At 42.7% G+C, this 49061-nt stretch carries 45 protein-coding genes, 1 tRNA gene, 1 other RNA gene and 3 pseudogenes; 39 read left to right on the top strand and 11 right to left on the bottom strand.

The features are described from left to right. Positions 1 to 63: 63 nt before the first annotated feature. The 5 genes and pseudogenes from LI074_RS10945 to LI074_RS10965 form a co-directional block, all read right to left on the bottom strand. Positions 64 to 441, bottom strand: a complete 378-nt coding sequence (locus tag LI074_RS10945; RefSeq protein ID WP_008707693.1) for an MmcQ/YjbR family DNA-binding protein — start codon at positions 439 to 441, stop codon at positions 64 to 66. Continuing rightward, positions 438 to 1332: pseudogene (locus LI074_RS17895) on the bottom strand (radical SAM protein). The gene LI074_RS10945 and the pseudogene LI074_RS17895 overlap by 4 nt, the downstream one beginning before the upstream one ends. 79 nt (positions 1333 to 1411) lie before the next feature. Continuing rightward, a complete protein-coding gene (locus tag LI074_RS10955) occupies positions 1412 to 1882 on the bottom strand; it encodes a GNAT family N-acetyltransferase (protein WP_173698188.1) in 471 nt (156 codons plus the stop codon). Beyond that, positions 1882 to 3357, bottom strand: a complete 1476-nt coding sequence (locus tag LI074_RS10960; protein WP_055058585.1) for an amino acid adenylation domain-containing protein — start codon at positions 3355 to 3357, stop codon at positions 1882 to 1884. The genes LI074_RS10955 and LI074_RS10960 overlap by 1 nt, the downstream gene beginning before the upstream one ends. Positions 3358 to 3377: 20 nt before the next feature. Further along, entirely contained in the window at positions 3378 to 4052 is a 675-nt protein-coding gene (locus tag LI074_RS10965; RefSeq protein WP_055058584.1) for an alpha/beta hydrolase, read from the bottom strand. A 129-nt stretch (positions 4053 to 4181) separates the two neighbouring features. On the opposite strand from LI074_RS10965, the gene LI074_RS10970 reads away from it, so the two are divergent. The 27 genes and pseudogenes from LI074_RS10970 to LI074_RS11090 all read left to right on the top strand — a co-directional run bounded on the left by LI074_RS10970 (position 4182) and on the right by LI074_RS11090 (position 29217). Beyond that, positions 4182 to 4364 (top strand): hypothetical protein, encoded by a 183-nt coding sequence (locus LI074_RS10970; RefSeq protein WP_008707686.1) that lies wholly within the window; start codon positions 4182 to 4184, stop codon positions 4362 to 4364. Positions 4365 to 5140: 776 nt separating this feature from the next. Beyond that, positions 5141 to 5614, top strand: a complete 474-nt coding sequence (locus tag LI074_RS10975; protein WP_008707683.1) for a sigma factor-like helix-turn-helix DNA-binding protein — start codon at positions 5141 to 5143, stop codon at positions 5612 to 5614. A gap of 242 nt (positions 5615 to 5856) precedes the next feature. Then, entirely contained in the window at positions 5857 to 6039 is a 183-nt protein-coding gene (locus tag LI074_RS10980; protein WP_055053837.1) for a hypothetical protein, read from the top strand. Positions 6040 to 6192: 153 nt separating this feature from the next. Beyond that, a complete protein-coding gene (locus LI074_RS10985; RefSeq protein ID WP_055053836.1) occupies positions 6193 to 6558 on the top strand; it encodes a type II toxin-antitoxin system PemK/MazF family toxin in 366 nt (121 codons plus the stop codon). A gap of 56 nt (positions 6559 to 6614) precedes the next feature. Then, positions 6615 to 6881: a DUF6870 family protein gene (locus tag LI074_RS10990; RefSeq protein ID WP_055053835.1), complete on the top strand. Its 267-nt coding sequence runs from the start codon at positions 6615 to 6617 to the stop codon at positions 6879 to 6881. A gap of 138 nt (positions 6882 to 7019) precedes the next feature. Further along, positions 7020 to 8657, top strand: coding sequence for a recombinase family protein (locus LI074_RS10995; RefSeq protein WP_173698189.1), 1638 nt, complete (start codon positions 7020 to 7022; stop codon positions 8655 to 8657). A 23-nt stretch (positions 8658 to 8680) separates the two neighbouring features. After that, positions 8681 to 10387 (top strand): recombinase family protein, encoded by a 1707-nt coding sequence (locus tag LI074_RS11000; RefSeq protein WP_226839676.1) that lies wholly within the window; start codon positions 8681 to 8683, stop codon positions 10385 to 10387. Next, the gene (locus tag LI074_RS11005) at positions 10366 to 11973 is read left to right on the top strand and encodes a recombinase family protein (protein WP_055053833.1); all 1608 of its coding nucleotides are present in this window, start codon (positions 10366 to 10368) and stop codon (positions 11971 to 11973) included. Before LI074_RS11000 ends, LI074_RS11005 begins: the two co-directional genes overlap by 22 nt. 46 nt (positions 11974 to 12019) lie before the next feature. Continuing rightward, a pseudogene (gene eno / locus LI074_RS11010) lies at positions 12020 to 12880 on the top strand (phosphopyruvate hydratase); the annotation flags it as partial. A gap of 87 nt (positions 12881 to 12967) precedes the next feature. Further along, the gene (secG, locus tag LI074_RS11015) at positions 12968 to 13204 is read left to right on the top strand and encodes a preprotein translocase subunit SecG (protein ID WP_008707669.1); all 237 of its coding nucleotides are present in this window, start codon (positions 12968 to 12970) and stop codon (positions 13202 to 13204) included. A 104-nt stretch (positions 13205 to 13308) separates the two neighbouring features. Further along, on the top strand, positions 13309 to 15591 hold the full coding sequence (gene rnr / locus LI074_RS11020) for a ribonuclease R (RefSeq protein WP_020993663.1): 2283 nt from the start codon (positions 13309 to 13311) through the stop codon (positions 15589 to 15591). A gap of 23 nt (positions 15592 to 15614) precedes the next feature. Beyond that, positions 15615 to 16085 (top strand): SsrA-binding protein SmpB, encoded by a 471-nt coding sequence (gene smpB, locus LI074_RS11025; protein WP_020993664.1) that lies wholly within the window; start codon positions 15615 to 15617, stop codon positions 16083 to 16085. Positions 16086 to 16238: 153 nt separating this feature from the next. Beyond that, positions 16239 to 16829, top strand: coding sequence for a cytidylate kinase-like family protein (locus tag LI074_RS11030; RefSeq protein ID WP_008707663.1), 591 nt, complete (start codon positions 16239 to 16241; stop codon positions 16827 to 16829). A gap of 378 nt (positions 16830 to 17207) precedes the next feature. Beyond that, complete coding sequence (locus tag LI074_RS11035; RefSeq protein ID WP_008707661.1) at positions 17208 to 18338, top strand: hypothetical protein; 1131 nt, start codon at positions 17208 to 17210, stop codon at positions 18336 to 18338. 80 nt (positions 18339 to 18418) lie between these two features. Then, positions 18419 to 19114, top strand: a complete 696-nt coding sequence (gene pyrH, locus LI074_RS11040; protein WP_008707658.1) for a UMP kinase — start codon at positions 18419 to 18421, stop codon at positions 19112 to 19114. Positions 19115 to 19183: 69 nt separating this feature from the next. After that, positions 19184 to 19735 carry a ribosome recycling factor gene (frr, locus tag LI074_RS11045; RefSeq protein WP_008707656.1) on the top strand — a complete coding sequence of 184 codons (552 nt, stop codon included), beginning with the start codon at positions 19184 to 19186 and terminating at the stop codon, positions 19733 to 19735. A 114-nt stretch (positions 19736 to 19849) separates the two neighbouring features. After that, complete coding sequence (locus LI074_RS11050; RefSeq protein ID WP_287638547.1) at positions 19850 to 20578, top strand: isoprenyl transferase; 729 nt, start codon at positions 19850 to 19852, stop codon at positions 20576 to 20578. A 3-nt stretch (positions 20579 to 20581) separates the two neighbouring features. Next, entirely contained in the window at positions 20582 to 21376 is a 795-nt protein-coding gene (locus LI074_RS11055) for a phosphatidate cytidylyltransferase (protein ID WP_008707654.1), read from the top strand. A 17-nt stretch (positions 21377 to 21393) separates the two neighbouring features. Continuing rightward, a complete protein-coding gene (locus LI074_RS18170; protein ID WP_420314075.1) occupies positions 21394 to 21528 on the top strand; it encodes a DUF6783 domain-containing protein in 135 nt (44 codons plus the stop codon). A gap of 33 nt (positions 21529 to 21561) precedes the next feature. Then, the gene (gene dxr / locus LI074_RS11060) at positions 21562 to 22704 is read left to right on the top strand and encodes a 1-deoxy-D-xylulose-5-phosphate reductoisomerase (protein ID WP_008707653.1); all 1143 of its coding nucleotides are present in this window, start codon (positions 21562 to 21564) and stop codon (positions 22702 to 22704) included. Beyond that, entirely contained in the window at positions 22664 to 24001 is a 1338-nt protein-coding gene (rseP, locus tag LI074_RS11065; RefSeq protein ID WP_243260033.1) for an RIP metalloprotease RseP, read from the top strand. The genes dxr and rseP overlap by 41 nt, the downstream gene beginning before the upstream one ends. A 429-nt stretch (positions 24002 to 24430) precedes the next feature. Beyond that, complete coding sequence (locus LI074_RS11070) at positions 24431 to 25162, top strand: DUF554 domain-containing protein (protein WP_008707651.1); 732 nt, start codon at positions 24431 to 24433, stop codon at positions 25160 to 25162. A 248-nt stretch (positions 25163 to 25410) separates the two neighbouring features. Beyond that, positions 25411 to 26103 (top strand): hypothetical protein, encoded by a 693-nt coding sequence (locus LI074_RS11075; protein ID WP_055060131.1) that lies wholly within the window; start codon positions 25411 to 25413, stop codon positions 26101 to 26103. Positions 26104 to 26440: 337 nt separating this feature from the next. Then, entirely contained in the window at positions 26441 to 28147 is a 1707-nt protein-coding gene (locus tag LI074_RS11080; RefSeq protein ID WP_022380716.1) for an AAA family ATPase, read from the top strand. A 396-nt stretch (positions 28148 to 28543) separates the two neighbouring features. Then, positions 28544 to 28915 carry a flavoprotein gene (locus LI074_RS11085; protein ID WP_330598614.1) on the top strand — a complete coding sequence of 124 codons (372 nt, stop codon included), beginning with the start codon at positions 28544 to 28546 and terminating at the stop codon, positions 28913 to 28915. After that, positions 28864 to 29004: a hypothetical protein gene (locus LI074_RS18175; protein ID WP_420314074.1), complete on the top strand. Its 141-nt coding sequence runs from the start codon at positions 28864 to 28866 to the stop codon at positions 29002 to 29004. The genes LI074_RS11085 and LI074_RS18175 overlap by 52 nt, the downstream gene beginning before the upstream one ends. A gap of 90 nt (positions 29005 to 29094) precedes the next feature. Next, positions 29095 to 29217, top strand: coding sequence for a PD-(D/E)XK nuclease domain-containing protein (locus tag LI074_RS11090; protein WP_242857138.1), 123 nt, complete (start codon positions 29095 to 29097; stop codon positions 29215 to 29217). A 116-nt stretch (positions 29218 to 29333) separates the two neighbouring features. Here LI074_RS11090 and LI074_RS11095 read toward each other — a convergent pair whose 3' ends face one another. Continuing rightward, positions 29334 to 30602 (bottom strand): peptidoglycan-binding protein, encoded by a 1269-nt coding sequence (locus tag LI074_RS11095; protein ID WP_173698190.1) that lies wholly within the window; start codon positions 30600 to 30602, stop codon positions 29334 to 29336. 137 nt (positions 30603 to 30739) lie between these two features. Next, positions 30740 to 30824 (bottom strand) — tRNA-Leu (locus LI074_RS11100). A gap of 197 nt (positions 30825 to 31021) precedes the next feature. Here LI074_RS11100 and LI074_RS11105 point away from each other — a divergent pair. The 7 genes from LI074_RS11105 to rnpB all read left to right on the top strand — a co-directional run bounded on the left by LI074_RS11105 (position 31022) and on the right by rnpB (position 39161). Further along, the gene (locus tag LI074_RS11105; protein WP_118338782.1) at positions 31022 to 32029 is read left to right on the top strand and encodes a deoxyguanosinetriphosphate triphosphohydrolase; all 1008 of its coding nucleotides are present in this window, start codon (positions 31022 to 31024) and stop codon (positions 32027 to 32029) included. A 23-nt stretch (positions 32030 to 32052) separates the two neighbouring features. Then, a complete protein-coding gene (gene dnaG, locus LI074_RS11110) occupies positions 32053 to 33849 on the top strand; it encodes a DNA primase (protein ID WP_055053826.1) in 1797 nt (598 codons plus the stop codon). Between the two features lie 39 nt (positions 33850 to 33888). Beyond that, positions 33889 to 35016, top strand: coding sequence for an RNA polymerase sigma factor RpoD (rpoD, locus tag LI074_RS11115; protein ID WP_008707631.1), 1128 nt, complete (start codon positions 33889 to 33891; stop codon positions 35014 to 35016). A gap of 10 nt (positions 35017 to 35026) precedes the next feature. Next, positions 35027 to 35734: a tRNA (adenine(22)-N(1))-methyltransferase gene (locus LI074_RS11120; protein WP_008707630.1), complete on the top strand. Its 708-nt coding sequence runs from the start codon at positions 35027 to 35029 to the stop codon at positions 35732 to 35734. Continuing rightward, positions 35721 to 36503, top strand: coding sequence for a Nif3-like dinuclear metal center hexameric protein (locus LI074_RS11125; RefSeq protein WP_008707629.1), 783 nt, complete (start codon positions 35721 to 35723; stop codon positions 36501 to 36503). The genes LI074_RS11120 and LI074_RS11125 overlap by 14 nt, the downstream gene beginning before the upstream one ends. Before the next feature lie 269 nt (positions 36504 to 36772). Continuing rightward, a complete protein-coding gene (locus LI074_RS11130; RefSeq protein WP_008707628.1) occupies positions 36773 to 38440 on the top strand; it encodes a nucleoside kinase in 1668 nt (555 codons plus the stop codon). 370 nt (positions 38441 to 38810) lie between these two features. Then, positions 38811 to 39161: RNase P RNA component class A (gene rnpB, locus LI074_RS11135), an RNA gene on the top strand. A 51-nt stretch (positions 39162 to 39212) separates the two neighbouring features. On the opposite strand, the gene LI074_RS11140 is transcribed toward rnpB, so the two are convergent. The 3 genes from LI074_RS11140 to LI074_RS11150 form a co-directional block, all read right to left on the bottom strand. After that, entirely contained in the window at positions 39213 to 39650 is a 438-nt protein-coding gene (locus LI074_RS11140; protein WP_008707627.1) for an aspartate carbamoyltransferase regulatory subunit, read from the bottom strand. Further along, positions 39644 to 40567, bottom strand: coding sequence for an aspartate carbamoyltransferase (gene pyrB / locus LI074_RS11145; RefSeq protein WP_020993668.1), 924 nt, complete (start codon positions 40565 to 40567; stop codon positions 39644 to 39646). The genes LI074_RS11140 and pyrB overlap by 7 nt, the downstream gene beginning before the upstream one ends. Before the next feature lie 78 nt (positions 40568 to 40645). Next, a complete protein-coding gene (locus LI074_RS11150) occupies positions 40646 to 41032 on the bottom strand; it encodes a putative ABC transporter permease (RefSeq protein WP_008707623.1) in 387 nt (128 codons plus the stop codon). A 165-nt stretch (positions 41033 to 41197) separates the two neighbouring features. Between LI074_RS11150 and LI074_RS11155 the strand changes: the two genes are divergently transcribed. Together LI074_RS11155 and pheA are read left to right on the top strand one after the other, a co-directional pair. After that, on the top strand, positions 41198 to 42481 hold the full coding sequence (locus LI074_RS11155; protein WP_173698191.1) for a bifunctional folylpolyglutamate synthase/dihydrofolate synthase: 1284 nt from the start codon (positions 41198 to 41200) through the stop codon (positions 42479 to 42481). Positions 42482 to 42502: 21 nt separating this feature from the next. Next, the gene (gene pheA, locus LI074_RS11160; protein ID WP_008707620.1) at positions 42503 to 43633 is read left to right on the top strand and encodes a prephenate dehydratase; all 1131 of its coding nucleotides are present in this window, start codon (positions 42503 to 42505) and stop codon (positions 43631 to 43633) included. Positions 43634 to 43652: 19 nt separating this feature from the next. Here pheA and LI074_RS18180 read toward each other — a convergent pair. Then, positions 43653 to 43721 (bottom strand): annotated as a pseudogene (locus tag LI074_RS18180) (DUF6783 domain-containing protein); the annotation flags it as partial. Between the two features lie 97 nt (positions 43722 to 43818). Here LI074_RS18180 and LI074_RS11165 point away from each other — a divergent pair. Genes LI074_RS11165 through LI074_RS11175 form a run of 3 tightly spaced genes read left to right on the top strand, consistent with a single transcriptional unit; the run spans position 43819 to position 48884 of the window. After that, positions 43819 to 45126: an ATP-binding protein gene (locus LI074_RS11165; RefSeq protein WP_173698192.1), complete on the top strand. Its 1308-nt coding sequence runs from the start codon at positions 43819 to 43821 to the stop codon at positions 45124 to 45126. 36 nt (positions 45127 to 45162) lie between these two features. Continuing rightward, positions 45163 to 46701, top strand: a complete 1539-nt coding sequence (locus LI074_RS11170) for a Ppx/GppA phosphatase family protein (protein WP_173698193.1) — start codon at positions 45163 to 45165, stop codon at positions 46699 to 46701. A 14-nt stretch (positions 46702 to 46715) separates the two neighbouring features. Further along, entirely contained in the window at positions 46716 to 48884 is a 2169-nt protein-coding gene (locus LI074_RS11175) for an RNA degradosome polyphosphate kinase (RefSeq protein WP_173698194.1), read from the top strand. The last annotated feature ends 177 nt before the right edge of the window (positions 48885 to 49061 follow it).

Consider the following 49061-nt stretch of genomic DNA (forward strand, 5'->3'; position numbering starts at 1 on the left):
AAAGAAAGCTGCGCCACAGCCTTGGCAAGCCATCGCGCAGCGATTTTGTTCAACTTGAATTTGTCAGTATCTCTTTTTGCATGTTTTGGGTATCGTTGCTTCATAACTCATATCAAGCAACATTTTGGTTTTGTCATCTGATACGCTGCCATCCAGTGCAACAGTAATCCAGCTATCCTTGCTCATGTGATACGCCGGGAAGAAGCCGGGTTCCTCTCGTAGTGTGCCAATCAGAATTGGGTCACATTTGAAATCGACCACTTTCAGCATTTCTTCGCCTTGCAGCCCCAGCTTGTTCTTTGGTACATCCATAATCAGAGCAAACCACTTCCGATTATTACAATGCCGGAACACCTCATAATTCGGATATTTGAGCCACGGATAATCTGTCTCAGCGTTATATGTCTCCATTATAAATGATTCTAATTCTGCGCGTTTCATAACCTCACCTCTACAACTTCTAGCTTTCTGCATGTTACTATATAGTTTTGATTACCTGTTCTTCTGCATTTTGGCCGAGGGATAATCTCTTCGTGGAAAAAATAATTGACCACGATAGGCGGATCGTTGAACGGGCGTTTGATGGAATCATCATCCCGGACATACAGTAGCCCTTCCTCTTGGCAAAACTGCCGCATCTGCGCATCCAGCATTGACCAGTAGCTGCGTTCTTTTTTATTGTAAATGGTATCGTACAGCGGCAGCAGGTCTGGATGTTTTTCCGTTATATAGTCAAAAATCGTTTTCTTATAACCGCCCCGCAAGTTTAGGTTTTCCAGCCAGACCAAATTACATTGATTCTTCGCCCGGTGGATGATGGAGGGCAGGTCGGTGAGGCCGGGGAAAATCGGCGAGATAAAGCAGGTGGTGCGCACACCAGCATCATGGAATGCTTTCATAGCGGCCAGCCGCCGCTCAATGCTCACTGCATTGTCCATATCAGCGCGAAAATCTTCGTCCAGTGTGTTTGATCGACCAGGATACCCGCGCATTGGGGAATGTTTTAATGAGGTCAAGGTCACGCAGCACCAGGTCAGACTTGGTAGCAATACTGAGGCTACATCCGCTGCCCTGCATCTGCTCTAAAATGGCGCGGGTGCGGCAGGCGGTTTCCTCCAGCGGCTGATATGGGTCGGTCACGTAACAGAGAAACAGTTCTTTCCCTGCATACCGCTCCGGGTGTTTGATTTCCGGCCAAAATTTAACGTCTATGAACTCTCCCCAGGGCTCCGGGTGATTGGTAAAACGCTTCATAAAAGATGCGTAGCAATATTTGCAGCCGTGGCCACAGCCCACATAAGGATTGACCGAATAATAATCACTCACAGGCAAATTGGATTTTGTGAGGACGCTTTTTACTTCAACGTTTCAGATGATTGGCTCCATTGTATGTATGCTCCTTTGATTTTGCTTATTTTTCACGGGACAGTTTCATCATATCCTTCATATCGGCAAAACCGATTGTTTGATACAGCGGCCTGCCTTTGTCTGAGGTTTCAAGATATATTTTTGAAATATGCCGCTGACGAGCCTGCTCTACAAGCCACCTGACGATTCTGTTCCCTATGCCGTGTCCGCGAAACTGCGGCCGGGTATAAATGTTCATCAGGTAGGCACATTTCCCGTTTAGATTGTCCGGTGAGGGCATCTCATGATAGAGGCATATCCCGCCGCAGCCGACGATTTCCTCCCCTACGTAGGCAAAGCAGGCAATATGTCCGCCCTGCGGCAGTTCTGTTTGATAGTAGCGGCGATTTTCCGATTCCAGCTCTGTTACAGACCGCTCCGAGGGGATGGAGAATACCTCATGCAAGACTTCCATTCGCCATTGCATCAATACATTCAGGTCCTGGATCGTGGCCTGCCGGAGCTGAATCTCCATTATAATGCCCCCGCTTTCATTACCACCGGCAGTTTCGACACATCCGGCTTACCGTTGACATTCAAAGGAATCTGCTTCATCTTCACAAAGAACTCTGGGATCATAAAGGAAGTCAGATTTTCAGACAGTTCTTTTTTTACTTCCGAGACTTTCAGCTTATTGTCGGAAGGCACCACATAGGCGGTCATATAGGACAGTCCATCCTCGTCTGTAAAAGCCCGGACAATAGCCTGCTGCACATCCTTGCACCGATAGAGCCGGGACTCCACCTCGGCAAGTTCCACCCGCTTGCCGTAAATCATGATCTGGTCGTCCTTGCGGTGCAGGAATGCAATGTTGCCATCCGGCAGGATATAGCCCAAATCGCCGCTGCGGTACATGGTGCTACCGTCCGGCTGCCGCTCAAAAGCTCTGTTTTCCTCGGCATGGTCGCCAATGTAGCCCAGAGATACACCGCCGCCATAAATGCAAATTTCACCCGTCTGCCCTTTGGCAACCTCGTTGCCAGACTGATCCAGAATCCTGATTTGCGCACCTAGTACAGGATGACCGATGGGATAGGTACCGTCCTCCAGCACAGTTCCACTATTACAACGGTAATAGGAGGCGCAGACCGTTGTCTCGGAGGGGCCGTAGGTGTTGTAAACCTCTGCTTTGTTCAGCAGGTGATCCACATAAACGCCCCGCAACACATCGCCGCCGCTGATAAGCAGCCGCAGAGAGGACGGAATGACAGACAGGTGGTTCATTTCTGCCAGCAGATACGGAAAGCCGCTGATCATAGTCACATGGTGGCGTTCCACAAAAGCCATCAACGCATGGATGTCGGCCTTATCCTCGTCAGCGGGGATGGCCAGAGCGGCACCATTCAGCAGACTGGTGAACACTTCCTCCACAAAGATGTCAAAAGAACAGACGGAATATTGCAGCATGACATCACCGGGGCCGGGATGGAACTCGTTGGCAAAGGCACGGACATAATGGCAAACATTGCGGTTGGTGACACAGACACCTTTGGGCCGCCCGGTGGTACCTGACGTATACAGCACATAGGCGGGGCGTTCCGGGTCTTCGATGGCATTGCGCTTCCAGGAGGGCGTCTCCACGCCGCAGATCTCACAATCTGTATAGCGGATGGGGAAACTGCTCAGTTTGGGCGCAAAGGCGTGTTCCGTCAGCACAAAATCCACCTGTGCCTCGGTCATCATGTCATGGATGCGCCCGGTGGGAAAATCCGGCTCGGCTGGGACATATCGGCCGCCGCATTTGAGTACCGCCAGAATCGAGGCAATCATCTCGGTTCGGTGACGCATGACGATGCCGATGCTGTGTACTTCCTGCGGAAAGCTGCACGTGATCATATCCACCATGTTGGACAGCTCTCCAAAAGTCATGGTGCGGTCGTTTTCAATGATAGCTGGGGCATTTTCATGTTCTTTAACTACTTTCTGAAAAAGCGAATAAATCGTATCCATCGTTTTATCTCCTTGTCGGTTTATCTATTTAATATCCAGTGAATGCCAGCCGCTGTGCGCTTGTTGCACGCCTGATAGTGGCTGCCACTGTTCAGTACGAAGGTGGTTTCGATGCCTTTCCCGTGGCACAGTGTTTCTATCTCCTGCGTATTCTGCTGCACAACGTTCAAAATCGGATTATCGGTGGAGCTCTCCTTGTCTCCGAGAGAAAAATACAGACAGTCAGGTTTGCGCTTCATCTCATGGGAGCACACATATTCCATGATGCCCTCAAACCAGAAGGAACCTGACATACTCGCTGCGCGGGCAAACACATCCGTTTGGTAGAGAGCGTAGAGGGCGAACAGCCCGGCCAGCGAGTAACCGGCGAGGCCCCGCCAGGCGGGCGCACCGGGAAGGAGCGCTTCCGCTTCCGGCATAATTTCATCCAGAAGCAGTTTCAGGTAATCATCCGCACCCCCGGTGCAGGGCGTATCGTGTTTAGAGATCGGCCCCATATACCACGGTGTCATGTCATGATCCCATTTCAGCTCACTGACCGCCACCAGACAGAAATCTGGGCAGCCGAGCGCCATCAGGTTTTTATACACACTGTTAACGGCATTGGAAAAGGTGTTGAGATAGATAACTGGGCTGCCCGGCTTTGCGCTTGGGTATATGTCCACTCTTTTTTGTTCTATGGTTAAAGAAGTCACTTTGTTGCCTCCTCTCTTGACGATTCATTGTATAAATATTGTACGGTATCCGAAAACGAAAGCAAGTACGCAGAAAGTTCGTACATAGTATCAAACTACTGACCAAGGCTATAAACAGGAGGAATCAAGATGGATCATATCATGACATATGAGGAATATCTGCGCGATGTCAAGAAGGGAATCGTCACCGATCTGGGCAACAGCCCGGTCACGCCGCTGCTTCTGATGCTTCAGGGAAAGTGGAAAACACAGATTACCATGACGATTTGGTTTGTGTTGCTTTCCGCTGGAATTAAAACGTCAGCCTTCTAGATATCAAAATTTCGAGGCTCAATCACACTCTCTATTTTCTCGCTGTCTACGCTTAGCAACTACCATTACTGGCAGTCACCCAAGACTCGCTACTGGCGGTTGGTTAGACCTTACCAGACAGGCATTCCACCTGCTAGACTACTCGCCCTTGTCTGGGCGCACAATTCCGATTTGTTAAATTCATATCCGCATTATAGCATAAAAATAACGACACTGTATATCACTTTCGTAACATACAATGCCGTTACTTTTATTTTCTTCGATACACCAAACAAAACATATTCCTGTATACGATAATATCATATACAGAGTTCGACTTGTTCAGCTTTAGTGGGGAAAATGTAAAGTGAACTCCGCCTTTTGGCATAGGAATTGTTTTGTTAAATTAAATAATGAAAAAGAAAATAGTCATTTTGATAGAACATATTAACTATAAATAATCAGAATTTGAATAGTGAACTTTTTACACTGAAATATGTACGATTCTAATAATGACATGAACTTATGGGAACGTATTGCGGATACTTTGTGAACTTTATCCTGATACAATGATTATGCTGATGAAAGAAGGCATAGATAACTGAATACAAGAAAGAGACGAAAGCCTCAGTAGTTAAGAAAAAACTACTGGGGCTTTTTTTCGTGCCTGAATTTTTCAGCCAATAACTGCGGGCGTATCCCGGCAGGATAAAGGCGGAGCAGGCATGATTCTAAATAGAGGTCCGCCTTCTGGATTTGAAACGAGCAACAAGATTTCAAATTCAGGAGGAACGGACATGTATATTGAACACCCATATTTTTATGAAGGAAAGTATTACGCAAATATTGATGGAGAAATGATCGAAGTTACAAAAGAAGTTGCGTATGCGATGAACAATTTTTACAGAAGCAGCAAGGCAAAAAAAGTTGAGATCAAGAACGAACTGGGTGAGGTCGTGGATAAGATGCTGCGGGAGGTACCTTACAGCGGTCAGTCCATTGATGGAGAAGTCTTCATGATTGAGGATTTTCCAGATCTGAACTGTGATGTGGAGCACTGTGTACTGACAAAAATGGAACAGCAGGATATTCACAAAGTGATCAATCAGCTGAACTCAGAGGAACGCATGATTATTTATGGCATTTTCTTTGAAAACAAGACACAGACACAGATGGCGGAGATTATGGGGATTTCCAGACAGATGCTGTCATACAAGCTGAAATCCACTCTTAATAAGATGCGTGAAATGTATATGAATAAATTTTTTTAAAAATTTTTCAAAATCTTTTGCATCTGCCAAAGTCATTTGACTTTAGTAATTAGAGGAAGTTAAAGGACTTCCTAAAATGAACCATGATAACTGAATATTCAATAATAACTGATGTGACATTTCATACAGTGAGCACGAGGAAGATGCCGCTATAGGATTATAAGACAAAACAAAGATTTTAGTTCAGTCCGTAATGCTGCGAAAAAGCACTGACCGAAGCTAGCTGGCAGGCTGGTGATGCGATGACATATATGAGATGCGATACACTTGCAGACCCTGAGAAGTCTGTAACTGGTAAACCTATGAACTGCTGGAGCCTGGAAACGAGAGTTTCCGGGTTGTGGTCCGGAGCGTGCATCCGGGCAGGTTATTATTCCCTTCCTGCACATGCGGGAGTAACGATTCGGGGTATCGAGGATAAATAGAATCGAGCGAGCACTGTTTAATAATCAAATTGGCTATAGAGGTTATGCGGCAGAGCTTTCCTTATAGGAAAGAAACTCTGCCGTATTCCTGTGGAGCCAATATAGCGCTATGGATGCTTTACAAATAAAAATAACAGATTGGAGAGAGGACAAATGACAATCCGAAGAGGAGATATCTTATGGGCAGATCTCGGTATGTTCCCGACAACTTCGGTTCAGGGTGGAGTAAGACCGGTGATCGTAGTGAGCAATAATAAAGCCAATACATACAGTTCAGTCATAACGGTAGTTCCGCTGACATCAAGAATTTATAAGAAACGGTATTTGCCAACGCATGTATTTATCAGCAAATATGATATGACGGGAATCCGAAAAGGAAGCCTGGCACTGGCTGAACAGGTTATGAGCATTTCTACGAAATGTATTATTGAGAAATGCGGAAGAGTGAACAAGTGGAGCCTAGATCGGGTACTGAAAGCAGTACGGATTCAGATGGGAATGGAAGAGAAGACTACATAACTGTTACGAATATTTATTTTCGATAACGGTAACTATAGGAAAAGGAGGCGATGTCCATGACAACAGTTGAAAGATTAGAAGAGTTGAAAACAGTTGATATCAAAGAGATTGAACGAGATAGTTTGCCCAAGTACAAGGATTTGATTTCAGAGCTGGATAGCAGGAAAAGCAATAAGATGGAAGTGCTGCTTAATCACTCTGATAACCCATATGTATATGAAGATATGGGCTATGTCGTAAAAAGTGTTTTTAATGCAGCAGCTTCCCTTTCCTATATAGACTGTACAAAACAGCTTGTAGCAAAGAAAGCTGGATTGGCATAAGGGAATAACTGGAACAACAAAATTTCATATTCACACAGAAGACGAAGTGTGCTATAATGCTAACAGGACTAAATTTGAATAGAGCACTTCTATTTAAGGGTTCTGTTTTGGCAGAATCTTTGGATAGGAGTGTTTTTTATGCAAAAAAATATCTGGATAGCAGCCAAGTACCTTCGTCTTAGTATTGAGGACGGAGATAAGGCTGAAAGTGAATCTATTGTAAATCAGTCAATTTTGATTGATAACTATATGAAATCGACATCTGATATTACTATTGTTGAGACATTTAAAGATGATGGTTTTTCAGGTACTGATTTTAAGCGTCCTGGTTTTCAGGCAATGCTCAAGGCAATCGAAAATAAGGAAATCAACTGTATCATTGTAAAAGACTTGTCTCGATTCGGTAGAGAGCATATAGATGTTGATCGGTATATTCAAAAAGTATTTCCACAACTGGGAGTACGATTTATAGCAATCAATGATAATTATGATTCTGAAACAGCAAACATTACCGATACGCATCTTGTATTACCGATGAAATCCTTTGTTAATGACACGTATTGCAGACAGAATTCTCAAAAAGTAAGAAGCCACTTGAGTGCAAAAAGAAATATTGGAGAATATGTGGGAAATTACGTGTCATATGGATATAAAAAGTGTGATGCTGATAAAAGTCAGATAGAAATTGATCCGGTTGCTGCAAAGCATGTAAGAGATATTTTTAACTGGAAGATGGAGGGCATGAGCAATCAGCTGATTGCAGATAAACTGAATGAACTGGGAGTTCTTGCACCGGCTGATTACAAACGTGCGACCGGAGTAAACTTCAAATCGTCATTTCAGACACATCTGACATCCAGGTGGTCAGCAGTAGCAATTATCCGTATCTTAAAGAATCCAATCTACTATGGAGTGCTTCAACAGGGAAAATCCCAAAGAATTAACTATAAAGTTAAGGTGCAGAGGGCATTACCAAAGGAAGAATGGGTGATTTTTGAAAATCATCATGAAGGTATCGTTACAAAAGAAGAATATGAAACAGTTCAGATGTTGCTTGCGAAGGATACCAGGATAGCACCCGGAGAAAACAGACTTTATTTGTTTGGTGGGTTATTATCCTGTGGAGACTGTGGAAGTAATCTGATCCGGCGAACTAACAGTTATAAAGGAGAAAAGACAGTTTTTTATATCTGTTCTTCTTACAATAAAAAGAAGGATCAATGTTCCAGACATAGTATCAGAGAAGATGTGCTGATTCAGCTGGTAATGGATTCTTTGAAAATATACAGTAAGATGACGGATGCCATACGGAGTGCAATGGAGTATTTGAAAGAGAATTCTTTGGATACACAGACATTGATACAGCATGATGACCAGATACTTGAGTTACGAAACAAAGTCAATAAATATTATAAGTTGTTACATTCATTATCGGGAAATCTTGCGTCAGGAGTTATTTCTAGGGATGATTACGCTTTGCTTAGAGAACGGTATCAGACAGAAATTAAAAGTCTGGAAAGCAATATTGAAAAGCAGGAAGAGTATATGGAAAATCTCCTTGAAAATAAACTGCTGTGCGAAGAATGGGTAAACACATTTCTTGAGAAACCGTCGCTGGGAGATCTTGACAGAGATATGCTTCTTCAGTATGTGGAAAAAATAAATGTCTTTGAAGGAAAAAAAATAGAGATTGTTTACCGATTCCAAGATGAGTTGGTAACAGCTGCAAGACTGGCAGAACAGATTGGAAAAACAAAACAGGAGGTGGCTGTATAATGGCAAGAACAAGAAATCGCCAGATGAAACAAGCTGAAGCATTTGTGCAGGCATCACCGAAGAAGATCTGGAAAGCCGGTATTTATACCAGAATATCTGTAGATATCAATGGTGAGAAGAGAGAATCGCTGGAGACACAGAAACTGATCGCTCTTTCTTACGCAGAATCTCATCCGGATATTGAAGTTGTAAAGTTTTATAAGGATGACGGTATATCAGGTACGAAATTTGATCGAGATGACTTTGTGAGAATGCTTGGTGACATCAAAACAAAAGAAATAAATACGGTCATAGTAAAGGATTTATCACGATTTGGTCGAGATTTGGAAGAAGTATCAAAATATCTGGAAAAAATATTTCCATTTATGCAAGTGCGCTTTATATCAGTCAATGATAACTATGACAGTATCAGTCCAGAATGTGACAATCAGATGCTGGGAATCATGATATCGAATCTGGCAAATGATATGTATGCAAAAGATGCATCTGTAAAAATGACAAGTGCCATGAAAATTAAGATGGAGTCAGGTGAATATTGTGGTGGAGATGCTCCTTATGGGTATAAGAGAGCTAGAGATGAAAAAGGAAAATCTACTACTGTTCCCGATCCTTTAACTGCACCGTATGTAGTAGAAATATTTGAAAAACTTGCTGCAGGGCAGTCATATTTGAAAATTTCGAGAGAGTTTAATACCATGCTGCTGGCTTCGCCAAGGGTATACGCAAGAACTGGGAAGTTATTCTTGGATAGAATTGACGAAACGGATATGCATTGGCAATCATCTGTAATTAAACAGATTGCGGAAAATAGGCACTATTTGGGAAATACTTATTCACATAAAACAAGAACTTCACTTCTTACAAAAGAAAAAAATGTAATGTTGGATAAAGAAGAATGGATTGAACATGTGAATACCCATAAGGCTATAGTGAGTGCTGAATTATTTGAAAAAGTACAAAATGTAATCAAATTAAAGCAGGAGAAAGCATTGCCCAAAAAAGATTTATCGAATATGCAGACTCATGGAAAACAGGATAATAAGTATGTTGGATTGATATACTGTGGTGACTGTGGCGCTAATATGGTTCGGAGATACTATTACAGCGAAAAGAATGGTGTTTTGTATTACAATTACTATTTCATTTGTGGTAATTATGCAAAAATTTCCAAGGAAAAATATAACTGTAATCGCTGGAAAGAAGAAGTAATTGATGAACTGGTGTATCGGGCACTCATCATGCAGCTAAAAACAGTATGTGAATTAAAAACGCAACTGAAACGCTTTAATGGTGAATATTTTGAAACATTCCAAAAATATTTGAACAGGGAACAGAGTAAAATTGTTCAGCTCAATAAAAGGAACGAAGCAAGACGATTTGAATTATATGAGCAATATGTTTCGGGCGAGATTGATACGGATGCATATAATCGTATGACAGAAAGAATAACCGTGGTCGAAAAAGACCTGGTTACAAGACAGAAAGAAATTGAGAAGAGTAGAAAAATTACAGAAAAATTGTGTAAAAAGAACTTCTCGTGGCTTGCTGAATTCAGTAAAGGAAAGAATTTGGAATTCCTTACAAAAGATGTTGTCCGTTCTTATATAAAGAAAATCTCTTTATATGAAGACAAACGTATAGAGATCGAATTTAAATTTCAAGATGAAATACAGGCGTTATCAGAAATTTTAGAGGAGGGGGTGATCAGATGTCAGATGGTAAATGCATAGTAAAGTATTTAAGATTGTCGCTGGAAGATGAGGATATGCTGGATGAATCCAATAGTATTACAAATCAGAGAATTGTGATTGGGCAATACATAGCCAGTAAAAATGAGTTCAAAAATACGGAAGTGTTAGAATTCAAAGATGATGGCTATAGTGGAACGAATTTCGATCGCCCAGGATTCCAAAGTATGATGGAATTAGTAAGAGATGGAAAAGTCAGCACAATTATAGTGAAAGACCTTTCTCGATTCGGCAGGAATCATATAGAGATTGACACATATCTGGAACAAATTTTTCCATTTATGAATGTGAGATTCATAGCGATCAATGATAATGTTGATAGTATGAAATATGAATCTGGTATGCCGGGAATAGATGTTGGTTTCAGAAATATTATTAACGAACATCATAGCATTGATACTTCCGTTAAAGTAAAAAGAACTTTGATACAGCGTCAGAAAGCTGGAAAATATATGGGAGCGAGAGCACCGTATGGATATTTGAAGCCTGATGAAGATGTGACCAGCCTCGTGATTAATCCGGAGACAGCGCCTGTTGTGAAGATGATATTTCAGAAATATCTTGATGGAATGAATATTACTCAGCTGGCACGTTACCTGAATGAGCAGAAAATTATGAGTCCAGGTCAATATAAAAGAGAAGTTCTGAAAACTGGTGTGAAGAAAACAACAGAAAAATATATCTGGTATCCAGTAACTGTAAGACTGATACTGATGACAGAAACGTATACGGGAACTACGATTGGCGGCAAGTGGAAAGTTGCTTCGGTAGGAAGTAATAAGCATTTGAAAACAAAAGAAGAAGACTGGATTGTGGTTGAGGGTACGCATGAAGCGATTGTTTCTAAAGAGGTGTTTGATGCTGTACAGGAAAAGTTGGAATTAAATTCCAGAAAGAGGAGCAAAACCCACAATAATAATTATCCGCTGAAAGGATTGGTAAAATGTGGGGGATGCGGTCAGAATCTACAGCATGTAACCAGATGCAATCCGCACTTTAAGTGCCCAAGGAAATTTAATGCGGCAAATCAAGATTGTGTAACAGACAATTTATATGATGACGAGTTCAATGAGATGATTTTCAGGGCAATAAAGCTGTTTGCAAAGATCAGTGATGATGCTGAACCGGTACTCGAATTACAGAAAGCAGAATTAAAATCAAAAGTGAATGGAGCTGCAAAAAAGATTCGGGATGCCAAAGACAGTATTAGCAGATACAAGCACCAGAAGACTGAACTATATATGCGATATGCAATGGAAGAAATCTCAGAAGAAGAGTTCACCAGAAAAAATGACAAGCTGGATAAACAAATTGAGAAAGAAACCTTAGCGATAGCGCAAATGGAGACAGAACAGAGTGAAGCGGCTGAACGTTTATTTGAACTTCCGCCCGATGGCAGACAGTGCCTGACAGACCTGATCGAAGGAAATAAGCAATTAACCAGAGAGATAGCAGTAACTTTTATTCGTGGTATCAAGGTATATAATGATAAGCGAATAGAAATTGAATGGAATTTTGCTGATGAGCTGGTGAAGTATGTAGAGCAGGTGCAGAAAATCTGCAGTTGAAGTGATGATGGACAAATTACAAAAATTTTGTGTCATTAGCTTGACACAAGGGGGACGTCACGCTGACAATACGGTGGATTTACAGGAATTCATGATTATGCCGACGGGAGCGGAAAATATGGAGCAGGCGATTCGAATGTGTGCGGAAGTATACCAGTTTCTCAGAATTATCCTGAAACAAAAAGGTCTGTCAACAGCAGTCGGAGATGAGGGAGGTTTCGCACCGGATCTTTCCGATTCAGAAAGCGTCCTGGAAGTGATTCTGGAAGCAGTAAAAAAGGCAGGGTATGAACCCGGAAAGGATATCAGCATTGCAATTGATGCTGCGGCAAGTGAACTGTACGATGAAGAAAGAGGCGTTTATGTTTTCCCCGGAGAAGGAAAAATGAAAGGGGAAGAAGTTCTCAGGGATTCCGGCGAGATGATAGAATATTATGAAAAACTTGCAGAGAAGTTCCCGATTGTTTCCATTGAAGATGGACTTGAGGAAGATGACTGGGAAGGCTGGAAACAGATGACAAAAAGACTGGGAGACAAAATACAGCTCGTAGGTGATGATCTGTTTGTCACGAATATCAAACGTCTTGCATGTGGTATCAAACTGGGAGCGGCAAATGCCATTCTGATAAAATTAAACCAGATAGGAACACTTTCAGAAGCATTGGATGCAGTGGAAATGGCACAGAAAGCGGGATACAGGACAGTAATTTCTCACAGATCAGGAGAATCGGAAGATTCATTTATCGCAGATCTGGCAGTTGCCACAGGTGCCGGCCAGATTAAGACAGGTGCACCCTGCCGTTCGGACCGAAATGCCAAATATAATCAGCTTCTTCGTATCCATGAGGCATTGGGAGAACTGGCAGTGTATGAAAATCCTTTTAAAGAAAATGAAAAAAATTGTTAAGAAACCTGACAAAAACTCTGAATTGTGGTTGAAATCCCCATCCGGCTATGTTACAATGAAACTCAGTTGATTAGGAGGTGTAACGAAGTGCAGATTATTAAGATCATTCTGAGTGTCATTTTCATAATAGATTGCATCGCTCTTACAGTAGTAGTTCTTATGCAGGAAGGTAAGCAGCAGGGACTTGGTGCTATCGCCGGAGCAGCAGAAACATACTGGGGTAAGAACAAAGGTCGTTCCATGGAGGGCGGACTTGTTAAGGCAACCACTATTATGGGAATTTTATTTTTTGTAATTTCTGTAGCATTAAATATGCTTGGTTAATCAGAAAAGAAATTTGAAACACTCTTGTTATGTGCAAGAGTGTTTTTTGTGTCATAAAGAGCTGAATCAGATAAAAGTCCTCTGCGGAGGCTGTGAGGAGTAATATGAGTAAAAAAGATATGGACAGAAGAAAAAAGTTTATCCTGGAACTGATGGGAGATCCTATTTATCAGCCAATGAGACTCCGCGAGATTTCTTCTCTTCTGAGACTTTCAAAAGAAGAGAAAAGAGAGCTGTATGATGTTCTGGACGAACTTTGCGAGGAAGGAAAGGTATCTGTAGACCGCAAGGGCAGATATGAAAAGGTCAAAGGAAAATGGAAAAAGAAAAAAGATGACCGTTATTACGATGACCGAAGAGAAGAATACGGATCAGAGTATGGCAGAAAGAAGAAAGATAAAAATAAAAAAGATAAAAATAAAAAAGAGCAGCCGGAGGGAATCCAGGCTGAGGGAACCTTCATCGGACATCCCAAAGGTTTCGGCTTCGTAGAAATTGAAGGGCAGGATGAGGATATCTTTATTCCTGAAAGTGATACAGGAACAGCTATGCATCAGGATAAAGTAAGGATCATCATCAGAAATGACAAAAAAGAGGGAAAACGCCAGGAAGGCGTAGTTGTGAAGGTTCTGGAGCGTGGTATGCCTGAAATTGTAGGAACTTATCAGTTAAATCGGGATTTCGGTTTTGTGATCAGTGATAATCCGAAATTTTCCAAAGATATCTTCATTCCGAGAAAAGAAGCGGCAGGAATAAAAAATGGTGATAAAGTAATCGTGGTGATTACAGATTATGGCTCCGGAAATAAGAATCCTGAAGGAAAAATTAAGGAGAATCTGGGAAATATCCGAACACCGGGTACAGATATCCTGGCAATCGTCAAGAGCTTCGGAATCCCAAGTGAATTTCCTGAGAAAGTAATGAAGCAGGCTCAGCGTGTTCCGGATCATGTGCTGGATGCAGACAGAGATGGAAGACTGGATCTGAGACATCTGCAGACAGTCACTATTGATGGCGAAGATGCCAAAGACCTGGATGATGCGATTTCCCTGACAAAAGAGGGGGACATTTACCATCTGGGAGTCCATATCGCAGATGTAAGCAACTATGTACAGTACAACAGTGCTCTGGACAGGGAAGCACTGAAACGTGGAACCAGTGTTTATCTGGCAGACCGCGTTGTGCCAATGTTGCCGGAACGTCTTTCCAATGGAATCTGTTCTCTGAATCAGGGAGAGGACAGACTGGCGTTGAGCTGCCTGATGGACATTAACGAAAAGGGTAAGGTAGTTTCCCATCAGATCGCGGAAACAGTGATTAACGTAAATGAGAGAATGTGCTATACTGATGTAAAGAATATTCTTGAGGACACAGACGAAGAAGCAAAGAAACGGTATGAGGCACTTATCCCGATGTTCTTTATGATGAAAGAACTGTCCGGAATCTTACGAAACAGCCGTCATCACAGGGGTTCCATTGACTTTGATTTTCCGGAGAGCAAGATTATTCTTAATGCAGCAGGAAAAGCAATCGATGTTAAGCCATATGAAGCAAATGTGGCAACCAAAATCATTGAAGATTTCATGCTGATGGCAAATGAGACTGTGGCACAGGAATACTGCACAGAAGAGATTCCGTTTGTATACAGAACCCATGATAATCCGGATCCGGAGAAAGTGGAGAGTCTTCTGACATTACTTCACAATCAGGGTGTGAAGATTCAGAAAGCAAAAGAAGAGATCACTCCAAAAGAAATTCAGCAAATCATCGAAAGTATCGAAGGGCTTCCGAATGAAGCAATGATCAGCCGTCTGGTGCTGCGTTCCATGAAACAGGCGAAATATACAACAGAATGCAGCGGTCACTTTGGACTGGCAGCAAAATATTACTGCCATTTTACATCTCCGATCAGAAGATACCCTGATCTGCAGATCCACAGGATCATTAAGGATAACTTACGAGGCAGACTGATGCGTGAAGGCAGAACCGAACACTATGCTGAAATCCTTGATGAAGTTGCGAGACAGTCCAGTGTATGTGAACGCCGTGCAGATGAGGCAGAACGTGAATCAGACAAGCTGAAGAAAGCAGAATATATGTCCTACCATCTGGGAGAGGAATTCGAGGGAATTATCTCAGGCGTTACCGGATGGGGGCTTTACGTAGAACTCCCAAATACAGTAGAAGGTCTGGTACATGTCAACACTCTGCGGGATGACTACTATATCTTCGACCAGGAAACCTACGAACTCCGCGGAGAGATGACAAAGAAAGTCTACAAATTGGGAGATAAAGTCTGTGTCCGTGTGGCAGATGCAGATAAAATGCTCAAAACAGTAGATTTTGAGCTGGTTGCTGATATCTGGAATGATGAAGAAGAGAATTAAATAAAAATGGCTTGGAGGATATTATGGCAAAGAAAAAAGGAATGAAGCTGATTGCCAATAATAAAAAGGCATTTCATGATTATTTTATAGAAGATACTTATGAAGCCGGTATTGCCCTTGCAGGAACAGAAGTAAAATCCCTGCGTATGGGCAAATGCAGCATCAAGGAATCCTTTATCCGTGTAGAGAACGGAGAGGTTTACATCTACGGAATGCATATCAGCCCTTATGAAAAAGGCAATATTTTCAACAAAGACCCGTTGAGAATCCGTAAGCTTCTGCTTCACAGATATGAGATCAATAAGATTGAAGCAAAGCTCAAAGAAAAAGGGTTAACTTTAGTACCTCTGAAAGTTTATTTCAAAGACAGTCTGGTAAAAGTGGAAATTGGAATGGCTCGAGGCAAGAAACTTTATGACAAGAGACAGGATATCGCAAAGAAAGACCAGAGAAGAGAAGCAGAGCGTGAATTTAAGGTTAAGAATCTATATTGATAATATTACTAAATCCTTTGGCTCAAAATTGTGAAATGTTATGAAAAAATTAATGGATATTGCAAAAATATTCGAAAATTCTTATAATCTATCATATAGATAAAAAAATAACAATTCATTTTCAGGCAGATGAGCTGAAAGGAGTGGTGCCCTATGAAAACAATCACGATCAGCAGACAGTATGGAAGCGGTGGAAGATATATTGCAGCTTTGCTTTCAGAAAAAATGGGAGTTCCCTGTTACGACAGTAAATTTTTGCCGAAGGAAGCAGAGAGGCATGGAATCAGTCAGGAAATCATCAATGAATTTAAAGGCAAGACCAGTCTTCTTTATGCAATCGGAGTAATGATGTCAGAAGAATCGCAGGATAAAAAACGCCTGACGATTCCGGAGAAGATGTTTCATGCGCAGAAAGAGACAGTGAAGCGCCTGGCACAGGAAGGTCCATGCATTTTTGTGGGAAGATGTGCAGACCAGATTCTGAAGGATGATAATCAGCTGCTTCGCGTGTATATTTATGCATCTGATATGGAAGACCGTATTAAACGGATTAAGAAAAATAAGCATATTTCTCAGGAGGAAGCACTTGACAGGATTGCATATAAAGACCGTCAGAGAAGAGATTATTATAACTTTTATACAGGACATGAATGGGGAAAAATGGAAAATTATGATATCTGCCTGAATACTTCGGTTTTATCAGAGGAAGAATGCGTGGAACTTCTGATGAAGCTGGCAGAATAGAAATATATTAAATATGACCACAAAGAGATGAGAAAGGACTGCCAGAGCAACATGGTAGTCCTTTCGTTACTGTTCACTGGTAATATTCCGCGAGGTGTTTTTTGCGAGTGAAAGTCACAGTAACATCCTTTCTGGTGAGTATCCGCTGATTACAGTGAGCGTTTCCTTTTGTGCAATAATATGAAGTAGGAAAAATGTGATTTTTTCATAAGAATGCGTCCGCAGGCAGAGATTTTAAAAATCTGAAAGTCTTAAAATTGTATGAAATCGGCAGAGGCTTAGTTGACAAGTTTTCGATACTCTGCAATAATAGGGAATTGAAAAAATGACATTGTTAAAAAGAAAAAAGATATTCCATATAGCAGGAGGGAATATATTATGAAGAAACGTTATTTAATACTGGCAGGTCTGTTGGTAATGACAGTGGCAGCTGCCGGATGTGGTAAGAAAAAGACAACAGAGACAGCACCTGTAGAGGTAACAGCTACCCCGACTCCTGAAGTAACCAAGGCAGTCGATATGGTGGATATGCAGCAGACAGCAGATGAAGACATAAAGAATGTAATGGGGGAGAAAACTTCCACAGCATCTAAGATTGTGTTTGTAAATAATACAGGGGATGACATCCAGTCACTCTATATCCGGACTCATGTGGATGAAGACAGTGAGGATTATGATGCAGACGAGGATGGAGGATGGGGAGATGATCTCATCAATGGAATGTTTACCCTGACAGATAAGGACAAGGCACTATATTATATGCAGACTGCAAATACACAGACATCAGGTACACAGACATCAGGTACACAGACATCAGATACACAGACATCAGGTACACAGACATCAGATACACAGACATCAGATACGCAGACAACATCCAACAAGAGTACAGCTTCCTATGATATCCGTATTGCATATACTGATGAGGACACGAATGAATGCTTTTTCCGCGATATTCCGCTTGGAACAATTTCGCAGATTACGTTATGTATGGATGGCACAGATGATGATGCGATCCCATATGCAAAATATCTGACAGGTACATCAACAAAAGAAGTATCCACGCTTGATGCGGTAAAGGAACGTCTTGGAATTACAGATGACAGTGAGTCTGAATCAGATTCCACAGACGACAGTGATAAGAATTCTGCAGATGATTCTGATTCCACAGATAGTAACAACAGTTCTGATCAGAATAATAACAGTGGCAATGGAACCGGGGATAGTTCAGATGATCCGGGCAATGGGGGAAACTCAGACGATCCGGGTACTAATGATGATCCGGGCAGTAACGATGATCCGGGAAATGGCGGCGATATGATTTCCACAGCAGAACAGTATATCGGTCAGTCTCTGGATGCACTGGAAGGCGCATGCGGTTCTCCACAGGGCAGCAGCTATGAGGATGATCCTGAGACAGGTAAAACAGGATTCCATTATTACAGCAATTTCACAGTTTCTACAACAGTTGATGAAAATGGTAATGAAATTGTTGCCGGAATATGGTAGAATAGAACTACGAATGTAACAGAGGAGGTATTCCGATCCTCTGTTACCTGCGATAAAATTAATTTCAGGAGACAGTTACTATGAAACGTGTATTATTAAAATTAAGCGGTGAAGCCCTTGCCGGTGAGAAGAAGACCGGATTTGACGAGGCGACTGTTATTGAAGTTGCAAAGCAGATCAGGACAATTGCTGAGGAAGGACTGGAAATCGGCATCGTGATCGGCGGAGGTAATTTCTGGAGAGGACGCACCAGTGAGACTATCGACAGGAATAAGGCTGATCAGATTGGTATGCTTGCAACAGTTATGAACTGTATTTATGTATCTGATATCTGCAGATACCTTGGATTAAAGACAGAAATCTTTACACCATTTGTATGCGGTGCATTTACAAGCCTTTACTCTAAGGATGCAGTGGAAGCAAGCTTTGCACAGGGCAAGATCGTATTCTTTGCAGGCGGTACAGGACATCCTTACTTCTCCACAGATACAGCCACTGTACTTCGCGCAGTAGAAATCGAAGCAGAAGCAATCCTTCTTGCAAAAGCTGTTGACGGAATTTATGACAGTGATCCGAAGACAAACCCGAATGCAGTAAAATATGATGAAATTTCCATTGAAGAAGTAGTTGCAAAGAAACTGGCAGCTATGGATCTGACAGCATCGATCATGTGTATGGAACAGAAGATGCCGATGCTGGTATTTGCACTGGATGAAAAAGACAGCATCATCAATGCAGTACATGGCAAATTTGTCGGAACTAAGGTTACTGTATAAGTAAGGCTTATAAGTCAGTTTACAGAGAAAGTGTAATATAAAAACTATAAAAAGAGGGAGACGAACCTAATGGATGAGAGAATTCAGAAATATGAAGAGAAGATGAAAAAGACATTGGCAAGCCTTGAGAGCGAACTGGTTACAATTCGTGCAGGACGTGCGAACCCGCATATCCTTGACAAACTCGCCGTAGATTATTACGGAGCTCCGACACCTCTTCAGCAGGTGGCAAATATCACTGTCCCGGAAGCTCGTATGATCCAGATCCAGCCATGGGAAAGCAGCCTGATCAAAGGAATTGAGAAAGCAATCCTTACCTCTGACCTTGGATTAAATCCAAGCAACGATGGTAAAGTAATCCGCCTTGTATTCCCGGAACTTACAGAGGAACGCCGTAAGGAACTGGTTAAAGATGTCAAGAAAAAAGGCGAAGCAGCCAAAGTAGCAGTCCGCAACATTCGTCGTGATGCAAATGATGCATTTAAGAAACTTGCAAAACAGGATGTATCTGAGGATGAGATTAAAGAACTTGAGGAGAAAATCCAGAAGAGCACAGATAAATATATCAAAGAAGTTGATGCGGCAGTGGATGCAAAGAGCAAAGAAATCATGACCGTATAAGGGAAACGAAAAGGAGAGCTCCATGAATGCGGGCTCTCTTTTTATCTGAATGAGATAATGGACCGGAAACTGCGGTTCATTATGATGAGACAGTAAGGTTAAAGGAATAACAGGATAAGAAAAGGAAACAAGAGTATGAATGTACCAAATCATATTGCCATTATTCTGGATGGTAATGGACGCTGGGCGAAGGCAAAGGGAATGCCCAGAAGCTACGGACATGTGAAGGGCTGTGCAAATCTGGAAACAGTCTGTGACTATATGAAGGAGCTGGGAGTTAAATATGTGACTGTATATGCTTTTTCCACAGAGAACTGGAAACGTTCCAAAGATGAGGTGGACGGTCTGATGAAACTGTTCCGAAGTTATCTGAAAAAATGTATTAAACTGGCAGATAAGAACAAAATGCGTGTCCGGGTGATCGGAGAGGTTTCGGCATTTGATCAGGATATTCAGGAAAGTATTGCACGTCTGGAACAATATTCTCAGAAATATGATGAAATCTATTTCCAGATTGCATTAAACTACGGCAGCAGAGATGAGATCATAAGAGGTATCCGCAAACTTGCTCAGGATGCTGCAGATGGAAAAGTAAAGCCGGAAGAAATTGATGAGCATGTTTTTGACAATTACCTGGATACGGCAGGAATCCCTGATCCGGATCTGATGATCCGCACAAGCGGTGAATTGAGACTTTCCAATTTTCTGTTATGGCAGATGGCTTATACAGAATTTTATTTCACAGATGTGGCATGGCCGGATTTTAATAAAGCAGAGTTGATTAAGGCTATTGAGAAATATAATCAGAGAGACAGAAGATACGGCGGAGTTAAGGAGGAGTAAAGAATGTTTAAGACAAGACTCTTAAGCGGAATCCTGCTTGTGATTATTGCGCTTGCTACTATCATCAGCGGTGATTATGTGCTGTTTTTCACACTTCTTGCGGTTTCTCTCATTGGAATGAGAGAATTGTACAGAGCAATGAAGGTGCAGGATGAGAAGATAAATCTGCTGGCAGCAGCAGGCTATTTAGGCGCAGTATTATATTATCTGGCAGTACTGCTTGATTTTGAGAGGTATGGAGTGCTGGCAATCATTTTCGGACTTGTGCTGCTCATGTTTGTATACGTGTTCACTTATCCAACCTATGAGGCAGGGCAGGTAATGCCTGCACTGTTTGGTATTGTGTATGTGGCAGTTATGCTGTCGTTTATTTATCTTACCAGAGAGCTTCCCGGTGGAAAGTTCCACGTATGGCTGATCTTTCTGTGCTCATGGGGATGTGATACCTGCGCATATTGTGTGGGAATGCTGATCGGTAAACATAAAATGGCACCTGTCCTCAGCCCTAAGAAATCTGTGGAGGGAGCTGTGGGTGGTGTGGCAGGAGCTGCACTTCTTGGTGTGATCTATGCAGCAGCCACTCAGGGACCGATGCTGGAATATGCTGTGATCTGTGCAATCGGAGCACTGATCTCCATGGTAGGCGATCTGGCTGCATCTGCGATCAAGAGAAATCAGGGGATTAAAGATTATGGAAAATTAATTCCGGGACATGGAGGAATCCTTGACAGATTTGACAGTGTGATCTTCACAGCACCGGTTATTTATTTCCTCTCTCTTGTGATGATTGAGATCTAGAGCGTGTCTGAAAAATCATTCCCACAAATTGTGACGCACATCTTGCAGAAAGCCTTTTTCAGACGCGCTCTAACGGAGCATATATTCTTCTGATATACATGTTTACAGTATTTTCTGATATGAGAACTGTCAGGTCAGAAGTAATTTTATAAAATTGTTGTATAAGTATTGAAATGAGGTACAATATGAAAAAAGTAGCAGTCTTAGGTTCTACAGGTTCGATCGGAACACAGACACTGGATGTGGTACGTGCAAATGATGACCTGGAAGTAGTTGGTCTTGCAGCAGGCAGCAATGTAGAAATGCTGGAGAAGCAGATACGTGAATTTCATCCCAGACTTGTTGCAGTCTGGAAAGAAGAGGCAGCCAGAGATCTGGCAGTACGTGTGCAGGATCTGGATGTAAAAATCGTAAGCCAGATGGGTGGTCTTATCGAACTTGCCAGAATGGAAGAATCAGACATTCTGGTGACCGCTATCGTAGGAATGATAGGAATCAGACCAACTATGGAAGCAATCCTTGCAGGTAAGGATATTGCTCTGGCAAATAAGGAAACACTGGTAACAGCCGGACATCTGATCATGCCGTTGGCAAAGCAGTTCGGTGTGCAGATCCTGCCTGTAGACAGCGAGCACAGTGCTATTTTCCAGGCACTTCATGGAGAGAAAAGAGAGCAGATACATAAACTGCTCATCACTGCATCCGGCGGTCCTTTCCGCGGAAAGAAAACAGCAGATCTGGAGAAGGTGACTCTGGAGGATACGCTGAAGCATCCGAACTGGGTAATGGGACAGAAGATTACAGTGGATTCTGCAACTTTGGTAAATAAAGGTCTGGAAGTTATGGAAGCCAGATGGCTTTTTGATGTAGATCTGGATCATATTCAGGTTGTGGTTCAGCCGCAGAGTATTATCCACTCTATGGTGGAATTCGAGGACGGTGCAGTGATGGCACAGCTTGGAACACCGGATATGAGACTTCCGATACAGTATGCATTATGCTACCCAGACAGAAGATTTTTAAAAGGCGACAGACTGGATTTTCATATGTTGAAGCAAATCACCTTTGAGGAGCCGGACAGGAAAACTTTTAAAGGTCTTCCAATGGCGGTGGAAGCGGCAAGGGCAGGCGGCAGTATGCCAACCGTTTTTAATGCTGCAAATGAGCTGGCAGTCCGCAAATTCCTTCAGAAAAAAATCAGCTTTCTGGATATTTACGAGATTATCGGGCAGTCTATGAGCAGACATACAGCAGTAAAGGATCCGGACCTGGATCAGATTCTGGAGATTGAGAAAGAAACTTATCGTTGGATTGAAAGTAGGTGGTAGATTGAAAATTATTATTGCAATTGTCATATTCAGTGCAATCATTCTCTTTCATGAGCTGGGACATTTTCTTTTTGCAAAGCTGAATAAGATCGTGGTCACAGAATTCTCTTTGGGAATGGGACCAAGACTTTACAGTTTTGAGAAAGGAGATACCAGATATTCACTGAAACTTCTTCCTATCGGTGGCTCCTGTGCCATGCTGGGGGAGGATACGGACATAGAGAATGAACCGGGAACTTTTAACAGTGCGTCTGTGTGGGGCAGGATTTCTGTAGTTGCCGCAGGACCGGTATTTAACTTTATCATGGCATTTGTATTGTCTGTGATCATTGTAGGTGCTGTAGGATATGAACCATCCAGAGTTCTTTCCGTAAAGGAAGGTTCTGCGGCTGAGGCGGCAGGACTGAAAGAGGGAGATATTATTACCGGTTATCAGGGATATCACATTGATCTGGGAAAAGATCTCTATGTATATTCCTATCTGAACCAGCTGAAAGAGGGAGATACCATTAACCTGACTGTTAAGCGTGATGGAAAGAAGATGGACATTTCCTATAAGTCGGATACAAATGTGAGATACCTTCTAGGCTGCAATTTCAACGGGGATGATACTTCTGCCATGACAGTGGAATCTGTAATGGATGGAATGCCGTTGCAGGAAGCAGGGATTCAGCAGGGAGATGTGATCACATCCATTAATGGAGTGAAGATTACAAATGCAGCAGATTACCAGAAATATATTCAGGAGAATCCGCTGACAGAAAAGTCTGTAAAGATTACCTATTCCAGGGACGGACAGGAATATGATATTACGGTTACACCAAAAGAATACCGTACGGCAGAATCAGGATTTACCTACAATATGTATTCTGAAAAAGCAAAAGGGCTGAATGTAGTCAAATATGGTGCCGTAGAAGTAAAATATATGGTACGTACAACGATTCTCAGCCTGAAAGAGCTGGTCAGCGGAAAGCTTGGAATGAAAGATCTGAGTGGTCCGGTCGGAATTGTGGATGCAATCGGAACTACGTATGAGGAAAGCAAAAGCGAAGGAACCATGATCCTGTGGATGAATATGCTTAATCTGGCAGTTCTGCTCTCTGCAAACCTTGGAGTTATGAACCTCCTTCCGTTTCCGGCACTGGACGGTGGACGGCTGGTATTCCTTGTCATAGAGGCAATCCGCAGAAAACCGATTAACAGACAGGTGGAGGGCGGCATCCATTTCGCAGGGCTGATGCTGTTGATGGCGCTGATGGTATTTGTTATGTATAATGATATTGTTAAGCTGATCTGAGATAAATGGCAGAAAGGATATTTTTCATAAATAATTACCTCAGGCAGAGCATGAAAAAAGTGAATAATGTAAAAATGTTTGCAGAAAAGACAGATTTTTTCAAAAGAGAAATCTGTCTTTTTTTAGAACTGTTATAGTTGACAGATGTCGGGTTATTATTGTTCACACACTACTATCCTGCGAGGTGTTTTGGCATATTCATGCCAAAATCCCGAGACATGCAAGCCAAAATTCTATTGCCGCAGGCAATCTGGAATGAATTTTGGCTACGTTACTGTGAACGGAGTGAACAGTAATGTCGGATTCTTTCATAATCAAGGTAAAGAATTTTTGACATTGCGAAAAATTATAGTTTGTTATATACTGATTTTTTGGCAGTGTTGAGAATGTGACATCTGTCTGAGTTTGTCTGGAGGAGAGAAAAAAGTTATGCCTATTGGAATAATTATCAATGCATTATCCATAGTTATCGGCGGAATCCTGGGTGCTTTTGTGGGGCACAAATTAAGTCCAAAATTCAAAGAGGATATTACTCTTGTATTCGGGGTATGCTCTATGGGAATGGGAATCAGCACCATCGGTCTGATGGAAAATATGCCGGCGGTTATTTTTTCTGTTGTGATCGGTACGGGAATCGGACTTGCGATTCATCTTGGAGAAAGGATCAATGCCGGTGCCGGTGTTATGCAGCGTGTGATCGGCAAATTTATCAAGAATTCAAATTCAGAGCTTTCTGAGGATGAGTTTATGAATACACTGGTGACGATCATCGTATTATTCTGTGCAAGCGGAACAGGAATCTATGGCTCTATCGTATCCGGAATGAGCGGGGATCATTCAGTGCTGATCTCCAAATCTATTCTGGATTTATTTACAGCAGCTATTTTTGCCTGCAGCCTGGGAATGGTAGTGTGTATGATCGCCATTCCGCAGGTGATTATTTTCCTAATCCTGTTCTTTGCAGCAACGGCGATTTTTCCGCTGACTACGCCGGGCATGATCAATGACTTTAAAGCCTGTGGCGGGTTTCTGATGCTTGCAACCGGTTTTCGTATGGTGAAGCTGAAGAACTTCCCAACTGCGGACATGATACCGGCGATGGTGCTGATCATGCCTATGTCATGCTTCTGGGTGAATTATATATTGCCGTTAGTATCATAAGTTAAGCTGGCAGATTTTCATTTCTGAGTTCAGAAACGGAGATCTGCTTCTTTTTAGGTCAATTACAATCAAAATTATAGATGACTGTAATGGCGCTTATAAAAAACTAACCAATAGTTAATAGAAAATTTCTTCCTGATATTGTATTGTAAATATATAAAAAACTGAGCAAAGTATCAGGTGTACCAAAAGTATTTCCTGATATTTGTCTGAAACTATAACAGCGTATCAGGGAGGAGGAGATTTTTATGAGTATGAAAGAACGATTTGTAAGAAAAAGCAGAAGCTATCTGGCATTTTTTCTTCTGGCGGCATTTGCAGCACTTTTATTTTTCCCAAGGGTAGCATCGGCTGCTGCCAAGCCAACTGCCAAACAGCTTAAAGTAACCTACAGAGGATTCGAATATGACAATGATACAGCAAAGTTATATCTGAAGCTGAGTCTGAAAAATACTTCGAGTTACACGATTACAAAAGTGAAGATGGGATATGAGATACCTATTATGGAGGATGGAACCATAACCCAGACCTTCAGTGTAACGATCAATCCCGGAAAGACAGTGAATAAGACGGTTTATATTGGAAAAATGACTCAGCAGCCATATAAAGCGCCGAAGGTAAAATGCTTATCGTTCTGGTATAAGTCAGCGACACCTAAGCTAAACCAGCTCAAAGTCAGCTACAAGGGATATGAGTACAATCCGAACACAGGAGAGCTGTATATAACTGCCCGTATGCAGAACACTTCCAGTTATACGATTACAAAGGTAACGATGTATTTTGAGATACCACTGGATGAAACTGCAACACCGACCAAAACCTACAATGTAAATATTCCGGCCGGAAAGACAAAAAATTACAGGTTCAAAATTGGAATGATGACAGATGCTCCGGATGGAAAGGTACTGGTGAAATGTAAGAAATTCTGGTATAAGAAATAACAAATGAAATTGTGATATCAGACAGGCAGCCATTGTGAGATACTCTAAACAGTACCGCAATGGCTGCTGTTTTGTTATGCTTAGGAAATTACGTCGGAATTGTTATAATTAGGTATATTTTAGCATAAATAATTCCTGTCTGAAATAAAAATTGCTGTTATTATTTCTGGCTTAGTCGGGCTCGAAGTGGCAGTAACTCCTGCTTTACGTTACAAATGTTTCATGTTATCATTATCTAAAATCAGGGAAGCTGTTTTTCGGGGAATTTTTTAACCGAATGCGGATTGCGAATATCCGTTTGACTTGCAAAATCTGGTAATGAAGGAGGATGAAAAATATGCGGAACAGAAAGAAACTGCCAATTGGAATAGATAGTTTTGAAAAAATAATCCGGCATAATTTTTACTATGTGGATAAAACAGAAATGATAACAGAACTTCTTCATAACTGGGGAGAAGTGAATCTGTTTACACGTCCTCGCCGTTTTGGAAAATCTCTGAATATGAATATGCTGCAGTCATTTCTGGAAATCGGATGTGATAAATCGCTGTTTAATGGACTGAAGGTATCCCGTGAAAAAGAACTGTGTGAAGAATATATGGGAAAGTTTCCGGTAATTTCGCTTACATTGAAGAATGTGGAGGGATTAAATTTTGAGTCAGCCCGGAAATCGCTGAAGAATACTCTGGGAATGGAGGCGTGGAGACTTAGTGCTCTGGCAGAGAGCAGCCGCCTTACAGAGGAAGAAAAAAACTCTTATAAAGCATTGACTGTCGTTGATGATCATGGCGATTTCAAAATGTCTGATGCCACAATGGAGAAGGCGCTGCTTATATTAACTGTATTACTGGAGAAACATTATGGAAAAAAAGCGGTTCTTTTGATTGATGAGTATGATGTGCCATTAGATAAAGCGTTCCAGTATGGATATTATGACGAGATGGTATCTTTGATCAGAAACATGTTTGGAAATGTTTTGAAGACAAATTCGAGCCTGTTTTTTGCAGTACTTACGGGATGCCTGAGAATTGCGAAGGAAAGCATTTTTACAGGATTAAACAATTTTAATGTTTTTTCGATTACGAGTGTACAGTTTGATGAGTTCTTTGGATTTACAGATGATGAGGTCGCAGAAATGCTGAAATATTTTGGGCTTTCTGACTACCATGAAACAATCAGGGAATGGTATGATGGTTATCAGTTTGGAAAGAAAGCAGTGTATTGTCCCTGGGACGTGATCAGTTATTGCAGAAATTTATGTGCAGATCCTGATGCGATACCAGAAGATTTCTGGTCTAATACCAGCAGCAACAGCATTGTGAGTCGTTTTATAGATAAAGCGAATAAACAGACGAGAGATGAAATCGAAAACCTGATTTCGGGAGAAACGGTTATAAAAGAAATAAAACAGGAACTGACATATAATGAACTGGATAAATCCATTGAGAATCTTTGGAGTATACTTTTTACAACAGGGTATTTAACACAACGTGAAAGAATAGACAGCAGAAAGTTACGTCTGGCAATTCCTAACAGAGAAATTAAAGAATTGTTTGAACTTCAGATCAGGGAATGGTTTCAGGAAAAGTCATCTGAGGATGTAAAGAAGCTTGATAAATTATGCATGGCTTTTCCAGATGGAGATGCAGAAACGATAGAAGATTTGTTTAACGACTATTTATGGAATACAATCAGTATTCGGGATACGGCAGTTAAGGGAAGAAAAGAAAATTTTTATCATGGAGTTTTGCTGGGGCTGCTAAGTCATATGGAGAACTGGGCTGTCTGGTCGAATATAGAATCTGGTGAAGGTTATTGTGATATTTTACTGGAAGTTCCGGAGAATCGTGTCGGAGTGGTGATCGAGATGAAATATGCTCAGGAAGACAGAATGGAGGCAGCTTGTACAGAAGCTCTGAAACAGATTGAACAACGTCAGTATGCTGCAAGGTTAAAGAGTGACGGGATGAAGAATATTGTAAATTATGGCATTGCCTGTTATCGGAAACATTGTAAAGTTAAGATTGGGAAAGAAAATTCTTAATCTAAGAAGATATCTTAATAAGAAAACAGCTCTGCTGTTCTGAAATTACAGCTCCTCTCAGTGATTATTATTTGTGATACTGAGGGGAGCTTTTTATATCATAGAAGATTATTCTGCAATGTTTCTGTGATGTAACAGTCTTTTGGACAGGATTCTTTCGTACGTATTCCTTGTTGGAATAATCCATGTGAAAAGAAGAATTGCGAAGGAAATAGGAAACGAACGGGTATAATTTGTGCAAATTGTTGGAAAATTTTTTAAACATACTTTAATATGAACGGAAAAGTCAGGAAAGGAAGAAAAATGAGAAAGAGACTTATCATCGGTATGAGTGGGGCTTCTGGAGCGCCCCTTACAATAGAATTGCTGAAACAACTGTAGCAGTATAAAGAAATAATAGAGACACATCTGATCGTGACAAAAGGTGCGGAAATGACGCTGGAACAGGAGACAGATTATACATTGGAACAGCTATATGCTCTTGCGGACGAGGTATATGATAACTATAACATCGGTGCAGGTCCGGCGAGTGGAAGCTACCGTACGATGGGAATGATCGTGATTCCATGCAGTATGAAAACTCTGGCGGGAATCGTAAGCGGGTACAGTGATAATCTCGTTTTACGGGCAGCAGATATAACCTTGAAAGAACGCCGGAAGAAGATATCATTACCAGAAAATGGGCTGAGCAGATATGGGAACTTGTCAAACAACCGGTGTCTGTGTTGGCAGGAGTATATTATGATAATCTGGAAAAGGAACAGTTGATGGAAGTAATCCGGATATTAGATCAACTGCTCGAAAACTTAGAACAAGAACTGCAATTACGGAAGACAAAATATAGTCAAAACGTATAAGAGAAACATAGAAATACAATGGTGCTATAATTTTTTCAGATAACGAAATCAGGAGTTTATGTCGGACTGGAAAAAGCCTGTGAAAAAGCAATGAACCAGATTCGGGAGCTGCGTTATGATGAACGGCTTCGTAATGAGGACAGAAATGATATTCTGGCATATGGAATTGCTTTTTGTAAGAAGAAATGCAAGGTAGTTGTCGAAAATTTATAAGGAATGAGGTAATCTTAAAAAGATGATATCTGAAAAGGGAAAGGGATAGGTGATATATTCTTGCGCATCAGTTCTTTGCAGGCTGATGCGCATATTTTGTCTGCTTTGCTACAACCCTAACGCAACTCAGCAATCCTGCTGACTGCCACATAGATCTCCTGGATTTTATACCAGGTTGGATAATCTACGATCCCTGTCTGGTCCAGACCGAAAATGCTCTGGAAAATCCTGACGGAATTTTGGGTCTCAGGTCCGTAAATTCCATCTGCGGTAACAACAGGGACAGCAGGATAAGCTTCTGCGATTGTGTTTAACTGTTCCTGAATCTGTCTTACCTTATTTCCGGATGCACCGATATCCAGATCATATCCCGGCCAGGAGGAGGGAATCCCGGAGATTGCTTCCGCCACATTGATATACATATCATTTCCGTAAAAAGTCCGTAGGATTTCAATGGCAGAGTATCCCTGATCGCCCAGTGCCTTGCTTCCCCATTGTGTCATCCAGCCTCTGTTTCGGCATTGTACCTGTTTGCCGTCACAGTACTGGGTAAGGATTGGCTGACGTACATTTGGTCTGGAAAGATAATTCTCAAACAGTTCATCTACAATGCGGTCAATGCTGGCAAAGATATTCCTGCCATAGATCCATTTGTGATCATAGGCAGTGGAGGAAGTGATCGTAAAGTCATAACCTTTGTTCCGGTACCATTCCGTATAAACCCTGTTCAGAGTAAAAGACATGATAGCCAGAATGTTTGCCCGGATGGTGTCGTCGGGCCAGGTGGCATAGATTTCGCTGCTGGCTACATTTTTGATGTAATCTTTGTAGCGTACATAATAATTGCCTGCAGCGGAATCGTTGACAGGCCCATCGTGTACTACTATATATTCAGGGACAACGACCTTGCTTAATACGATTTCGCCGTTTTCGTTTATTGGTTTTATCTCGGCTTCTTCGATTTTGGGAGGATATTCATAGAACAATGTATGCGGAGGAATTACAATTCTCTGGAAAGTTTCGCCGGATTCCATGACATTCAGCGTTGTTGGCTGTCTGGATAAAGTATCTGCCAATACCTGGCTTCCTGCGATTTCTTTTGGTTCAAATCCTTCTGCTTCGATCTGAATGGTATATTCTGAGTAGGGCTGTTGTTCAACCGGTTCCATACTGTATTCCAGAGGTGGAGCCTTAAGTTCGATAACAGGAGTGCGTCCGGAGGAATCTGTTGCCACTTCTTCAATGGTACTGTCGGGTGCTCCTGTGTAGGAGATTCTGACGCGTGCGTTTTCTATGGGACGATTGTTCAGCCGGTCTGATACGGTAACCTGATATTGTCCTGTATCTATATTTTCCTGCTGCATCTGCATATGATAAAAAGCCATACAAGCTCCTGTAGATAATGCTTTCCTGATAAATTATGCAGGGGACCGGAAAATGGTTACCTGAGAAAAGAATTATTGTAGAAAAAAGAATAAAAAAATAAGGCACCATGACTTCTCATAGTTCCTCATTCTTTAAATGCGGAAGATGGGACTTGAACCCACACGAGCGCAATGCTCACAAGATCCTTAGTCTTGCTCGTCTGCCAGTTCCGACACTTCCGCATATCGCATTTCTTTGGGATTCTTTTGCTCTCCCTCGCGACAAGTGATACTATATCAAATGTAAAAGCTAATGTCAACACCTTTTTGAAAAAAATATAAAAAAATTTCAATTTTTTTTTGAAAAAAAGAGGAATTTGAAATTTTATGTAGAATATAATTAATAAGAGGTATTTTGTCAGCTTGTGGAGGTATCGCTTATGAATATCAGAGAAAGCATGGAACAGCGTGAACAAAAGATGCTCAGTCCTTATGCTGCTTTGAGTCTTTGTTCCAGAGGCAGAGAGCGGCAGGAGGAAGAATGCGATGTACGGACTGTCTATCAGAGAGACAGGGACAGGATCCTTCATAGTAAAGCTTTTCGCAGGATGAAGGATAAGACACAGGTTTTTGTGGCGCCCCAGGGTGACCATTACAGGACCAGACTGACACATACTCTTGAGGTATCACAGATTGCCAGAACAATAGCGAAGGCACTGAGACTGAATGAAGATCTTGTAGAAGCGATCGCACTTGGACATGACCTGGGACATACTCCCTTTGGACATGCAGGTGAGAGGGCTCTTGATGCAGTGAATCCGGATGGCTTTGCCCACTATAAACAGAGCGTCAGGGTTGCACAGGTACTGGAGAAGAACGGCGAAGGGTTGAATCTCACATGGGAGGTCCGGGATGGTATCCTGAATCACAGAACCAGTGGGAATCCGTCTACTCTCGAAGGACAGGTAGTAAGACTTTCGGACAAGATCGCCTATATTCATCATGATATGGATGATGCACAGCGGGCGGGGATTATTTCTGAGGATGATATTCCAGTCACGCTTCGGATGCTGCTCGGCTATACAACCAGAGAGCGGCTCAATACATTTGTTCATGATGTGATAGAGAACAGTCTTGAGCAGGATACCATAAAGATGTCAGCAGAGATCTACGAGGCAATGATGGATCTGCGGGCTCTCATGTTTCAGAATGTATATGAGAATCCGGCAGCCCATAAGGAAGAGGAAAAGGTAGTGAAGATGCTGACGGAGTTATATGAATATTATGTCGAACACCCGGAAGCAATGTCAAAAGAATACAGGGAGCTGATCGTGCGTGGAGAGAAGAAGGAACAGGCAGTATGTGACTATCTCTCAGGAATGACAGACCAGTATTCTATAAGGAAATTCCGGGAGATTTACATACCAAAAGCATGGGAAGTCTATTAATCGATCAAGAAGGAGGACGAAGCATGCGTTATTCAGACGATATCATTGAAGAAGTCAGGATGAAGAATGATATTGTAGATGTTGTATCCCAGTATGTGAAGCTGAACAAAAGAGGAAGTACCTATTTTGGACTTTGTCCGTTTCATAATGAGAAAACGCCCTCTTTTTCGGTAACACCGGCGAAGCAGATGTATTACTGCTTCGGATGCGGAGCAGGCGGGAATGTATTTAATTTTGTGATGGAATATGAGAATTATACCTTTGGGGAGGCACTGAAGCATCTGGCAGACAGGGCAGGGGTGCAGCTTCCGAAGATTGAATATTCCGGAGAAGCAAAGAAGAAAGCAGAACGTCGGGCTGCCCTTCTGGAGATCAATAAGCTTGCAGCAGGATATTTCTATTATCAGCTGCGTCGTGAGAGTGGCAGACAGGCACATGAATATCTGACAGGCAGAGGACTCAGTGAGGAGACGATCAGGAAGTTTGGCCTGGGATATTCGGATAAGTACAGTGACGATCTGTACAAATATCTGAAGTCAAAGAATTACAGTGACGAACTGCTGCGGGATTCCGGCCTGTTCAATGTGGATGAACGCAGGGGAATGTATGACAAGTTCTGGAACAGGGTTATTTTCCCGATCATGGATGTGAATAACCGCGTGATCGGATTTGGAGGCAGAGTGATGGGTGACGGAAAGCCGAAGTACCTGAACTCGCCGGAGACTACGATCTTTGATAAAAGCCGGAATCTGTACGGGCTGAATGTTGCAAGAACCACGAGAAAAAATTATTTGATCCTGTGTGAAGGATATATGGATGTGATATCCATGCATCAGGCAGGGTTTACCAATGCGGTGGCATCGCTGGGAACGGCACTTACTTCCGGACATGCAAGTCTGCTGAAGCGTTACACCCAGGAGGTATTGCTTCTGTATGACAGTGATGATGCAGGCGTGAGGGCTGCCCTTCGTGCCATTCCGATCCTGAGGGAAGCAGGTGTTTCTTCGAGGGTGGTAAATCTTAAGCCACATAAAGATCCGGATGAATTTATCAAGGCACTTGGAGCGGAAGAGTTTGAAAAACGTCTGGAGCAGGCTATGGACAGCTTTATGTTCCGCGTACATATGGCAGAGCGGGAATTTCCAATGGAGGAACCCCAGGGACAGAACCGTTTCTTTGAGCGGTGTGCGCAGATGCTTCTGGAGCTTTCCGATGAACTGGAGAGAAATCTTTATATAGAAGCAATCGTAAAGGATTACAGAAGCAGTGGGATTAGTGTGGAGAATCTGAAAAAGAGAGTCGGAGCTCTTGCAATGAAGGGAACTCCGGCAGAGCAGAGAATTCAGCCTAAACCTGTGGGAGCAGGTCAGCAAAAGAAGAAGGAGAGTGCAGCAGAGAAAGCACAGAAGCTGATGCTTACCTGGCTGGTAACTTATCCGGGCATATTTGACACAGTGGAAAAATATATCCAGCCTTCAGATTTCGTGGTTCCTCTGTACAGGCAGGTGGCAGAGATGCTTTACCAGCAGCACAGGGATGGCGATGTGAATCCTGCAAGGCTGATGAATGCTTTCATTGACAGTGAAGAGCAGAGAGAGGTTTCATCTCTTTTTAATGCAACGATCCATCTGGAGACTCCGGAGGAACAGAACCGGGCTTTCTCGGATGCTGTGATCAGGATTAAGGATGAGAGTCTGAAAGAGAGAAACAGAACCTGGGATCCCACAGATATACAGGGACTGCAGGAACTTGTAAAAGCAAAGAAAGAACTGGAAGAGCTTGGAAGAAAGCGGCAGCAGCTGCATATTTCTTTTGAATAAGGATAAAATATAAACACTATATGGAGGTATAGAGCACATATGGAAATGAATATGGGTAAATTCAGTGAAAAACTGGTAGAACTTCTGGAGCTTGCCAAAAAGAAAAAGAATGTACTGGAATACCAGGAAATCAATGACTTCTTTAAGGACCAGCCACTGGGAGTTGAACAGATGGAGAAAGTATTTGACTTTCTGGAAGCCAGTGGAGTGGATGTGCTTAGGATTACAGACAGTAATGCAGATGATATGATCCTGGATGATGACGATGCAGACATTGATAAGCTGGATGAAGAAGAGATTGAGCTTGACAAGATCGATCTTTCTGTTCCTGAAGGTGTAAGCATCGAGGATCCGGTACGTATGTATCTGAAGGAAATTGGTAAGGTTCCGCTTCTTTCAGCAGAAGAGGAAATCGAACTTGCAAAGAGAATGGAGAATGGGGATGAGGCTGCCAAGAAACGTCTGGCAGAAGCAAACCTTCGTCTTGTTGTCAGCATTGCAAAGAGATATGTGGGACGTGGAATGCTTTTCCTTGACCTGATCCAGGAAGGTAACTTAGGTCTGATCAAAGCGGTTGAGAAATTTGATTACCGCAAGGGTTATAAATTCAGTACCTATGCTACATGGTGGATCCGTCAGGCGATCACCAGAGCAATCGCAGACCAGGCACGTACCATCCGTATTCCGGTGCATATGGTTGAGACTATTAACAAACTGATCCGCGTTTCCCGTCAGTTACTGCAGGAGCTTGGACGTGAACCTACGCCGGAAGAAATTGCAAAAGAGATGGATATGTCTGTAGAGCGTGTACGTGAGATCCTTAAGATCTCCCAGGAGCCTGTATCTCTGGAGACACCTATCGGTGAGGAAGAGGACAGCCACCTTGGAGACTTTATTCAGGATGACAATGTACCTGTACCTGCAGATGCAGCAGCATTTACTTTGCTGAAAGAGCAGCTGGTAGAGGTTCTGAGCACATTGACAGACAGAGAGCAGAAAGTATTGCGCCTGCGTTTTGGCCTGGACGATGGACGTGCCAGAACTCTGGAGGAAGTTGGTAAGGAATTTAATGTAACAAGAGAACGTATCCGTCAGATTGAGGCAAAGGCGCTCCGCAAGCTTCGTCATCCGAGCCGCAGCCGTAAACTGAAGGATTATCTGGACTAAGGAGCCTGTTATGCAGCTTTCATTACGTTTGTCTGCAATAGCAGGCCTGGTGACCAGGGGAAACAGACTTGTGGATGTGGGATGCGATCATGGATACCTGCCGGTTTCGCTTTATCTGGATGGAAAGATTCCGGGTGCGATTGCCATGGATGTAAGAAAAGGCCCGTTGTCCAGAGCGCAGGAACATATTTCTCAGTATGGACTGGACGCATACATAGAAACCCGGCTTTCAGACGGACTTGAGGCTTTGAAACCGGGAGAGGGCGACACTCTTGTGATCGCAGGAATGGGCGGCCCTCTCATGGAGAGGATTCTTACTGACGGGGCAGAGGTCAGGGAGAGCTTTCGGGAAATGATCCTGCAGCCTCAGTCAGATATCCCCCATTTTCGCAGATTTGTCAGAAAAATCGGCTGGCAGATCACAGAGGAGGAGATGGTTCTGGAGGATGGCAAGTTTTATCCTATGATGAAGGTAATTCATGGAGAAAAGATGCATATTTCAGAAGATACTCCTTATACTTTAGATGAGTGGTTTGGAGGAATGCTTCTGGAAAGAAAGCATCCTGTTCTGCGGGAGTATCTGGAAAGAGAGCTTCGCATCCGCAATGAGATTCTTGACAGATTAAAGAATGCGCCCAATGCAGAGAAGCGTGCGGGCGAGATAGAGGAGGAAAAGCAGGCAGTTATTGCTGCTTTAGAGGAATATGAAGGCATATGAACTGACCTCCTGGCTGGAGAAGAAGTACCCGTCAGATGCAGCAGAGGACTGGGATAACGTAGGACTTCTCGCAGGAGATGATACAAATGAGATCAGCCACGTGTTTCTGGCTCTGGATCTGACAGAGGAAACACTGGCTGAGGCCATAGAGGATGGGGCAGATATGATCATTACCCATCATCCCATGATCTTTTCCGGAATTAAGAAGATCAATAATCACAGCTTTACAGGAAGAAAGATCCTTACGCTGATACAGAAAGGAATTGTTTATTATGCGATGCATACCAATTATGATGTGCTGGGTATGGCAGATCTGAGTGCAGACTATACGAAGATGCATGATACCACAGTCCTTTCCGTAACTGAAGAGAGAGAGGGAGAAGTACAGGGTTTTGGCAGAGTTGGGAAACTTCCCCGGGAAATGACGCTGAGAGAGTATGCACAGCTTGTCAAAGAGTCTCTGAAGTTAAATGATGTAAAGGTTTATGGGAATCTGGACAGCATGGTAAAATGTGCTGCTGTATGTACAGGATCAGGCAAGAGCATGATCAAGGATGTCATTAAGGCCGGTGCGGATGTGTATGTGACCGGTGATATCGACCACCATACAGGAATTGATACGGTTGCGCAGGGACTGGCGCTGATCGACGCCGGACACTATGGAACAGAATATATTTTTATGGATGCAATGAAAAAAGAACTGACACAGGCATTTCCGGAACTGAAAATCTCCTGTGCAGAGGTAAAGAGCCCGTACACGATTCTGTGATACGGGTTCTTACCATATAATAATGAAATTATAAATGAAAATTGGCTGATCTGCCTGTTGGCAGCGGAGCCGATGTTACTGTTCATACACCACTATCCCGCGAGGTGTTTTGGTATGAATATGCCAAAATCCCGAGACATACAAGCCAAAATTCTATTGCCGCAGGCAATCTGGAATGAATTTTGGCTACGTTACTGAGAACGGAGTGAACAGTAACAATCTGATAACTGTATTTACTTGTCGGTATAGCAGAAATGGAGGCAGGATTTATGGGACAGAAAATGTATAACGTTACGATACAGGGAATAACAAAACAATATCCTGAGAAGATTCCTTACAGTGAGATTGTAAAGGAATACGAAGGAAGTACGGATGCACCTGTAATGCTGGTGATCGTAAATGGCAGGCTGAGAGAACTGCATAAGCATCTCAAGGCAGACTGTGAGATTGAATTTGTGACATCCAAAGATCCGATCGGACACAAAACTTATTGCAGAAGTGCAAGTCTGATTCTTCTGAAAGCAATTTATGATGTGGCAGGGCAGGAAAATATAGACAGTGTAATGATCCATTATTCTGTAGGCAGCGGCTATTATTTTACAATGAAAGGACCTATGGCGCTGGATCAGGAATTTATTGATAAGGTAAAGGCGCAGATGCACAGGATCGTGGACGAGAATCTTCCCATTGTAAAGCGAAGCGTAAGCACTAGTGAGGCAGTTGCACTTTTTCATAAGCATCATATGTATGACAAAGAGAAGCTGTTTAATTACCGCAGAAGCTCTGCGGTGAATCTTTACAGTATTGGAAGTTTTGAGGATTATTTCTACGGTTTTATGGCGAACCATACGGGATATATTAAGACGTTTGATCTGTTTTTGTATGAGGGTGGTTTCGTACTGCAGCTTCCGACTCAGAATGAACCGGACCGGATACCTGAATTTAAACCGAGGGAGAAGATTTTTCGTGTGCAGAAGGAATCTCAGGAATGGGGAGATAAACTGGATATTGCGACAGTTGGTGATCTGAATGAAAAGGTTACCAGAGGCGGTATCCAGGATATTTTGCTGATCCAGGAAGCTATGCAGGAGGCAAAGATTTCGGAAATCGCATCTGAGATTGCCGCAGCCGGAAACAAGAAGTTTGTTATGATCGCAGGTCCGTCTTCTTCCGGAAAGACTACGTTTTCACACAGGCTGTCTATTCAGCTGGCTGCCCATGGAATGAAACCGCATCCGATCGCAGTGGATAATTATTTCATTGACAGGCACCTGACTCCTGTAGATGAGTTTGGGGAAAAGAATTTTGAGTGTCTGGAAGCGATTGATGTGGAGCAGTTTAATAAAGATATGCTTGAGCTTTTGGAAGGAAAAAGGGTAGAGATGCCGGTTTTCAATTTCAAAACAGGAACCAGAGAATATAAAGGTGATTTTCTGCAGCTGGATAAAGACGATATTCTGGTGATCGAGGGAATTCATGGATTGAATGACAGGCTCAGCTATGCGCTGCCAAAGGAGAGCAAATTTAAGATTTATCTCAGCGCTCTGACTCAGCTGAATATTGATGAACATAACAGGATTCCTACTACGGATGGCCGTCTGATTCGCAGAATTGTAAGAGATGCCCGCACCAGAGGGACTTCCGCAAAAGAGACAATTGCAAGATGGCCGTCTGTGCGCAGAGGTGAAGAACAGAATATCTTTCCGTTCCAGGAGGATGCAGATGTAATGTTTAATTCTGCGCTGATCTATGAACTGGCATGTCTGAAAGTATATGCGGAACCGCTTTTGTTTGGGATTGCCAAGGACGAACCAGAGTATACAGAGGCGAAGAGGCTGCTGAAGTTCTTTGAATATTTTGTTCCGGTGCCAAGCGAGGCAGTACCGAATAATTCGATTTTAAGAGAATTTATCGGTGGAAGCTGCTTTAATGTGTAAAATACTAGTACAGCGTTTCGTAAATAACTATACCAATCGCGTAGGATGCGGATTCGAGTGTGCTGGTATAAAAACGCAGGCGTAGCGGGCTACGCTGAGGCTTTTAGACCTGTGCAATCGGATTCGCAGACAAGTGAGTGGTATAGTTATTTCGAAAACGATGTACTAGAATGAAAGTTACTGTTCACACGCCACTATCCCGCGAGGTGTTTTGGCATGAATATGCCAAAATCCCGAGACATACAAGCCAAAATTCCATTGCCGCAGGCAATTTGAAATGAATTTTGGCAACGTTACTGAGAACGGAGTGAACAGTAATGAATGAAATTTCTTTACAAGTGCAAAAAAACGTGCTAGAATAGCACTTGCGCAACCAGGCCAGGTAATCGCGGCTGAACAGACGAAAGGGTTCAGACGAGGAAAGTCCGGGCTTCGCAGGGCAGGATGCCGGATAACGTCCGGTGGAGGTGACTCCCAGACCAGTGCAACAGAAATAAACCGCCTCACTTGCTGAGGTAAGGGTGGAAAGGCAGTGTAAGAGACTACCGCCGTCCTGGTAACAGGCCGGGCACATGTAAACTCCATTCGAAGCAAGACCGAATAGAAAGCGATACGGCTGCCCGTCGTGCTTTCAGGTGGGTCGCTTGAGCCTTATGGCAACGTAAGGCCTAGACAGATGATTACCCAATGACATAACCCGGCTTATCGGTCTGATTGCGTACAAAAAAACAGAACGGATTTCTTCCGTTCTGTTTTTTTGATATTTGTTTTATTATTTATTGCGTTTACCTGTATATTTCTCTTCGCAGTATTTACATCTGTAAACTTCTTTCTCTTTATCTGCAAGAACAAAGATCTGGTCGAGTCCCTGTTCAATGGAAGTGATGCAGCGTGGATTCTTGCATTTGATCACGTTGACAACCTGATTCGGAAGTTTCAGTTCTTTTTTGGCAACGATCTTCTCGTCCTTGATTACGTTTACAGTAATGTTATGATCGATAAAGCCGAGAATGTCAAGATCAAGATTCTCAACCGGGCATTCAACCTTGATGATATCTTTCTTACCCATTTTGTTGCTGCGCGCGTTCTTGATGATGGCAACGGTGCAGTCAAGTTTATCAAGCTTCAGATCATGATAGATAGTCATGGCCTTGCCTGCTTTGATATGGTCTAATACATAACCTTCGCGAAGTGCTCCAACATTTAACATGGTAATTTTACCTCCAGTAATGTGAGAATCAGGGCCATACGTACATATACACCGTACTGTGCCTGTTTGAAATAAGCTGCTCTCGGGTCTGCATCCACCTCTGTTGAGATTTCATTTACACGTGGAAGCGGATGAAGAATGTACATGTCTTTTTTTGCAAGTTCCATTTTCTGTTTGTCCAGAATGTAGAAATCCTTCATGCGGACATAGTCTTCTTCGTTGAAGAAACGTTCTTTCTGTACACGTGTCATGTAGAGGATATCAAGATCCGGTAAGGCATCTTCCAGTCTCTCTACTTCCTGAAATTCGATATTGTTCTTTTTCAGAACATCCTCGCGGATATAGCTTGGGATGCGAAGCTCTTCCGGTGAGATCAGAATGAATTTTACATTTGTGTAACGTACAAGTGCTTCGATCAGGGAGTGAACTGTACGTCCGAATTTCAGGTCGCCGCACAGACCAATGGTCAGATTGTCCAGACGTCCTTTCAGGGAACGGATGGTAAGTAAGTCGGTTAATGTCTGGGTAGGATGTTGATGACCACCGTCGCCGGCGTTGATAACAGGAATAGAAGAAGCCATAGAAGCTACTAACGGAGCACCTTCTTTCGGGTGACGCATAGCACAGATGTCAGCGTAACAGGATACAACGCGGATTGTATCGGCAACACTTTCACCCTTTGAAGCGGAACTGGAATCAGCTGATGAAAAACCAAGAACTTTACCGCCAAGGTTCATCATAGCAGCTTCAAAGCTGAGACGGGTACGGGTGCTTGGCTCATAGAATAAAGTTGCAAGTCTCTTGTCGTCACAGACATGTGCGTATTTATCAGGGTGTTTCTCAATATCGCTGGCCAAGTCAAGAAGAGTATTTAACTCATCAACAGACAGATCCAGCGGACTCATTAAGTGTCTCATTTCATACCTCCATATTTTACTGGTTCAGGAATTTTTATTTAATCCTTCATAACATCATATAATAATCAGGTGCTTTTTTCAAGAGAGTTTTCCAAGTATTTTCTCAAAAAAAAGTCCGGCTCCGAACCAGAGGGGAGCGTAGTCCGGTCTTATCAGTCCCCGGTAATTCAGGGGAGTGTTGCTGTAGTCCCAGGGACACATATGAAAACAGCGCAAAAGAGCACCGCTGATAAATTCCACGAAGAAAAATCCGACAGTATAAATGCAGCCGCGGACAAAAAGCGGGACAGCAGAAAGTTTACCGGAGAGCGGGCGGATGATGGCACCGCATCCGTAAATGGGAAACATTAAAAGGGAAGTTTTTCCTGTCATGGTAAGTTCTCCTGAAAGGATGGAATGCAGTCCGGTCCAGAGGATTTCCATGCACCAGCCCGTCAGACCGCAGAGAATGAAAGCTTTTTTCATAGGTAACGCTCCTGTATAAATTTCTATGATTCTAGTATTGCCTGCCTTGAAAAAAACATACACGTAGGATATAATGAGAACACGTTATTACACTATAGCAATGAGGTGCCTTATGCGCAAAAGGAACGTGTGGAGGGGATCTCATGGAAATAAGAGGAGTTTATTATGAATTATCAGGAAAGCCGGGAGTACATAGACAAAATCACCCGGGAAATTCCCAGTGTCCTGGGACTGGAGCATATGCGTGAGCTGATGAAACGTCTTGGAAATCCACAGGATGATCTGAAATATGTGCATGTAGCCGGTACCAATGGCAAGGGTTCTGTCATTGCTTTTTTGTATTCTGCTTTATCAGGTGCGAGATATCGCATTGGAAGATATGTTTCGCCTACCCTGTATTCTTACAGAGGCAGGATGGAAGTTTCGGGAAGCAGGATCAGCAGAGAGGACTTTGCTGCTTATATTACACAGGTGTCTGATGTTATTGCTGCTATGACAAAGGATGGTTATCCCCATCCCACTGCATTTGAAATAGAGACTGCGGTGGCATTTCTGTTCTTTAAAAAAGAGAATTGTGATCTCGTTTTGCTGGAAGTGGGAATGGGCGGAAATCTGGACGCCACAAATATTATTAAGAATACGCTGCTGGCAGTGCTGGTATCGATCAGTATGGATCATATGTCTTTTCTTGGAAATACTCTGGCACAGATCGCAGAGAAGAAAGCCGGGATCATCAAAGACGGCTGCAGAGTGGTGACTGCCAGACAGAAGCCGGAAGCAATGCAGGTGATCGAGAGAATCAGCAGAGAACATGGTGCAAAATGTACCATAGCAGATGCTTCTGAGGCAGAGATGTTAAAGGAAAGCTGCCTTGGACAGACAATCCGGTACAGGGGTGAAGAGTATGAGATTCCGCTGGCAGGTGTTTATCAGAAGGAAAATGCAGTAGTTGCGCTGAATGCTTTAAAAGTATTGGATGAGCTGGGCTTTCCCACTGCTGCGGAGCAGAAAAAAGAAGGGCTTCGCACAGTAAACTGGAACGGACGGTTTACAGTTATCTGTAAAAAACCGCTGTTTGTGGTAGACGGGGCTCATAATCCTGCTGCTGCGGATATGATGGCAGCTTCAATAGAGCATTATTTTAAGGGAAAACGGATCATCTATATTATGGGAGTGTTTGCAGATAAGGATTACAGAAGTGTGATTCAGAAAACTGCGCACTTTGCAGACCGGATACTTACGATCCAGACTCCGAATAATATAAGGGCGCTGCCTGCCGGAGAGCTGGCGAAGACTGTCAGTGAATACAATCCCAATGTACAGGCAATGGATACGATTAAAGATGCAGTGGAGGAGGCTTTTTCACTTGCCGGGGAACAGGATGTGATCATTGCCTTTGGCTCTCTTTCCTTTATCGGAGAGATGACTGACATTGTAGAGAATTTGTGAAAGTAAAAAGGTACAACATAAATGATAGATTTACAGGAATGCAGAAATGAAATAGATAAGATCGACAGCGATATCATACGTCTTTTTGAACAGAGAATGAAGGTGTGTGAGGATGTTGCAGAATATAAGATACGAACAGGAAAGAAGGTTCTGGATCCGGAAAGAGAGAGACAGAAGCTGGAGGTCCTGAGAGGTAAGGCACATGGAGAATTTAATCAGCTTGGTGCGCAGGAGCTTTTTCAGCAGATCATGGCGATCAGCCGTAAGAGACAGTATCAGCTTCTCACAGAGCATGGAATCGAGGATGATGAGAAACTGGAAATGGTAGATGCACTTCCGTTGAAAGATGTAAGAGTTGTCTTTCAGGGTGTGGAAGGTGCATACAGTTATGCTGCAATGAGGGAATATTTCCAGGACGATATTGAGAGCTTTCATGTAAAAACCTGGCGCGATGCAATGGAAGCAGTTGTGGAGGGAAGAGCAGACTATGCGGTACTTCCCATTGAGAATACAACTGCCGGTATTGTTGCTGATATTTATGATCTTCTTACAGAGTATGAGCTTAGCATTGTAGGAGAACAGATCATCCGTCCGGAGCATGTACTTCTGGGACTGCCGGATGCTGAACTGGAGGATATCAGACAGGTATGTTCTCATCCTCAGGCACTTTCCCAGTGTGGAAAATATCTGGAATCTCATCCGGACTGGAAGAAGAAAGAGATGGAAAATACTGCCGGTTCTGCCAAGAAGATAAAAGAAGACAATGACAAGACGCAGGCAGCTATTGCCAGCAGACAGGCAGGAGAGCTTTACGGACTGAAGATCCTGGCTGAGAATATCTGCTATAACGGACAGAATGCCACACGTTTTGTGATCGTGAGTAAGAAACCGATCTATGTGAAGGATGCACATAAGATCAGTATTTTCTTTGAACTGCATCATGAGAGCGGAACTCTTTACAATATGTTGTCTCACATTATTTATAATGGACTGAATATGACGAAGATTGAATCCCGCCCGATCACAGGGAAGAACTGGCAGTACCGTTTTTTTGTTGATTTCGAGGGAAATTTAAAGGACAGTGCAGTGAAGAATGCCCTGAGAGGAATTGAGGCAGAAGCTGACAGAATGAGAATTTTGGGAAATTATTAAAAATCATTTCCATAATGCCAGAGCGTGTTTGAAAAATCATTTCCACAATCTGCACGTCCCACTTTGCGGTATATTTTGCGTAAAGCATTTTTCAAACACACTCTGGTACATCGTTTTCGAAATAATTATACCACTCACAGCAGAACAATAAGATAAAACAACAAGGTAAGAAGGAAGTAATAAAAATGGCTAGATTAAATGAATGCATCTTATACCGTGACTTTGAACATGGAGAAATCCTTGATAAAATGGCAGAACTGATGAATGCCTGGGAACAGAAAGCACCTGATCTGAAAGAAAAGGAAGGGCTGTTCTTTGAGTGTGCCAACGGACTGGTGGAAACTGCCGGCGCTTATGGCTTTTCCGGAAATTTATGGCACTGTTATCTGACATTTCTTCTGGTAAATAATGAAAATGCATTCAGTACAGCCTGTGAGATCAGAGGGGCTGTCAACGGAAGTATTAATGAACTGGCACTGAATGATTTCGGTGTGTTTAAAGAACTGTATGACTTTGACCTGACTGTACTGGATGAGGCATTTGGAATTTCCTGCTGTAAGGTTCTCGGTGATTATACCAACACCGGAAGTAACAGCAAGATGTTTAATTCCCGTATCAGAGACCGTATCTGTAATCTGAGCAAAACGCTGGCAGCAGCGGAGTCCACAGAGGAATTCATGAAGGATATGGTACAGTTTTATAAGGATTTTGGTGTGGGTAAGCTGGGATTACATAAGGCCTTTCGTGTAGGCCATGATGAGAATGATAATGTGGAGATCCAGCCGATCACAAGGATCGCTCATGTGAAACTGGAAGACCTAGTCGGATATGAAATCCCGAAGCAGAAACTGATCGAGAATACAGAAGCTTTCGTAAGAGGCAGAAAGGCAAACAACTGTCTGCTTTTTGGTGATGCGGGTACAGGTAAATCCTCAAGTATCAAGGGAATCCTGAACCGTTATTATGATGAGGGACTTCGTATTATCGAGGTGTATAAGCATCAGTTTCAGGATCTGAATGATGTGATCGCCCAGATCAAGAACAGAAACTATAAATTCATTATCTATATGGATGATCTGTCATTCGAGGAATTTGAAATCGAATATAAATATCTGAAGGCAGTGATCGAGGGTGGTCTGGAGAAGAAGCCGGACAATATCCTGATCTATGCAACAAGTAACAGAAGACATCTGGTAAGAGAGAAATCCAGTGACAAGCTGGAGATCATGGATGATGACGATCTGCATTCCTCCGATACAGTGCAGGAGAAGCTTTCACTGGTTTATCGTTTTGGTGTCCGTATTTATTATGGTGCACCGAGCAAAAAAGAATTCCAGACAATTGTGAAAGCTCTCGCAGAGAGAAACGGAATTACCATGCCGGAGGACGAATTGCTTCTGGAAGCAAATAAGTGGGAGCTTTCCCATGGAGGACTTACAGGACGAACTGCACAGCAGTTTATCGACCATCTGCTGGGTGTGGAGAAGGAATAAAAAAGCAAATAGATGAATGGTAAAGGGGGAACGCATATGGCAGTCATGACATTTGCAGCCATTGATATCGGATCTTATGAAGTCAGCATGAAGATCTTTGAGATGTCAAAAAGAATTGGTTTTCGTGAACTGAATGATGTCAGATACAGTCTGGAAATCGGAAAGGGTGTCTATTCTGACGGAAAGATTGACTCAGAAATGCTGAATGTTTTATGTGAGGTGCTGAATGACTTTAAGAGGCTGATGCAGGACTTTGGGGTGGAAGAGTATCGTGTCTGCGGCACCAGTGCATTCAGGGAACTTGTGAATCCGCTGCTGATCATTGAACAGATCTATCAGCGTACAGGAATGAAAATAGAAATATTAAGCAGTGCAGAACAGCATTTCCTTGGGTACAAATCAATTGCTGCCATAGAAAAGGGATTCAAAAAGATGATCCAGAAAGGCACCGCGATCCTGGATGTGGGCGGCGGCAGCCTTCAGGTTTCACTCTTTGACAAGGATGCCCTGGTCACTACCCAGGGACTTAAAATGGGAAGTTTAAGAATCCGCCAGCGTCTGCAGGAACTGGAGAAAACAACCATTCATTATGACAAGCTGGTTGAGGAATTTATCCGAAATGACCTGATGAGCTTTCAGCGTCTGTATCTGAAGGATAAGGAGATCAGGAATGTGATCCTGATGGGAGATTTTATTACAGATATGATCTTCCAGGAGGAAATGGAAGACAGGATCATTACAAGGGAAGAATTTATGAAACGCTATGAGGATACAGTTGGAAAATCTGTTGACCTGCTGGCACAGGAGATGGAGATTGATCCGGAATATGCATCCCTTGTTGTGCCGACCATGGTAGTGTGCAGAAATTTTATTGATATTTTCAATGCAGAGTCTCTCTGGGCACCAGGTGTTTCCCTGCTGGATGGAATTGCCTATGATTTTGCAGAGAAGAAAAAATTTCTCAAAAGTGTCCACAATTTTGAGAATGACATTCTGGTTACATCAAAGAACATTGCAAAACGCTATTCCAGCAGTAAGAGCCATATCCAGGGAACTATGAATCTTTGCCTGAATATCTTTGACAGTATGAAGAAAGTTCATGGTATGGGAGCAAGAGAACGTCTGTTATTGCAGATTGCGGCACTGCTTCATGACTGTGGCAAATATATCAGTATGGAAAAGGTTTCCGAGTGTTCCTATCAGATCATTATGTCTACAGATATCATTGGGCTGTCCTTTCTGGAACGCCAGATGATCGCATGTGCGGTCAGATTCAATAATTCTGCGTTTGTTTATTATGATGAACTTTACAGTATGGGAATCGCTATTGACAGAGAGAGCTATATCAAGGTGGCAAAGATGACTGCAATCCTTCGCCTGGCAAATGCCATGGACAGAAGTCATTATCAGAAAGTAAAAGGAATCAAAGCAGTGCTCAAAGACAGAGAACTGCAGATGATCGTGGATTCTGCACAGGACATTTCCCTGGAACTGGGACTGCTGAAAGATAAAGAGGCATTTTTTGAAGAAGTATTTGGCATTCGTCTGGTTCTCAGACGCAAGGGCAGAGCGTAAAGGAGGATGAACTTATGGACTTTGAAAAATTTGAAAAGAAAGAATATTTCGTGAATCGCGAGCTGAGCTGGCTCAAATTTGATGAGCGTGTTCTGAGTGAAGCAAGAGATAAAAATCTTCCTTTGTTTGACAGACTGAAGTTCTTAAGCATTACTGCATCCAATCTGGATGAATTCTTTATGGTGCGTGTGGCGTCTCTTAAGGATCAGGTACATGCAGGATATCATAAAACAGACATTGCAGGAATGACAGCCAAGGAGCAGTTAAAAGAAATCAGTGTCCGTACCCATGAACTGGTTCATGTACAGTATAATACACTGAACCGTTCTCTGATCCCTGCGCTTGAGAAAGCCGGAATGCACCTGGTGGCAGCCCATGAGAATCTTACAGAAGCACAGAGTGTATTTGTAGACAGATACTTTGAGGATAATGTATATCCGGTACTTACACCGATGGCGATGGATTCTTCCAGACCGTTTCCGTTGATCAGAAACAAGACATTAAATATCGGTGCTCTGATCTCCAAGAAGGAGAAGAGTGATAAACTCAACAAAAAGGATAAAACAGGAGAACTTCTGTTTGCTACAGTGCAGGTTCCGTCTGTGCTTCCAAGGGTGGTGCAGATTCCGTCAAAGAAGGATGGAGATACCACAGTGATCCTGCTGGAAGAGATTATTGAAAGAAATATTGACAAACTTTTCCTGAGTTATGATGTGATATGTGCCCATCCTTACCGTATTATGCGTAATGCGGATCTTACTATTGATGAAGATGAGGCAGAGGATCTGCTGGTGGAGATCCAGCGTCAGTTAAAGAAACGTCAGTGGGGTGAGGTTATCCGTCTGGAAGTAGAGGATAAGATGGATGAACGTCTGCTGAAGATCCTGAAGACGGAATTTGATATCAAAGAGGCAGATATTTTTGAGATAAACGGACCTCTGGATCTTACCATGCTTATGAAAGTATATGGCACAGATGGTTTTGACGCTTATAAGACACCGAGGTATCAGCCGGCACCTGTACCGGAATTTCAGAATGAGAAGGATATTTTTCAGGTGATACGTGAGGGCGATGTATTTCTGCATCATCCTTATATGAGTTTCAATCCTGTTGTAAATTTCGTGCGTCAGTCAGCAAAGGATCCGGATGTTCTGGCTATTAAACAGACTCTGTATCGTGTCAGCGGCAATTCACCGATCATTGCTGCTCTTGCACAGGCAGCAGAGAATGGCAAGCAGGTTTCCGTACTGGTAGAGCTGAAAGCCCGTTTTGATGAAGAGAATAATATTGTATGGGCGAAGAAACTGGAGAAAGCAGGATGTCATGTAATCTATGGGCTGGTAGGCCTTAAGACACACAGTAAGATCACACTGGTTGTGCGCAGGGAAGAGACAGGAATTCGCCGTTATGTGCATCTGGCAACCGGAAACTACAATGATTCCACTGCAAAACTCTATACAGACTGTGGTATCTTTACCTGCGATGAACGTTTCGGTGAAGATGCAACAGCAGTATTTAACATGCTTTCCGGATATTCTGAACCGAAGAGCTGGAATAAGCTGATCGTAGCACCAATCTGGATGAAAGACAGATTCTTAAGCCTGATCGAACGTGAGGCAGAGAATGCGAAGAAAGGACTTCCGGCGTTGATCCGCGCAAAGATGAATTCTCTCTGTGATCCGAAGATTATTGCAGGATTGTATTATGCATCTTCCTGCGGAGTTCAGGTGGAGCTTCTGGTAAGGGGTATCTGTTGTCTGAAAGTAGGAGTGCCGGGAATCAGTGAGAATATTCATGTCCGTTCTATTGTAGGAGAATTTTTGGAGCATAGCCGTATTTTCTATTTTGAAAACGGCGGAAATCCGGAAATCTATATGGGAAGTGCGGACTGGATGCCGCGTAACCTTGACCGCAGGGTAGAGATTGTTTTCCCTGTGGAAGATGAGAAGATTAAGAAAGAGCTGGAGCATGTACTTGATCTGGAGTTTAAGGATAATGTAAAAGCTCATATCCTGCAGCCGGATGGAACTTATGTGAAGCCGGATAAACGAGGCAAAGCCCAGATTAACTCTCAGATGGAATTCTGTATTGAGGCAACTGAGAAAGCAGCACTTCATAAACACGAAGAAAAGAAATCCCGCGTATTCATTCCGGCAGAGCCTGCGGAGGATATAGAGGAATAAGAAACAGTCAGAAACAGAAATAAATAACTGGGAAATGCCATGGAAAGCGGTGGAGCTGCCATGGCATTTCTTCTCTGGGACAAAAAATACCCCTTTTTTGTGGTAAAAGCCGCGTAAATACACAATGTCATTAACTTTAGCAAAAAGCAGAAATCGTAAGTATTTATAAAACTATGA

Origin of the sequence: Blautia sp. MSK18_10 (assembly GCF_020553185.1) — a bacterium.
Lineage (GTDB): Bacteria > Bacillota > Clostridia > Lachnospirales > Lachnospiraceae > Blautia_A > Blautia_A wexlerae.

Coding starts and splice junctions, on each gene's coding strand:
- LI074_RS10945 (WP_008707693.1), bottom strand. CDS start 441: ATGAAACGCGCAGAATTAGAATCATTTATAATGGAGACATATAACGCT.
- LI074_RS10955 (WP_173698188.1), bottom strand. CDS start 1,882: ATGGAGATTCAGCTCCGGCAGGCCACGATCCAGGACCTGAATGTATTG.
- LI074_RS10960 (WP_055058585.1), bottom strand. CDS start 3,357: ATGGATACGATTTATTCGCTTTTTCAGAAAGTAGTTAAAGAACATGAA.
- LI074_RS10970 (WP_008707686.1), top strand. CDS start 4,182: ATGGATCATATCATGACATATGAGGAATATCTGCGCGATGTCAAGAAG.
- LI074_RS10975 (WP_008707683.1), top strand. CDS start 5,141: ATGTATATTGAACACCCATATTTTTATGAAGGAAAGTATTACGCAAAT.
- LI074_RS10980 (WP_055053837.1), top strand. CDS start 5,857: ATGACATATATGAGATGCGATACACTTGCAGACCCTGAGAAGTCTGTA.
- LI074_RS10985 (WP_055053836.1), top strand. CDS start 6,193: ATGACAATCCGAAGAGGAGATATCTTATGGGCAGATCTCGGTATGTTC.
- LI074_RS10990 (WP_055053835.1), top strand. CDS start 6,615: ATGACAACAGTTGAAAGATTAGAAGAGTTGAAAACAGTTGATATCAAA.
- LI074_RS10995 (WP_173698189.1), top strand. CDS start 7,020: ATGCAAAAAAATATCTGGATAGCAGCCAAGTACCTTCGTCTTAGTATT.
- LI074_RS11000 (WP_226839676.1), top strand. CDS start 8,681: ATGAAACAAGCTGAAGCATTTGTGCAGGCATCACCGAAGAAGATCTGG.
- LI074_RS11005 (WP_055053833.1), top strand. CDS start 10,366: ATGTCAGATGGTAAATGCATAGTAAAGTATTTAAGATTGTCGCTGGAA.
- rnr (WP_020993663.1), top strand. CDS start 13,309: ATGAGTAAAAAAGATATGGACAGAAGAAAAAAGTTTATCCTGGAACTG.
- smpB (WP_020993664.1), top strand. CDS start 15,615: ATGGCAAAGAAAAAAGGAATGAAGCTGATTGCCAATAATAAAAAGGCA.
- LI074_RS11030 (WP_008707663.1), top strand. CDS start 16,239: ATGAAAACAATCACGATCAGCAGACAGTATGGAAGCGGTGGAAGATAT.
- LI074_RS11035 (WP_008707661.1), top strand. CDS start 17,208: ATGAAGAAACGTTATTTAATACTGGCAGGTCTGTTGGTAATGACAGTG.
- pyrH (WP_008707658.1), top strand. CDS start 18,419: ATGAAACGTGTATTATTAAAATTAAGCGGTGAAGCCCTTGCCGGTGAG.
- frr (WP_008707656.1), top strand. CDS start 19,184: ATGGATGAGAGAATTCAGAAATATGAAGAGAAGATGAAAAAGACATTG.
- LI074_RS11055 (WP_008707654.1), top strand. CDS start 20,582: ATGTTTAAGACAAGACTCTTAAGCGGAATCCTGCTTGTGATTATTGCG.
- dxr (WP_008707653.1), top strand. CDS start 21,562: ATGAAAAAAGTAGCAGTCTTAGGTTCTACAGGTTCGATCGGAACACAG.
- LI074_RS11070 (WP_008707651.1), top strand. CDS start 24,431: ATGCCTATTGGAATAATTATCAATGCATTATCCATAGTTATCGGCGGA.
- LI074_RS11075 (WP_055060131.1), top strand. CDS start 25,411: ATGAGTATGAAAGAACGATTTGTAAGAAAAAGCAGAAGCTATCTGGCA.
- LI074_RS11080 (WP_022380716.1), top strand. CDS start 26,441: ATGCGGAACAGAAAGAAACTGCCAATTGGAATAGATAGTTTTGAAAAA.
- LI074_RS11090 (WP_242857138.1), top strand. CDS start 29,095: ATGAACCAGATTCGGGAGCTGCGTTATGATGAACGGCTTCGTAATGAG.
- LI074_RS11095 (WP_173698190.1), bottom strand. CDS start 30,602: ATGGCTTTTTATCATATGCAGATGCAGCAGGAAAATATAGATACAGGA.
- LI074_RS11105 (WP_118338782.1), top strand. CDS start 31,022: ATGAATATCAGAGAAAGCATGGAACAGCGTGAACAAAAGATGCTCAGT.
- dnaG (WP_055053826.1), top strand. CDS start 32,053: ATGCGTTATTCAGACGATATCATTGAAGAAGTCAGGATGAAGAATGAT.
- rpoD (WP_008707631.1), top strand. CDS start 33,889: ATGGAAATGAATATGGGTAAATTCAGTGAAAAACTGGTAGAACTTCTG.
- LI074_RS11120 (WP_008707630.1), top strand. CDS start 35,027: ATGCAGCTTTCATTACGTTTGTCTGCAATAGCAGGCCTGGTGACCAGG.
- LI074_RS11125 (WP_008707629.1), top strand. CDS start 35,721: ATGAAGGCATATGAACTGACCTCCTGGCTGGAGAAGAAGTACCCGTCA.
- LI074_RS11130 (WP_008707628.1), top strand. CDS start 36,773: ATGGGACAGAAAATGTATAACGTTACGATACAGGGAATAACAAAACAA.
- LI074_RS11140 (WP_008707627.1), bottom strand. CDS start 39,650: ATGTTAAATGTTGGAGCACTTCGCGAAGGTTATGTATTAGACCATATC.
- pyrB (WP_020993668.1), bottom strand. CDS start 40,567: ATGAGACACTTAATGAGTCCGCTGGATCTGTCTGTTGATGAGTTAAAT.
- LI074_RS11150 (WP_008707623.1), bottom strand. CDS start 41,032: ATGAAAAAAGCTTTCATTCTCTGCGGTCTGACGGGCTGGTGCATGGAA.
- LI074_RS11155 (WP_173698191.1), top strand. CDS start 41,198: ATGAATTATCAGGAAAGCCGGGAGTACATAGACAAAATCACCCGGGAA.
- pheA (WP_008707620.1), top strand. CDS start 42,503: ATGATAGATTTACAGGAATGCAGAAATGAAATAGATAAGATCGACAGC.
- LI074_RS11165 (WP_173698192.1), top strand. CDS start 43,819: ATGGCTAGATTAAATGAATGCATCTTATACCGTGACTTTGAACATGGA.
- LI074_RS11170 (WP_173698193.1), top strand. CDS start 45,163: ATGGCAGTCATGACATTTGCAGCCATTGATATCGGATCTTATGAAGTC.
- LI074_RS11175 (WP_173698194.1), top strand. CDS start 46,716: ATGGACTTTGAAAAATTTGAAAAGAAAGAATATTTCGTGAATCGCGAG.